The organism is Carnobacterium funditum DSM 5970, from assembly GCF_000744185.1.
GTDB lineage: Bacteria > Bacillota > Bacilli > Lactobacillales > Carnobacteriaceae > Carnobacterium_A > Carnobacterium_A funditum.
On record NZ_JQLL01000001.1, the window covers coordinates 1,799,673 to 1,857,343 of the forward strand.

General features: G+C 34.6%; 45 protein-coding genes, 1 pseudogene and 1 CRISPR repeat array (2 of these 47 cut by a window edge). Of the genes and pseudogenes, 31 read left to right on the plus strand and 15 right to left on the minus strand.

Going from position 1 to position 57,671, the window contains the following annotated elements:
* Window positions 1–400 carry the 5' end (the start) of a glucose-6-phosphate dehydrogenase gene (gene zwf / locus BR44_RS08465; RefSeq protein ID WP_034551855.1) on the minus strand. The gene continues 1,055 nt to the left of window position 1, outside the view, so only the first 400 of its 1,455 coding nucleotides appear in the window; the start codon lies at window positions 398–400; its stop codon lies beyond the left edge, outside the window.
* Between the two features lie 885 nt (window positions 401–1,285).
* Between zwf and BR44_RS08470 the strand changes: the two genes are divergently transcribed.
* Entirely contained in the window at window positions 1,286–2,197 is a 912-nt protein-coding gene (locus BR44_RS08470) for an AEC family transporter (protein WP_034551857.1), read from the plus strand.
* A 357-nt stretch (window positions 2,198–2,554) separates the two neighbouring features.
* On the opposite strand, the gene BR44_RS08475 is transcribed toward BR44_RS08470, so the two are convergent.
* Window positions 2,555–3,520 (minus strand): alpha/beta fold hydrolase, encoded by a 966-nt coding sequence (locus BR44_RS08475; protein ID WP_034551859.1) that lies wholly within the window; start codon window positions 3,518–3,520, stop codon window positions 2,555–2,557.
* 718 nt (window positions 3,521–4,238) lie between these two features.
* Here BR44_RS08475 and BR44_RS08480 point away from each other — a divergent pair.
* The gene (locus BR44_RS08480; RefSeq protein ID WP_034553168.1) at window positions 4,239–4,448 is read left to right on the plus strand and encodes a hypothetical protein; all 210 of its coding nucleotides are present in this window, start codon (window positions 4,239–4,241) and stop codon (window positions 4,446–4,448) included.
* Between the two features lie 213 nt (window positions 4,449–4,661).
* Here the strand turns inward: BR44_RS08480 and BR44_RS08485 are convergent, their stop codons facing one another.
* The 6 genes from BR44_RS08485 to BR44_RS08505 all read right to left on the minus strand — a co-directional run bounded on the left by BR44_RS08485 (window position 4,662) and on the right by BR44_RS08505 (window position 11,044).
* Entirely contained in the window at window positions 4,662–5,447 is a 786-nt protein-coding gene (locus BR44_RS08485; protein WP_051912635.1) for an aldehyde dehydrogenase family protein, read from the minus strand.
* Window positions 5,444–5,800, minus strand: coding sequence for an aldehyde dehydrogenase family protein (locus tag BR44_RS11925; protein WP_342668087.1), 357 nt, complete (start codon window positions 5,798–5,800; stop codon window positions 5,444–5,446). The genes BR44_RS08485 and BR44_RS11925 overlap by 4 nt, the downstream gene beginning before the upstream one ends.
* Before the next feature lie 131 nt (window positions 5,801–5,931).
* Window positions 5,932–6,771: a peptide-methionine (S)-S-oxide reductase MsrA gene (msrA, locus tag BR44_RS08490; protein ID WP_034551861.1), complete on the minus strand. Its 840-nt coding sequence runs from the start codon at window positions 6,769–6,771 to the stop codon at window positions 5,932–5,934.
* Window positions 6,772–7,087: 316 nt separating this feature from the next.
* A complete protein-coding gene (locus BR44_RS08495) occupies window positions 7,088–8,089 on the minus strand; it encodes a nucleoid-associated protein (RefSeq protein WP_034551863.1) in 1,002 nt (333 codons plus the stop codon).
* Between the two features lie 168 nt (window positions 8,090–8,257).
* Complete coding sequence (locus tag BR44_RS08500) at window positions 8,258–8,533, minus strand: metal-sensitive transcriptional regulator (RefSeq protein ID WP_034551864.1); 276 nt, start codon at window positions 8,531–8,533, stop codon at window positions 8,258–8,260.
* A 63-nt stretch (window positions 8,534–8,596) separates the two neighbouring features.
* Entirely contained in the window at window positions 8,597–11,044 is a 2,448-nt protein-coding gene (locus tag BR44_RS08505) for an FAD-dependent oxidoreductase (RefSeq protein WP_034551866.1), read from the minus strand.
* A gap of 509 nt (window positions 11,045–11,553) precedes the next feature.
* On the opposite strand from BR44_RS08505, the gene dapF reads away from it, so the two are divergent.
* Complete coding sequence (gene dapF, locus BR44_RS08510; protein ID WP_034551868.1) at window positions 11,554–12,402, plus strand: diaminopimelate epimerase; 849 nt, start codon at window positions 11,554–11,556, stop codon at window positions 12,400–12,402.
* Window positions 12,403–13,614: an LL-diaminopimelate aminotransferase gene (locus BR44_RS08515; protein WP_034551870.1), complete on the plus strand. Its 1,212-nt coding sequence runs from the start codon at window positions 12,403–12,405 to the stop codon at window positions 13,612–13,614.
* A gap of 367 nt (window positions 13,615–13,981) precedes the next feature.
* Here BR44_RS08515 and BR44_RS08520 read toward each other — a convergent pair whose 3' ends face one another.
* Entirely contained in the window at window positions 13,982–14,422 is a 441-nt protein-coding gene (locus BR44_RS08520) for a GNAT family N-acetyltransferase (RefSeq protein ID WP_034551872.1), read from the minus strand.
* 556 nt (window positions 14,423–14,978) lie between these two features.
* On the opposite strand from BR44_RS08520, the gene BR44_RS08525 reads away from it, so the two are divergent.
* The 3 genes from BR44_RS08525 (at window position 14,979) to BR44_RS08535 (ending at window position 18,304) form a co-directional block, all read left to right on the plus strand.
* Complete coding sequence (locus BR44_RS08525) at window positions 14,979–15,224, plus strand: FeoA family protein (protein WP_034551874.1); 246 nt, start codon at window positions 14,979–14,981, stop codon at window positions 15,222–15,224.
* Window positions 15,214–17,112: a ferrous iron transport protein B gene (gene feoB, locus BR44_RS08530; protein ID WP_051912638.1), complete on the plus strand. Its 1,899-nt coding sequence runs from the start codon at window positions 15,214–15,216 to the stop codon at window positions 17,110–17,112. Before BR44_RS08525 ends, feoB begins: the two co-directional genes overlap by 11 nt.
* Before the next feature lie 64 nt (window positions 17,113–17,176).
* Window positions 17,177–18,304 (plus strand): glycerate kinase, encoded by a 1,128-nt coding sequence (locus tag BR44_RS08535; RefSeq protein WP_034551875.1) that lies wholly within the window; start codon window positions 17,177–17,179, stop codon window positions 18,302–18,304.
* 275 nt (window positions 18,305–18,579) lie between these two features.
* On the opposite strand, the gene BR44_RS11560 is transcribed toward BR44_RS08535, so the two are convergent.
* Window positions 18,580–18,723, minus strand: a complete 144-nt coding sequence (locus BR44_RS11560) for a hypothetical protein (protein ID WP_156954938.1) — start codon at window positions 18,721–18,723, stop codon at window positions 18,580–18,582.
* A 364-nt stretch (window positions 18,724–19,087) separates the two neighbouring features.
* Here BR44_RS11560 and BR44_RS08540 point away from each other — a divergent pair, with 364 nt between their 5' ends.
* The 12 genes from BR44_RS08540 (at window position 19,088) to BR44_RS08595 (ending at window position 42,769) form a co-directional block, all read left to right on the plus strand.
* Complete coding sequence (locus BR44_RS08540) at window positions 19,088–19,699, plus strand: DUF1819 family protein (RefSeq protein ID WP_034551877.1); 612 nt, start codon at window positions 19,088–19,090, stop codon at window positions 19,697–19,699.
* Window positions 19,696–20,277 carry a DUF1788 domain-containing protein gene (locus BR44_RS08545; protein WP_034551879.1) on the plus strand — a complete coding sequence of 194 codons (582 nt, stop codon included), beginning with the start codon at window positions 19,696–19,698 and terminating at the stop codon, window positions 20,275–20,277. Before BR44_RS08540 ends, BR44_RS08545 begins: the two co-directional genes overlap by 4 nt.
* An 11-nt stretch (window positions 20,278–20,288) precedes the next feature.
* Entirely contained in the window at window positions 20,289–23,906 is a 3,618-nt protein-coding gene (brxC, locus tag BR44_RS08550) for a BREX system P-loop protein BrxC (RefSeq protein ID WP_034551880.1), read from the plus strand.
* Between the two features lie 55 nt (window positions 23,907–23,961).
* Complete coding sequence (gene pglX, locus BR44_RS08555; RefSeq protein WP_034551882.1) at window positions 23,962–27,498, plus strand: BREX-1 system adenine-specific DNA-methyltransferase PglX; 3,537 nt, start codon at window positions 23,962–23,964, stop codon at window positions 27,496–27,498.
* Window positions 27,499–27,626: 128 nt separating this feature from the next.
* Window positions 27,627–27,857, plus strand: a complete 231-nt coding sequence (mazE, locus tag BR44_RS08560; protein WP_034551883.1) for a type II toxin-antitoxin system PemI/MazE family antitoxin — start codon at window positions 27,627–27,629, stop codon at window positions 27,855–27,857.
* Complete coding sequence (locus BR44_RS08565; protein ID WP_034551885.1) at window positions 27,847–28,212, plus strand: type II toxin-antitoxin system PemK/MazF family toxin; 366 nt, start codon at window positions 27,847–27,849, stop codon at window positions 28,210–28,212. The genes mazE and BR44_RS08565 overlap by 11 nt, the downstream gene beginning before the upstream one ends.
* A 252-nt stretch (window positions 28,213–28,464) precedes the next feature.
* Window positions 28,465–31,008, plus strand: coding sequence for a BREX-1 system phosphatase PglZ type A (pglZ, locus tag BR44_RS08570; protein WP_084676125.1), 2,544 nt, complete (start codon window positions 28,465–28,467; stop codon window positions 31,006–31,008).
* 229 nt (window positions 31,009–31,237) lie between these two features.
* Window positions 31,238–34,543, plus strand: coding sequence for a type II CRISPR RNA-guided endonuclease Cas9 (gene cas9, locus BR44_RS08575; protein ID WP_034551888.1), 3,306 nt, complete (start codon window positions 31,238–31,240; stop codon window positions 34,541–34,543).
* Window positions 34,544–34,545: 2 nt separating this feature from the next.
* A complete protein-coding gene (cas1, locus tag BR44_RS08580; protein WP_034551890.1) occupies window positions 34,546–35,448 on the plus strand; it encodes a type II CRISPR-associated endonuclease Cas1 in 903 nt (300 codons plus the stop codon).
* A gap of 4 nt (window positions 35,449–35,452) precedes the next feature.
* Complete coding sequence (gene cas2, locus BR44_RS08585; protein ID WP_034551891.1) at window positions 35,453–35,761, plus strand: CRISPR-associated endonuclease Cas2; 309 nt, start codon at window positions 35,453–35,455, stop codon at window positions 35,759–35,761.
* A 53-nt stretch (window positions 35,762–35,814) separates the two neighbouring features.
* Window positions 35,815–40,094: direct repeats of the CRISPR family, unit length 36 nt; unit sequence ATTTAATTTTAGCCGATTTTGTAAGGAACGTATAGC.
* Window positions 40,095–40,349: 255 nt separating this feature from the next.
* Complete coding sequence (locus tag BR44_RS08590) at window positions 40,350–41,273, plus strand: tetratricopeptide repeat protein (RefSeq protein WP_034551892.1); 924 nt, start codon at window positions 40,350–40,352, stop codon at window positions 41,271–41,273.
* Window positions 41,274–41,338: 65 nt separating this feature from the next.
* The gene (locus BR44_RS08595; protein WP_034551893.1) at window positions 41,339–42,769 is read left to right on the plus strand and encodes a 6-phospho-beta-glucosidase; all 1,431 of its coding nucleotides are present in this window, start codon (window positions 41,339–41,341) and stop codon (window positions 42,767–42,769) included.
* A gap of 77 nt (window positions 42,770–42,846) precedes the next feature.
* On the opposite strand, the gene BR44_RS08600 is transcribed toward BR44_RS08595, so the two are convergent.
* The gene (locus tag BR44_RS08600; protein ID WP_034551894.1) at window positions 42,847–43,293 is read right to left on the minus strand and encodes a hypothetical protein; all 447 of its coding nucleotides are present in this window, start codon (window positions 43,291–43,293) and stop codon (window positions 42,847–42,849) included.
* A 997-nt stretch (window positions 43,294–44,290) separates the two neighbouring features.
* Between BR44_RS08600 and BR44_RS08605 the strand changes: the two genes are divergently transcribed.
* Both BR44_RS08605 and BR44_RS08610 read left to right on the plus strand, forming a co-directional pair.
* On the plus strand, window positions 44,291–44,860 hold the full coding sequence (locus BR44_RS08605; RefSeq protein ID WP_034551895.1) for a DUF4256 domain-containing protein: 570 nt from the start codon (window positions 44,291–44,293) through the stop codon (window positions 44,858–44,860).
* A gap of 35 nt (window positions 44,861–44,895) precedes the next feature.
* The gene (locus BR44_RS08610) at window positions 44,896–46,203 is read left to right on the plus strand and encodes a DUF2254 domain-containing protein (protein ID WP_034551896.1); all 1,308 of its coding nucleotides are present in this window, start codon (window positions 44,896–44,898) and stop codon (window positions 46,201–46,203) included.
* 137 nt (window positions 46,204–46,340) lie between these two features.
* Here the strand turns inward: BR44_RS08610 and BR44_RS08615 are convergent, their stop codons facing one another.
* On the minus strand, window positions 46,341–46,844 hold the full coding sequence (locus tag BR44_RS08615) for a hypothetical protein (RefSeq protein WP_034551897.1): 504 nt from the start codon (window positions 46,842–46,844) through the stop codon (window positions 46,341–46,343).
* Between the two features lie 270 nt (window positions 46,845–47,114).
* On the opposite strand from BR44_RS08615, the gene mnmH reads away from it, so the two are divergent.
* The 10 genes and pseudogenes from mnmH to BR44_RS11735 all read left to right on the plus strand — a co-directional run.
* Window positions 47,115–48,161, plus strand: coding sequence for a tRNA 2-selenouridine(34) synthase MnmH (gene mnmH / locus BR44_RS08620; protein ID WP_034551898.1), 1,047 nt, complete (start codon window positions 47,115–47,117; stop codon window positions 48,159–48,161).
* On the plus strand, window positions 48,158–49,186 hold the full coding sequence (gene selD, locus BR44_RS08625; RefSeq protein WP_034551899.1) for a selenide, water dikinase SelD: 1,029 nt from the start codon (window positions 48,158–48,160) through the stop codon (window positions 49,184–49,186). Before mnmH ends, selD begins: the two co-directional genes overlap by 4 nt.
* Before the next feature lie 36 nt (window positions 49,187–49,222).
* Window positions 49,223–49,846: a sulfurtransferase-like selenium metabolism protein YedF gene (gene yedF / locus BR44_RS08630; protein ID WP_034551900.1), complete on the plus strand. Its 624-nt coding sequence runs from the start codon at window positions 49,223–49,225 to the stop codon at window positions 49,844–49,846.
* Window positions 49,843–50,124 (plus strand): putative Se/S carrier protein, encoded by a 282-nt coding sequence (locus tag BR44_RS11150; protein ID WP_051912642.1) that lies wholly within the window; start codon window positions 49,843–49,845, stop codon window positions 50,122–50,124. The genes yedF and BR44_RS11150 overlap by 4 nt, the downstream gene beginning before the upstream one ends.
* Window positions 50,125–50,134: 10 nt before the next feature.
* Complete coding sequence (locus tag BR44_RS08640) at window positions 50,135–51,301, plus strand: aminotransferase class V-fold PLP-dependent enzyme (RefSeq protein ID WP_034551901.1); 1,167 nt, start codon at window positions 50,135–50,137, stop codon at window positions 51,299–51,301.
* A gap of 338 nt (window positions 51,302–51,639) precedes the next feature.
* Window positions 51,640–52,263 carry a YdhK family protein gene (locus BR44_RS08645; protein ID WP_034551902.1) on the plus strand — a complete coding sequence of 208 codons (624 nt, stop codon included), beginning with the start codon at window positions 51,640–51,642 and terminating at the stop codon, window positions 52,261–52,263.
* 583 nt (window positions 52,264–52,846) lie between these two features.
* On the plus strand, window positions 52,847–53,041 hold the full coding sequence (locus BR44_RS08650) for a heavy-metal-associated domain-containing protein (RefSeq protein WP_051912644.1): 195 nt from the start codon (window positions 52,847–52,849) through the stop codon (window positions 53,039–53,041).
* Complete coding sequence (locus tag BR44_RS08655; RefSeq protein ID WP_034551903.1) at window positions 53,034–53,354, plus strand: cation-translocating P-type ATPase; 321 nt, start codon at window positions 53,034–53,036, stop codon at window positions 53,352–53,354. Before BR44_RS08650 ends, BR44_RS08655 begins: the two co-directional genes overlap by 8 nt.
* Before the next feature lie 162 nt (window positions 53,355–53,516).
* Window positions 53,517–53,987, plus strand: a complete 471-nt coding sequence (locus BR44_RS11730; protein ID WP_051912646.1) for an HAD-IC family P-type ATPase — start codon at window positions 53,517–53,519, stop codon at window positions 53,985–53,987.
* A 192-nt stretch (window positions 53,988–54,179) separates the two neighbouring features.
* Window positions 54,180–54,614, plus strand: a pseudogene (locus BR44_RS11735) (HAD-IC family P-type ATPase); the annotation flags it as partial.
* Between the two features lie 1,022 nt (window positions 54,615–55,636).
* Here the strand turns inward: BR44_RS11735 and BR44_RS08665 are convergent.
* The 3 genes from BR44_RS08665 to BR44_RS08675 all read right to left on the minus strand — a co-directional run.
* A complete protein-coding gene (locus tag BR44_RS08665) occupies window positions 55,637–56,677 on the minus strand; it encodes a zinc-binding dehydrogenase (protein WP_034551904.1) in 1,041 nt (346 codons plus the stop codon).
* Between the two features lie 152 nt (window positions 56,678–56,829).
* Complete coding sequence (locus tag BR44_RS08670; RefSeq protein WP_034551905.1) at window positions 56,830–57,603, minus strand: YibE/F family protein; 774 nt, start codon at window positions 57,601–57,603, stop codon at window positions 56,830–56,832.
* Window positions 57,600–57,671: the 3' end of a YibE/F family protein gene (locus BR44_RS08675; RefSeq protein WP_084676126.1), read on the minus strand. 975 nt of this gene lie beyond the right edge of the window; 72 of the gene's 1,047 nt are visible here — the last part of the coding sequence; its start codon lies beyond the right edge, outside the window — the gene reads right to left on this strand; its stop codon occupies window positions 57,600–57,602. The genes BR44_RS08670 and BR44_RS08675 overlap by 4 nt, the downstream gene beginning before the upstream one ends.

The window sequence follows — 57,671 nt, forward strand, 5'->3', positions numbered from 1 at the left end:
CTTTAATATTTGTTGTCGTTTCATCATATAGTTCAGGTGCGATGGAGTAATAATAGGTATACTCCTCAGGTGTTTCAAACTCTTTCGATAGTAATTCTATTTTTTTTCGTAGCTCTTTTAAGTCTTCAAGATTGGTATTGTCTGTAGTCAAGTAACGACAACGTTCTAGGAATGTTTCGTCGAGCTTTTCAAAGTTCGGTCCGTTCTCAACAGATTCTCTTACATATTCTTGGAACTCTTCATCCGCCATTTTTGTACGTGCGACGCCTATTAGGGCGAAGTTTTCTGAAAGTAATCCCCGTTGATACAATTGGTGTAAAGCAGGGAATAACATGCGGCTAGTTAAGTCACCTGTGGCACCGAATAAGACCATTAAACCGCCACTTTGTTTTTTTGACATTTTGGTATCATCCTTTCCTGTAGTTTTTTATTTAATAAAGTAATCTATCCATCATTCTTGTCATTCGGATGAATAAGGCTGATACGTAAACAATAACATATATTGTTTGACTAGTCAGGAACGACGCTCAGTTCAGGTTTTGTTAGGGACACAATTGCTTTTAAGTGAGGAGCTTTTCGCTGCTGTAAATCTGATTATTTTTTTAATAGGTCATTAAATAGCGGCCAACGAGTATGACTTATCACAGTTAAGACAAATTCATAAAGTCATTCAAACAATTATTTGAATAGGGTAAAGTTTTTTTACTTTATCCTTTTTTTGATTTCTTCCTTTAGGTTTGTCATAATAAATAAAGAAAATGATTTTATAGCTGGATGCTAAGAGGTATCAAAAATTTGAATGTCACTTTTTTTATCAGTGAAATTTTTTATAGGCTCTTTACTGGTTGCTTAAGTAAATTAAACTAATTGAATTCAAATAAATTCAGGTAATGCCAATAAAAGTAAGTCAAAGGTCATTTGATTTTAAAACGTAACTTGAAGAGGTAAAGTTAAATAGATAGCAATCCATTGTGTATACTTAGAATGTAATAATTTTTGAAAAAAAGTAAGCTAGTAGTTAGCTTACCAGTCAAGTAATGGCGTAGGAGCCAGACGATAGACTTACGTGAAAATATCTTGAAAGTTTTCGAAGCCCCAAAAAAGGATGAATTGAGTATAGATATTGTTAAGATAAATGATAGGATAGTATTTAAAAGCCTCGAAACTTGATGGTAAAGAAACGTGTTAAGTGGAGTGGGGTGAAAAGACAGAAAGGTCAATTTGATTTTTAAGGACAGGATTCAAATTTTTACTATTTCAGAAAATAAAAGGAGTGAAATCATTCGTGGGTGCTGTACTTACACAAGCTATTAGTTTTGTATTGGTTATTCTAGCAGCTTACCTTTTTAAAGTTGGTAGAATATTAGAAGTAAAAGACGGAGGTACCATTTCCAAAATCATTTTAAATGTAACTTTGCCGGCAACGATTATTATCGGTTTTAATTCGGTTGAATTAAATAGTATTTTACTCATTATGATATCGTTGGGATTATTAACCAATATTGTTTTGATTGCTATCGGAGGATTTATTTGGCGCAAAAGAAAAACGGCTGATCAAGCATTGATGATCTTCAGTCAAGCTGGGTATAATATTGGGAATTTCACGATTCCATTTGTACAAGGGTTCTTTCCAGAAGCTATTCCTTTTATTGGAAGTTTTGATACCGGAAACGCGTTGATGGTTTTTGGGGGGACTCCTATGTTAGCAGACAAAATAACCGGCCAAAATCGCGGTACAAGAGGGACAAAGGAAGTTGTTTTCCAACTTTTTCGTTCACCAACTTTTACAACGTATATTATTATGATTCTACTAGCAGTAATTAACGTTACTATTCCAGAAAATGTTCTTTCTATCGTTGAACTATTTGCTAGTGGTAACGCCTTTTTGTCCATGTTTATGATCGGCCTTTATTTAGAAGTTACTATTTCGCGGAGCGATTTAAAAAAAGTAGCACAGCTTCTTTTTACGCGTTACACTTTAGGTATTTTATTTGCGCTAGCCTCTTACTTTTTGTTGCCTTTACCAGAAATTGTTCGACTATCTTTGGTTCTTTTGGCACTCGCACCAATTGCTACGGTTTCTACTATTAATATGGTGGTTTACGGTAACAAAGAATCTCTTTCTGGATTTTTATCTTCCAGCAGTATTATTCTTTCATTACTATTTATGACAGCTGCACTTGCTTTAATTATGTGAGGAATCGATAGAATGACTAATGGGATAAAACCTTTGTATCAAAATCAGTTATCTTTCATTTGATGATAGGTGTAATCCACTGTTAACCTTAATCAAAAAAACGTTTCGTTTCGTATTTTTATTGCGTCTTAACCTAAATAAAAAGTCGCTATGATAAGTGTAATGATTAAATAATTCTAATAAATTCCGCTAATTTGTTTTTATACTTTATGTTGATCCCACTGGTTAAAAAGACTAAGCTTAAAAAATAAAAGGACACAGTAGTTTACATGCTCGCAATTATTCGTTGTGAATGTCGAACAGACGGTTAAATAGTGCCTGTCTGTCTTATCTATATTTTTTTACTGAATTTTTTTCTTAATTGATAAAGTTTAATAATTGTTTATTAAATTCTTCCGGGTGAGTTTCCATTGAACAATGAGCTGCACCGTTAATTACGTCTACTTTTACTCTTGGAATCATTTCTTTGAGTTCTGCGTATTGTTCTTTAGGAACCCACGTATCATTCTCTCCAGCAATAAAAAGAATAGGGACGTTATTATTTTTAAGTTTCTCAATCGGTTTACTTTTAGCTGTTTTAAGAAAGTCAGGTATAAAACTAGGAGTTTCACTCAGTTGTAATGCGTTAAGGTATCCTTCGACTTCTTCTTTAGAAGGTTCTCTACCATATGCTGAGGAAAGAAAATTTTCTATTCTTCCACTGGTGAGTACAAAGTTACTGTACACAACATCTATGGCCCTTTTGATTGGAGCATAATAAATTAAATCTGGAACTGTCGAAGGGTTGTTATCAAATAGAGCTCCTGATACTAAAATAAGCTTATCCGTCTCTTCTGATCGACTCATTGCCATAGCTGAAACGGTTCCACCACCCATAGAATGTCCTACTAAAGTCCAATCTAATTTTTTCGTCTCTTCTTCTAAAGACAAATCGATAGTATCCAATAAATTCCATAGAATTTTACTTCTAGCATCTTGACTATGATCTATACCTGAGCCTTTATCACTATATCCGAATCCAGGTAAATCAACAGTTATTACGAGATAACCTTCATCTTGTAAGTCTTGAACGTTGTTTCTCCATGAGAAAGTAGACCCTCCAAGACCATGAACCAGTAATATTTTTCCTTTTGGTTCACTTGTTATAGGCTGATAAAAACGATAATGAATGTTGATATTTTTTACAGTTTCGAAGCTACTTTCCACAAATGGCTTTTCATTAATTGAATCAGATGTTTTAACAGTAATTAAATAAGGTAAAACGCTTACTAGTATAAAAGCAATTAAGACAAATAAAACAAGTCTCTTACTCCACTTTTTCATGATGATCCTCCTCATATGTTCTCAAAATAGTAGTTAGTTTTATCCTATTGGACTTAATAGAAACTAGAGGTTTTATCTGTTAATTCTTAATAAATATAGCACACTTCTCAAAAAAGATAGTGGAAAACGTATGTAAAACAGTATCGCTAAAAATTTGAGGAATTGTAAAAGTAATTCTCCATAAGCTTTATCTGCTCTATATCTTTTCTGATACTTTTTAAGGCTGAGCGATAGAGGGAAATGTCCACGTATGGGTGTCTTTAGTAGCCAGTCATATACTAATGTCAGTAGCAAGGTATCTAACTAAAATAATTGATTTCAAATCAATAGTGCATCCGAAATTAGTCTATTACACACCTAGACTATGAGGGGAGACTGGATCATCATTTTTGGAAATTTTTCTTGTTTGATACATCTTATTTGATAAAGTCCATATAATGGTGTAAAAGAAAAGGGCGCTTCTTGAAAGCCTCTTTACGGTACAATGTTTTTAACGACAAAAAATGTACCAAGGAGGCAATTATATGATACAAGTACATTTTACATTGGAGATGAAAGAAATACAAAGCTTGCTCGAAAAAATTGACGCTATTTGAGTTAGGTCTACCTGTTTAATTGTATCCGCTCATGTTACAATTAGGAGTTGATAATGATGATTTTATGTAGAACCGATGCCAAGAGGTTTTCGTCTAGTGATAAAAAGTGGAGGTGTAAGAGAATGAATAAACAATGGACTATTGGTACGATTAAAGAATTTGTTGAAAAGAATTCAGATAGTAAGTTGCTAACGACAGAGTACCATGGTTTTTCTCAAAAATTACTATTTAAATGTGCATGTGGTAATAACTTTGAAAAAACATTTACAAAGTTTAAAAATAAAAAGCAACGCAAGTGTGAAGCTTGCCAACCTCTAAAAGAGTCACGCTAAACGTATAGTGAATAAAGAAATACCGACTTTTCTTAAAGAAAAGTCGGTATTTCTTTTTATATATAGAGGATTTAGTTAATAGAAGCCTACAAGATTAAAACAATAAAACAATAAAAAGGAGCAATTTTAATCCTAAACAACTAGTTTTATTAGAATGAGTTATAACGCATACATTTTTGTTAAAAATGAATAGCAATAACAACGGATCAAAAACTACTTTAAAAAGCGACGAATCCATTTTAATTTACTGTCAGTGTAAGGTGGGAAAATAAAAGGAGCTTCTAATCTTTTAGAGGATAGGATGCTTCGCTCGTGTGAAAAAGTGTTGAAGCTGTATTTCCCGTGATAAGAGCCCGTTCCAGAATTTAAGACTCCACCAAAAGGCAAATTAGGAGATACCAGGTGAAAAATCGTATTATTGATAGTGACACCACCGGAACTGGTTTTAGGGATAATTTTATTTTGTAAGTTCTTATCTTTAGAAAAAATATAGAGAGCCAAGGGTTTAGACCGCTTATTTATTTGCACTATCGTTTTGTCCAAGTCATGAAAGCTAATGATGGGCAATAGCGGACCAAATAGTTCATCTTTCATAAAAGGAGAAGTCCAATCCGAATCAAGTAAGGTCGGCTCAATATATCGATCGTCTAGATCAACGTATCCGCCAAACACAATTTCATCTTTAGAGTCTTCTAGAATAGTGTTTAAGCGAGTAGCGTGTTTTTTATTAACAATCCTTGTGAAATCAGGGCTATTTTGCACATTGGTCCCATAGAACTGTTGAATAACTTTTTGGCATTCCTCAATAAAAGGCTGTTTGAGTTCTTCATGAATAAGGACATAATCCGGTGCCACACAAGTCTGTGCAGCATTAAGTAGTTTCCCATAAAGAATTCTTTTAGCAGCTTGTTGAATATCAGCATCCTGTAAGACAAGTGTAGGACTTTTTCCACCTAGTTCCAGTGTCACTGGGGTTAAATGTTCAGCAGCGGCTTTCATGACTTCTTTTCCGACGGTTTTAAAATAATGGTATTTCCTGCAGAAATTGCTCCAATTAAAGGCTCAATCAACAATTGAAAGGGATAATTAAACGGACCAATGATTAATACGGTTCCATAAGGTTCATAATGCCGTTTGCTTTTTGAGGGAAAGAGAAAAAAAGGAGTGGACACTTTCTTATCTTTAGCCCATTCAGGAATTTTTTTCTTGGTTTCTCTAATGCTGTTTAAAACAAAGCCTATTTCTGTTACGTAAGTTTCTACAGGATTTTTCCCCAAATCTTTTTGCAAAGCAGCAGTAATGTGTTGTTCATATTTAAGAATACCTTTTTTTAAGTTTTCTAGTTGTTTTATACGAAAAGAATAATTTTTGGTGTTGGGCCAATGTTTTTGTCACGTTTAGTTGATCTTCCATTAAATATCCTCCACAATTTTATTAGAATCGATTAGTTACATCCTTATGAGTTTAAATGATTTCCTTACTGTTAAGACTTCTTTGTAAAACGTTTAAGTTCATTTCTAATGTTATTTTCTAAACGTTGATAGGCCATTAATTGTTGGCGTGCTCGTTCAATCTTTTTATAGTTACCTGGATTTTTTTTATAAAATTGTTGGTGATAGTTTTCAGCCGGCCAAAATTCTGTTGTTGGTTGAATTAGCGTAACGATTGGTTTTTTGTATTTATCTGATTTAACTAACCGCTGTTTTGACTTTTCAGCAATTGTTTGTTGTTTCTCATTTCGAACAAAAATAATCGGACGATACTGACTGCCACGATCTTGAAATTGACCAAACTCATCGGTTGGATCGGTCAATTGCCAATAAAGTTCTAGTAAATCTTCATATTTAATGATTCTCGTATCAAAAATAATCTCAACTGCTTCGACATGTCCAGTATGGCGGCCGCTCACTTGGTCATAAGTGGGATTATCCACATCTCCTCCAGTGTAACCAGATAAGACTGAAACAATTCCCTTAAGAGTTTCAAAAGGCTCTACCATACACCAGAAACAGCCTCCTGCAAAAACGGCAGAATCTTGATAAGTGAGATCATTCGTGTAGTGTTTCGTCAGATCAAATTGAACGGTGTCAATATTAGTACCAGTAATCTTTCTATAAAAATCCGTCACATCAGGGGTTAAAGTACCTCTTAAAGCTAGTGGGCGTAAGTCAGCTTCAAGTTTTGCCAAATGGGTATCAAAATTAGCACCATCTTCTAAGCTGTTTTTGGCTGATGATAATAGGGATCTTTCCCATTTACGGGTCCCAGGATTGAGTATGAGGTTATATAAGTCATTGAGTGTCTCTTCGTGATTCATTTTCATGTTGATGACCCTCCTTATGTTTGATTTTACAGTGAAAAATTCTGAGTTCATTTTATTTTAGATTCATTAGTGATAGTTATCTAAGTATCGTTATCAAGGATTAAAACTAATGAGTCTAGCGATAGTTGTTTTTTTTATTATACATCAGTAAGTATGGACTAAGAACTATTTGAATCCATAAATACGAATATTGAAAGAAGACAGTACAAAAGATATACTAGAAAAACCATCCCTTAGGTGAGTTTTTCAATACTCATTTAAGGGAAGGTTTCTTATCGTTCACTTGAGCCAATGAAGACTAAATCTGCTTAGTTTATTAAAACAAGTTTTTAATTTTTTCAATATTTTTAATCATCACAGAAGTAGTTCCATCAGGGTTATTAATAAATTCGACAACTTCTGGATTTCGATAAAGTTCGATAGGGATGCTAATTTCTATGCCGTTATCTAAACGGAATTTTTGTTTTGAATATTTTGGCCCAGCTACAGCGACTTGGGCAGGAGCTTTGTCTACGTAGCCTAATTCTTTTGTTTCCTCAAAAAACTTTTCTTTCTTTGCATGATCATCCCCGTAAAGAGTCTCAGCAATCACTTGGTTATCAATGACATTTTCTTCAGTCATACTGTGAACAAGCGCCTCTTTCGTATCAGCTAATACTTGGAATTCTTCATCATTAAACGCCTTGCTTGTTTTTTGAACGGCTTTTTTTATGATAGAGATATTCTCTTTGAGACTAGGTTGAGGTTTATCTTCTAAAAATAATTCTGTAAAATAGAAAATTTTCTCTGCTAATTCAGTAATCATGTGTTTCTTTTCGATCACGTGGTATTCCATATTGCTTAAGTCCAACACCATTCCTTCTTGAATGGCTTGGCGGGCACTCGGTAAAATTGAACGATTCACAATCAACTGATTGATTAACGTATCTTCTTCGTAAGAAACATAATGAGTGATGCTGTCAGAATAATTTAGTTTAAACAATCCTAAACAGGGCACTTCGTCTAAAGTAAAGGAGACGAATAATAAATCTGCTGGTGGTATTTCTGGATTGAGTTTTGTAATAGAAAAGAATTTTTCAGTTAAGGTTTTAGTTGTTTCAATAAAATCATCTTGAAGAGTATGAAGAGTTTGGATCAAGGGGTTATCTGCTGTTAGTATCCCAGTTTTCATGTTGTCTGAATCTTCTACTTTCTCAATCATGGCGTGAAGATAATCAAAAGTGAATTTCTCCGTAAGATCTAATCCGGCAAAAGAAAAAATAGGTTCATTACTGTTCAAATCAAAAATGTGTAAAATAGCTTCTTTAATATAAATCATCTTGTTCCCTCCATTTTTTCAGTCACGCTTAGCAGTATCTCATAAATTGGACAGTCAAAAAAGAGCTTTTTTGAAAAGCAGGATTGGAAATTTCTAAACAATTATTTTTTAAGTGCTAAAAACAAAATAAGCTGACTCCATAAAAATGGAGTCAGCTTATTTAACTTGCTATTTTTTTATAATCATGTTGATAGCCTGATCAATTTTTTGTGCTTGGTCTTGAACGTCTTTAGTAGGGTTCTCAAAACAATTTTTTAAATTTTCAGCAACGATTATGCCCATCACACGATCAATACTAGCGCGAGTGGCGCTCAATTGTGTGATGACATCTATGCATTCTTTGTCTTCATCAATCATCTTTTGAACACCGCGAACCTGGCCTTCTGTCCGTTTTAAACGATTAATAATTTTCTTTTTTTGTTCTAGTTTATTTTCCGTATCCATTGTATCCCTCTTTCTAAAAGTCAGTTATAGTATATCCTTTTAAATAGAATAAGTACATAGATATTAGATAAACAAGTTTAAGTTAGAATCTTCGCTATCGCCAAGGTAAGCTGCGACACCACCATATTCAACAAAATCAAATAGTTCTTCTTTTTCAATCCCCATGATATCCATACTCATGGTACAAGCAATAAATTTAACACCTAAGTTGCTTGCTTTTTCAATCATGACTGGTAATGGGTCCACATTCTTTTGTTTCATCACTGTTTTCATCATTTTAGCACCAGCACCACCCATGTTCATAGAAGAAATAGGTAAGCTATCCGCATTGTTAGGAAGCATGATGTCAAATAATTTTGCCATACCGCTTTTTTGTATTTTTTGTTTTTTCAAGACGCTTAATCCCCAGAAAGTAAAGAAAATCGTCACATTTTTACCCATTGCGGCTGCACCTGTAGCGATAATCATAGAAGCTAAAGCTTTATCCATATCGCCACTAAAGACTACCATCGTTGCGCCTTCTTTTGTTTCTTTCATCACGCCTTCTTGAGGAAGGTTAGCAGTGTTTTGTAAGAGGTTGCCCTTTGATAAGGTTGCAACGACTTTATCGCCTTCAATTTCATTTTTTAAGACAGTATTTCCTGTACTTTTAGCCCACGCTTCAATATCAGCACTAAAGCCAAAATCACTCGCTTTAACGACCATTTTTTGTCCATCAGACATTTGGTCCATTTGTTCTTTAACTTTTAATATCGGACCAGGACATTGCAATCCACAAGCATCCACTTCGATAGTTGTTAAAGGACAAGTTTGAGAAGGATCTACCGGTTGTTCTTTCACGACTTTTTTGAAGGGCTTATTTTTTAATACATAGTTTGCAAATTTATATGTTTTATAACCGCCATCAAGATTTTTTACATCAAAACCATTGTGCATCAAGATTCTTGCAGCATTGTATCCTCTTAAACCCACTTGACAGTAAACATAGATAGTTTTATCTTTTGGCAATTCATCTAGTCTGTTTCTTAATTGATTTAAAGGAATAAATGCGCCTTTTGGCAATGAGCCAGTTGCTAGTTCAAAGTCTTCTCTGATATCCAAAAAGAATGCATCTTGTTCTAATAACGCATCGACTTCATGCCATTGAATCGTTTTGATTTTTTCATTCATCATATTATCAGCTGTGTATCCTAACATATTAACTGGATCTTTTGCACTAGAATAGGGGGGAGCATAAGCTAGCTCGATAGCGGCCAGTTGATCTGCCGTTCCACCAAATTTCATTGCTGTTGCGATAACATCAATGCGTTTATCAACCCCTTTAGTTCCAACACCTTGTGCACCTAAAATTTTACCATCGTTTCCGAAAAGTAATTTCAAATGAATCGGACTAGCACCAGGGTAATAACCAGCATGTGAGTTGGGGTGCACATGAATCACTTGGAAGTCAATTCCTTTGTTTTTCAACATGCGTTCACTATTCCCAGTAGAAGCAGCAGTCAATTCGAAAATTTTAGCGACAGAAGTTCCTTGCGTTCCTGGGTACATTGCAGGAATGCCGTTGATGATATCCGCCACTAAACGTCCTTGACGATTCGCTGGCCATGCAAGAGGGATATTTGTAGGTGATCCATCCACAACATCTTTCACTTCAATAACATCCCCAATTGCGAAAATATTTGGGTAATTTGTTAGAAGCTGCTCGTTAACTTTGATAGCATTTTTAAAGCCAAGTTCGATGCCGCATTCTTTAGCTAATGTATTTTCTGGAGTAACGCCAATAGATAAAATGGTCATATCCGTTTCCAATACTCTGCCACTCGTTAATAACAGTTTTTTTCCATGATCTTTAAATTCTTTCAATCCATCATTTAGTAATAAGTTAACACCATGCATATTGATTTGAGTGTGCAATTGTTGTGCCATCTCAAAATCGATATTGGGCATGACTTGAGGTGCCATTTCAACTAATTGAACATCAAGGTCCAATATTTTAAGGTTTTCCATCATTTCTAAACCGATAAACCCACCACCAATGATGGTTGCAGTTTGGATGTCATTTTCGGCTATATATTCTTTAATAAGGTCCATATCAGGAATATTGCGTAATGAAAAGACATTTTTAGCAGTTTCCATACCTGGAATTGCGGGTGTGATGGCTTTTGCGCCAGTTGAAATAATTAGTTTATCGAACGTTTCTGTATAATTTTCACCTGTTTGATGATTCAAAACAGAAATTTCATTATTTTTTGGATCAATCGCAGTTACTTCAGAAAAATTGCGGATGTCTAATGCATATTGCTGCTCCATACCTTCAACAGTTTGTAGCAATAAGCTATCGCGCTCTTTAATTTCCCCACCAATGTGGTATGGAAGACCGCAGTTGGCAAATGAAATGTATTCACCTTTTTCAAAAAGAATAATAGTGTCATCTTCGTTTAAACGGCGAAGTCTAGTAGCAGCTGTTGCTCCACCAGCTACACCGCCGATAATAAGTATTTTTTGTGCCATGAGTAATTCTCCTTTGGATTTGATTGTTTTTTCACAATATAAAATATACCCTACTAGGGTATGATAGTCAAGTGTTTTAAGTCTATAATTAAAAGACTGTCAAATATGGTAACGCAACAAATAAACGGAAAGCCTCATAAGTGTACCTTTAGGGGTATGGTAGGTAAAAAGATTTTTTAAGGAGAAAGATATAAAAAGTTGAAAAATGCAAAGAACTATATAAAGCACTAAAGAAGAAAATGAATAGGGGGTAAAAGTTTGCTAATCTTTTCTCCATACTATTTCTGTAACAAATCAGTCTGGAGAAAAGATTTATTTGTAGTAAAAAGATTTATTTGTAGTAAGTAGTAGTAAATGGAAAGACTTAGTCTCTTTTGCTTTTCCACGAGAATTTGAGATAAAGCAATTCACTTTTTTTCATCCAGTAGGTTTAAATGCTTCGCTTAATCGGGAAAACTATTTTATAATGAAGTATGATTAAAATTTGATGAACATAAAGAGGGGTTAAAATGGATTTTACAAAGATGCATGGGATAGGCAATGATTATGTTTATGTAAATGATTTAGATGAAAAAATCACTAATCCAGCGGCCGTTTCTTTAGTTGTGAGTGATCGCCATTTTGGTATCGGATCAGACGGGTTAATTTTGATCCGGCCATCTAATAAAGCTGATTTTATGATGCGGATGTACAATGCGGATGGATCAGAAGGAGCCATGTGCGGCAACGGAATCCGTTGTTTCTCAAAATTCGTCTATGATAAAGAATTAACGGATAAACTAATGTTGACGGTCGAGACAAAAAGTGGCATCAAAACCATCGAATTAGAAAAAGAAGGCGACGAAATTACAAGAGCACGTGTTGATATGGAGATGCCTATTTTAAAAACAAAAGACATTCCTATGCGTTGGTCTGAGGAAGAATGCATCAACCAGCCTTTACAAGTGAATGGACAAACTTACCAAGTTACGGCGGTTTCAATGGGGAACCCTCATGTCGTTACGTTTGTGGAGGACACTAAAGGGATCGAAATTGAAAAAATTGGACCGTACTTCGAGCATCATGAAGTATTTCCAGAACAGGTGAATACGGAATTTATCCGTATCATCGACAATAAGACAATCGAGATGCGTGTATGGGAAAGGGGCTCCGGCGAAACATTGGCTTGTGGAACAGGTGCTTGCGCGGCAGTAGTAGCTGCCCATTTGAATGGCTATACTAGTAGAAAAGTAACGGTGAAACTGCTAGGCGGAGATTTATTGGTGGAATGGGATGAAGGAACGAATTTGGTTTATTTATCCGGTTCCGCCACAACAGTATACGAAGGAACGATAGATATTAGAGGAGTGAAAGCATAAATGGTTACAGTAAATCACGATTATCTAGACTTAAAAGGAAGTTATCTGTTCTCTACAATCGCAAAGAAGATTACAGCTTATCAAACGAAACATCCGGAAGCGAAGATTATCCGCATGGGTATTGGCGATGTAACGCAACCACTGGTGCCAGCTGTCGTAGAAGCGCTCCATAAAGCAGTCGATGAACAAACAAGCATGGATACGTTCCATGGTTATGCACCCGATTTGGGTTATGCTTTTTTACGTGAAAAAATCGTTGAACAGGACTACGAAGCAAGAGGCGCACATGTCGAATCCGATGAAGTATTCATTTCAGACGGAGCAAAGGGCGATGTAGCAAATATTCAGGAAATATTCGGACGGAACAACAAGGTCGCTGTTGGCGATCCGGTTTACCCTGTTTATGTGGATAGCAATGTCATGAGCGGACGTACAGGTACATACAATGCTGAAACGGAAATTTGGAGTGATCTTACGTATCTTTCTGCGACGAGTGAAAATGAGTTTACGCCTTCTTTACCGACAAATCATGTCGATTTGATTTACTTGTGCTACCCGAATAACCCGACAGGAACTACCTTGACGAAGGAAGCCTTGCAAGAGTGGGTTGACTATGCAAACAAGGAAGAGGCTATCATCATCTATGATTCTGCCTATGAAGCCTTCATCACGGAAGCGAACATCCCACGTTCCATTTATGAAATTGAAGGATCCAGAACGTGCGCCATTGAAGTCAGAAGTTTTTCGAAGACGGCAGGCTTCACCGGTTTGCGTTTAGGTTATACGGTCGTTCCGAAAGAATTGGTACGTGAAGGAGTTGCTCTACGTGATTTATGGGCAAGAAGACACTCTACGAAATTCAACGGCGCTCCGTACATTGTTTCGCGTGCAGGAGAAGCCGTGTATTCAAAAGAAGGTAAAAAACAAATTAAAGAACAAATCGCTTACTACTTGCGCAATGCAAAAACTATCCGTGAGTATTTGATGGAAGCTGGTTACGAAGTATTTGGTGGCGTAAATGCTCCTTATGTATGGACTAAAACACCAGAAGGAATGACGTCATGGGCATTCTTTGATTTCCTACTGGAAGAGAAGAACATCGTTGTGACGCCAGGTTCAGGTTTTGGCCCAAGTGGCGAAGGCTACGTTCGTTTCTCGGCATTCGGAGATTACGAATCGGTTCAGGAAGCAATGAAACGTATTACACAATAGACTATCTAGGCTTGAAGGCAGCTAGGCAATAGGCCAAGCTACTTCAAGTCTTTTTTTGTTTATTATCCAGATAAGCAATATAATTTTTAGCTAGCCCTATTTGTTCCTAATTCTTTTCGACGCATAATCTTCATGAAAAGCATCAAATTGGAATGGAAATGGAACTCGGTGGTCTGATGCTATAAGCACACGCAAAAAAGTTCAAGGTATTTTGCCCTTGAACTTTTTTGTCTGATGAAGTTCAGAACTTTGTCGTAACGTGTTTGATGCATAATCCAGACATAGTTGTTGACGATACCTAGTAGGGTTGCAATTAGATAGTTATTTATTTCATGTTTCTTCTCGCCGAATTCTATTCTGTATTTGACTACGACATGAGGCTATCTCTTACCATATCGATGTGTGGAATATTGTCTTCCAGGTAGATTTCTGAAATAGGTCGGAAACCGAATGATGTGTAAAATGTTTGCAGATAGGCTTGTGCTTGGGCATTCATGGGAAGTCCAGGATAGTGTTGATCCGCATAAGATAAAATGACTGTCAATAACTCTTCACCGAATCCGTTTTTCCTTTGTTCTTTCGGGACCATTACCCGCCCAATCCGGGTGCTGCCGGGTTCTAAAATAAGGCGTGCATAGGCCATAAATACATCATCTGCTTGTTTGAAGAAATGGATGCTTGTAAGATCAATATCATCGATTTCTTGATAGGCACAGTCCTGTTCAACAACAAATACAGTTGTGCGTTCTTTATAAATACGGTGGAGCTCATTGTTCGTGAGTTCTCCAAAATGTTTGATTATCCACATACTTAATCCTCCTGACAGAATAGCGATTTCCGTTCATAATAGCCTTATTATAGCAAAGTCGGCACAAATAAAAAATAGGCGAATTTTTTAGGGCATCCTCTAACAGAAAGGACTACGATAATCAGTCAAAAAAGAACACCTGAAACAAGATGAAATCTTTAAGGTTGAATAAATAAAAGACGCATCAAAAACGCTTAATAAATGTGTAAACAATGAATCTTCTGAGAGTCGTTTTGATAGTGCCTAGTATAGTCCGTTCAAGTGCAATATTAAATGAGGATAATAACTGCTGGCGCTATACAAGAGAACGATCCAATTGGTCAGGAATTGTTCCAGTAAGATCAGAATTAGATGTTAAGTTGGACTAGATTAACTTGTGAAATGGATGGTTTGTAGCTTATACAGTCAGTGTATTTTTTAATTTAAAAATAACATCTTTAATTAAAGCTGTTTGTATCCCTACGGAAAGAGTGGATAAATCTATTGTATCCACTCATATTAAGGTGTACAATCAAATAGGATTAGGTGTACCTTAAAGATGAAAAGGAGTATTATAATGAAGTTGTCAAAATTAAACAGAAATGAGTCAGTAGTGGTGACAAAAGTTGGTCATCCAGATCCACAAATGCAGCAACGGTTAATGGATTTGGGCTTTTATCCTGGAGGATTAGTCAAATTAGTGCTAGTTAGTCCAAAGAAAGATCCTAAAGCATATGAAGTAAGAGGGACGGTTATTGCAATCCGTAATGAGGATGCTAATTATATACAGGTAAAAATAAAGGAGAAAAACGATGTCGGATGAGTTTATATTGGAAAATGAAAAAAATGGGCATGTCATTTCTTTAGCAGGAAATCCTAATGTTGGAAAAAGCACTGTTTTTAATCAATTGACTGGTTTAAAACAACACACTGGTAATTGGCCTGGAAAAACGGTTGGTATCGCAGAAGGAACAAAGCAGCATAAAAATAACTATTATTGTTTAGTTGATTTACCAGGTACCTATTCCCTTTCGTCTAATTCAGAAGAAGAAGAGGTAGCACAAGATTTTATCCAATCTGATTTATCTGAAGCGACCATTTGTGTTTGTGATGCAACTTCATTAGAACGCAATTTAAATTTGGTGTTACAAATCATGCAAATGTCAGACAAAGTGGTGGTTTGTGTTAACTTAATTGATGAGGCACGTAAAAAAGGAATAGAGATTAATATCGATAAATTGCAATCGTTATTAGGAGTTCCTGTCATTGCTACAGCAGCACGTCAAAATGAAGGATTAGATAACTTAATGACTGCTATAGATAAAGTGGTTTCTGAGGAACTTAAAATGAACCCCTATATGAAAAAAGCTTTAGTTAGTTTAAAGGAAAACCAAGAAGAGAATACAAAAGCCTTATTAGATCGAGCGACAGTCATAGCTAACGATGTGATAAGCTTCACAAAAGAGGATCATAATCGCCGCGATCGCAAGCTGGATAAAATTTTGACGCAAAAACTGACCGGTATTCCAATTATGATTTTGTTATTAATTGTCGTTTTTTGGTTAACAATACAAGGAGCAAATGCACCCTCAAATGCTTTAGCAAGTATGTTTGGTACAATAGGGGCTTACTTGAATCAATTCGCGGCAGCTATTAATATGCCTGAGTGGTTGCGTGGCGCATTAATGGATGGAATTTATAATGTATTATCAACGGTTATTTCAGTAATGCTGCCACCAATGGCTATCTTCTTTCCTTTGTTTACCTTACTAGAAGATTTCGGTTACTTGCCGCGTGTCGCCTTCAACTTAGATAAGTTTTTTGCAAACGCAGGAGCATGTGGCAAACAAGCGCTGACGATGTGTATGGGATTTGGTTGTAATGCAGCTGGTGTAACAGGAACACGAATCATCAATTCACCTAGAGAAAAATTAATTGCTATTGTAACGAATAATTTTGTGCCATGTAATGGCCGGTTTCCAATATTAATTTCAATCATTACTATGTTCTTTGTAGGAAGTTCCGTAAGTTTGGGAAGTAGTTTACTTTCAGCGGTTCTTCTAGCTGGGACAGTTATTTTAGGGATATTAACAACATTTTGGATTTCTCAATTGCTTTCTAAAACGATTTTAAAAGGCGTTCCCTCTTCATTCACGTTGGAATTACCGCCTTATCGTAAACCGCAAGTTGGATCAGTTATTGTTCGATCTATTTTTGATAGAGCGCTATTTGTTTTATGGCGTGCAATTATTGTTGCTGCGCCAGCTGGATTAGTCATTTGGATAATGGCTAATGTTAGGATTGGTGACGCTAGCATATTGACCTGGATTACAACTGCAATTGATCCGTTTGCTCGTTTAATGGGCTTAGATGGAACCATTTTAATGGCTTTCATTCTTGGATTACCTGCAAATGAAATTGTTATTCCAATTATGGTTATGGGCTACTTGAGTAAATCAACGCTCTTCGAATTCGATTCATTAGATCAATTTAAAACACTTTTGCTAGATAATGGATGGACGTGGTTAACAGCAGTGAATACCATTTTATTTACGATTTACCACTGGCCATGTTCTACAACGTTAATGACGATATACAAAGAAACGAAAAGTGCCAAATGGACATGGATATCCTTCCTAGTACCAACAGTAATGGGAATAGTAACAACGATGATCGTTACCTTTTTAGCACATCTCTTTCATTTAGTATAAAAGGAAAAAGCTGTTACAATGACTAGTATCGTATACCAACTGACCTTAACAGGAGGTGAATCCAGTGAAAATAATTTCTGCTATGGACTCAATGAAGGGTTCTTTAACAAGTATTGAAGCCAATCGTATCATAAAAGAAGTTTTCCAAGATGAACAAATAGAGGTTGTAGAAATAGCCATTGCAGACGGAGGAGAAGGGACTGTTGAAGTTTTTGTAGAGAATGGACAGGGTGTCTATGAAACGGTGGCTGTTCATAATCTAAAAGGAGAGGCTATAGAGACAGTTTTTGGCTGGCTAGCAGAATCAAAAACAGCGATTATCGAAGCAGCTGCAGCTGCCGGTATCCAATTTTTAGATTTTAAAGAAGCCACACATCCTAAAAATACCAGTTCAATCGGTGTTGGCGAAACAATCCTAAAAGCATTAGATAAACAGGCTGAAACGATTATTATTGGACTAGGTGGCTCAGGAACGGTTGATGGTGGCATAGGAGCACTAGCAGCTTTAGGAGTAAGATTTTATGATAATCAAGGAGCAGAGTTGACTCCTGTTGGAAAGAATCTAGCGAATATTTCAAGCATAAACGAGGACAAATTAGATTCGCGTGTAAAAGAAACAACATTCATCGTTGCAGCTGATGTAGCGAGTACGTTAACAGGACCAGATGGGGCAGTCTATATGTTTGGTTTGCAAAAAGGGATTTTAGAAGAAGAGCTGTCAGCATATGAAAGGGCAATGGAACAGTTTAAGAGTATCCTTTTAGAAAATGAAGTAGATCACTTTGGCGACGGTGCAGCGGGTGGACTAGGTGCAGCATTTAGAAAAGTGTTAAGTGCTGAAGTTGTTTCTGGGCTAGAATTAATTGCAAAACAAGTCCAGCTAGAGACACTACTGAAGGATACCGACTTAGTAGTGACTGGTGAAGGGAAGCTGGATAATCAAACGCTGCAAGGAAAAGTACCTGTTGGAATCAGTCGCTTAAGCAAACAACGCGGGATTCCAACGATTGCTTTTGTTGGTGCGTTTACGGGTGACAGTGAAGCGTTTAAAAAAGTGGGTATCCATGCTGTAATACCCATCGTAGATCGAATTACTACATTAGAAGAAGCGATGGGAAATGCTGGAGAGAATTTAAAAAGAGCGGCTCAACGAACCAAGGAACTGCTATTTCTTTTAAACTCAATCGATTAAAAATAGCAAAAACCTCTCAGAAAAAATTCTGAGAGGTTTTATGTTTGAAAGAATCGTTCTATTCTACTTTTATTTCATAGTGATGGTAGCACGTAGTTGTATTTTATTGCATTGACAGAAGTACTCAAAACAGTGGCGGGTTTACTAGTGTTAACGATTACTCTTGTATACACGTTTCTAACGTTTCCTTGATAGATTGGATAACATGCTATTCTTTTACTGCTAAAAACAGATATTGTTTCTGCTGGATTAATGTATAAATCTTCAGTTTGAAGTTAAGACATAACAGCCACAAGCATACCAGGTTTCAAGACGTTTTCAGCTGTTTTTCTGTTTAGTTCTTCATACATAGATTTCACTTGCTCATAGTTAACGACAGGAACTTGTGTTGTTTCTGTTTGTTCTAATGCATCGACCAACGTTTGATAAAAATCTTGAGATTTTATGTTTAGTGATGCAACAGCATATATTAGTTTTTGATAGTATCAAAAGCAACCTTGTGTTACGTTAAAAAAATTGTCAGCGAATGAGTTAGCTAAATGAATATTTATTGATAAAGGATAATGATGAGAACGAAAAAGAATAGCCAAAGAGTGTGGAACATAAAAGTTGTTCAAAAAATTAAATAGAATAGAACTAAATGAAATAAAATACTTGAAAGGCATTAATAAAGAAAAAGCGAACACGAGTAAAGTAGGATGATACTACAATGTACTTACTTATCTATTTTTCTTATAGCCCTTATGTTAAAATATAGGTAAAAAGCTTTATGTGAGGAAGATTATGGAAAAAAAGAATCAATATCGTACAACTATAAAAATTTGCCCCCTATTTTATCAAGAGACTAAACGAATCAACCAACTTTTATTAAATAATATAACGAAAGAAGAAATTATTAAAAAGTTGAACGACCAAAATCATTTACAGTTAACGTCTGCTGCTCAAATAAAATCAGTTGGCAGCGAATTGTTGTATAGGCTGTCTTTACTCGATAAGAAAATGCAAGAGATGATTCAACAAGAAGATAACCAAACGTCTAAAACTTTAGTAGTCTACAGCATTCTTTGTGCTGATCGGTTATTCATAGAATTTGCTAGAGAACTTTATTTAGATAAATTATTAACGCTGTATACAGAAATTTCTAAACAAGAAGTCATTCGATTTATTGAGCGTAAAGCAGAAACAAATGAAACAGTTGCTAAATGGGAAGACTATACTTACAATCGATTAGCGCGTTCTTTTTTGCAAGTACTAAAAGAAGCAGGTTGGATTCATGAAATAAGAAAAAGTCATTACAAAATAGAGAAGCCATTCATTTCAATTGGAGCTAGAAATTACTTGAAAGAAGAAGGTTATACTCCAGCTGTAGAAGTAGTGTTAGGAGAGTTAATATGAGAACGACTCAAGAGAGATTGAATATTCTACAAGAAAAGTTAATAAGTCCTGACTTTTTAGAGAAACAAGGATTGGGAAATGAAATGAGTTATTATATTTTTGATTATGATCCCAAAGATGAACTTTTGATACGCAAAGCCATTCCAGAGATGACGACATATATCACTAAGCATACTGGAGATAGACATTTTCAAGAATTTAATCTTTACGATATCATCATTGATTTTTTTGAAGAACGAAATTATATGCAAAAGAATTTTCGAGCTGAAGAGAAACTAGGTAGTGAACGAGTGATTGAAAAAATGCAACAAGGATTAAAAATTGCTACTGAACGGGATGTGATTGTTAATTCTATTAAAGAAAAATTAAATGAAGATGCTATTGTTTTGATTACTGGAGTTGGAAAAGCGTACCCAATTATCCGTTCGCATGTCATTTTAAATAACTTACAATCAATTATCACTCACAAACCATTAATTATGTTTTACCCAGGCAGATTTGAAAATAATACGTTAAAATTATTTGATGTTTTTCACGATGATAATTATTATCGTGCATTTCAAATAGTACCTAGATAGGAGGAGTTAACTTGAAAATAAAAGAGTTGTTTTATAAAGATATTGAACGAGAAATCCAAGGTGTAGTTGTCGTTGATGAAAAAGAAGAAGCAAAAGCGGAGCAAGAGTTAGAAGAATTTGTTGTAACAGAAGAAATGGAAAAACATTTAGATACTTTTTTTGAGGCATATAATAAAGCTTATAAACAACCCACGGACAGGATTGGAGTCTGGATATCAGGATTCTTTGGTTCAGGGAAGTCGCATTTCTTGAAGATAGTATCGTATTTATTAGATAGCAACAAAATCGTTTCAGGAAAAAGACCTGTTGATTATTTTGAAGTAAAAATTCACTATCCGATGATACTACAAAAGATGAAAGATGCGATTAGCTACCAAACGGATGTTGTCCTGTTTAATATTGATTCTAAAGCTGGAGCAAATACGAAGCAAAGAAAATTAGCCGTTGTCAAAGTCTTTAATAAAGTGTTTGATGAGCACCGTGGATACAGCCCCTCTATACCCTGGATTGCTCATTTAGAAGAAACCTTAGAGGACAAAGGGCAATATGAAGTGTTTAAAAAGTCATTTGAAGAAAAAGCTGGTCTTATTTGGGAAGAAGGAAGGGATGAAGTTTTCTACAATGAAGATGAGATGATAGAAGCTCTTATGGAAGCAACAGATATGAGCGAAGAAAGTGCACGCCATTGGATTACAACTGGTGAGGAAAATTATGATGTTAGTGTTGATTCGTTTGCCAGACGAGTGAAAAAATATGTAGATCAAAAAGATTCTAATTACCGCCTAGTGTTTATGGCTGATGAAATGGGCCAATATATTTCTGATAATAAGGATTTAATGGTTGAATTGCAGACTGTAGCAGAAGATATCGGTCGTTATACAAAAGGGCAAGTTTGGGTAGTGGTCACAAGTCAACAGGATATTGACAATTTAGAAAATGATCTTTCTTCTTCGAATGATTTTTCAAAAATTCAAGGTCGCTTTCCGACTCGCCTAAGCTTAAGCTCTGCAAATGCTGATGAAGTTATCAAAAAGCGCTTATTGGCTAAAAATGACACGGCAAAACAAACGTTACAAATTACATACGATGAACGAATGCAAGCGGCTTTACGGAATAAAATTTCTTTTTCAACTGATACGGCTACATTAAAAGTATACGACACAATGAAAGATTTTGTTGATTTTTATCCTTTTGTTCCTTATCAAATTACATTATTACAAAAAGTACTAGAAGAAATTCGTAGACATGGACTTGCTGGTTCAAGTGTCTCCACAGGAGAACGAAATTTATTAGGAACGATTCAATTAGCTGTTTTACAGTATAAAGATAATCCTGTAGGTTCTTTAATTCCATTTCAATCGTTTTTTGCGAACCTAGACTCTAGTTTAGATTATAGTATACGATCAACTATTATAAAGGCACAACAAAATGCTAGTTTAAATAAATTTGACGTCGAAGTATTAAAATTATTATTTCTAATTCGGTATATTCAAGAAATTCCAGCTAATAGTGAAAATGTCGCGACTTTAATGATTAATCAATTAGATGAGGATAAATTAGAAGCAAGTAAACAAGTTGAAGAATCTTTAAGAAGATTAGTGAAAGAGTACTTAGTTCAGCGTAATGGATCTGAGTTTATCTTTTTGACTAATGAAGAACAAGATATCAACCGCGAAATTCAAAATATGGAAGTACCTACAGCCAACTTACTTAACCAAATTGGGGAAGTAATCTATAGTGATATACTCGACTTGAAAAAATACACACATTATTCGGTTTTGAATAAGAAAAGCGTCAGTTACAACTTTGACGTAGCTCGTTGGATAGACGATCGTGTTATTGGTAATGCTAACGCTGAAATAGGTGTACGAATGATTACTCCTTATTCGGATAGTTATCAGAATCCAGAAAGTATCTTGCAACTATCTTCAAGAGAAAACCAAGTAATTGTGGAATTAGATTCTACAGGAACGTTTTATGAAGATATGTTAAATATTATGAAAATTGATCAGTATTTACGTGTGAATTCTTCTCGTAAACGGACAGACTTAGAACAGGATATTTTAAACCGTAAAGCTCGTGAACGAAATGAGTTAACAGCCACTATTCAAGTTCAATTGCGGAATGCTTTAGAGCATGCACATATCTATATTTACGGTTCAGAAGTAGAAGTTAGTGGAACAAATGCTCCTTCAATTATTAGTGCTGGCTTACATCAATTGGTAACAAATATTTATCGCCATCTTAATTATGTCCAAAAATTTTATGAACGGAGTGATTTTGATTCAGTTATTAATGAAGATGATATCGAATTACTAGAGATAGGGATAGACGGTAATGATGAAAATCACTTAGCTACTGAGACTATCCAACAGTATATTCAGCGACAGTCCGAAAGAAAAATTACGTTCACATTGTTTAACTTGATTCAAGAATTTCAAATAAAACCATATGGCTGGCGTGTAGAGGATATTCTAGTCTCTATCATACGTTTAGTTAAGGCAGAAAAAATCATTCTAAAAACAAATCATCAAACCATTGAGTTGCAAGATCCAATGCTAGAACGACAACTGATGAACCGAAACTCCCAAGAAAAAATGCTTATTCAAAAAAGAAAAGTGATTGACGAACGAATCCTCCGTGAGGTTAAGCAACTCCATAAAGATTTATTTGGAGTTCGTTTAACAGAAGATAAAGAAGATAGGATAGCCGAAGAATTTCGTGCGAGATTAGAACGGAAACAAAAAGAATTACACACACTACTAGAAAAATATCGAGAACATTTTTATCCGGGGCAAGAAGAGATCAATCAGTATCTGAAAGATATTACCCAAGTAGTTCATGTACAAGATACGTTAGATTTTATTCAAACTTTACATCGGACAGCAATGGACCTGTATGATGATGCGGATGAAATGATAGAAATACAGACATTCTTTAAGTATAGTCAAGTAGTTTATGATGAAGCTTACAAAATACGCAATCGGTTTAAAGATGATCAATCCATGATTCAACTTGAAGAAACTTTAAGCGTGGGAAATGAAATACAAAATATTATAAAAATGGCACGTCCATATAAACGGTTGAGCGACTTACCAAAATTAGTCGAACAATATAAACAGTCATTAACGGAAGAAATGAATAGAGAAATTGGACCGCTAATGGATAACGTAACAAACAAAGAAAAAATATTACTCGATTCTATTCAAACGGACAAAGAAGTAAATCAGCACTTTGTTCATAGTATTCGCAGTCGCTTTGAGGTATTAAAACAAAAGGTTGATAACTCTGGCACGTTGAAAGATTTAAGTGCTGCTAAATCTGAAGTCGAGTTTATTACAGATCAACTATCTAGTCAAATTAATAGATACCAGCATGAACTAGCGGAAGAACGGCGAATAGCATTAAAAGCAAAACAAAATATACAAAAAGAAAAATCTTATCCTGAAAAAGAAGAAGTTGAACCCATCATACATGAACCACAAGCAGTATTGGTACATGTCAGTCAATTGATACCCTCTAGTAGCTACACTATTCGAAATGAAGCAGAGTTAGCTAAGTTGATGGAAGAAATGAAACTAAGACTTCAAAAAGAGTTAACAGAAAATAAATACATTCAATTTATCTAATAAAAGAAAGAGCTAAATCATTTTAGCTCTTTTTTAAAATGAAAGAAGTGTGAGTATGGATAAAACAAGTTTGAAGATATTTGTATTGAATGCAAGACGAGAATTAACTAATTTAGTGATTGCACAAGCAGCAAGCTGGGGAATTACTTCTGGAAGAATGGCAGAGAAAACGTATTTAGAAGATGGCATGATTATCAATGGTCAAGTCGTCGATGCTGATACAGCAAATAATTATGACCATTTAGTCAAACGAATTGAATTGAATGGTTACGAAGAAGTTATAAAAGAAGCGACATATACTTGGTTCAATCGCTTTGTAGCTTTAAGGTACATGGAAATTCATGATTATTTACCTATTCGAACTCGAATTTTATCATCAACAAAAAAAGGGAAAAATGAGCCAGATGCTCTTACGGAAATAAACTATCTTATTGAAGAGCTTAAAATGGACAAGGAGGTCGTCTATAAATTACAAGATGAGCATAGAGTAGATGACTTATTTAACTATCTTATTGAAAAGCAGAGCAAACAATTAGAAACAATGATTCCAAATGTTTTTGATAAAATAGAACGCGATTTATTTCTATTGTTGCCAAATGGTCTGCTGAAAGAAAATGGTTTCATAGAACATCTTATAGAGGATATACCTGAAGAAGATTGGTCAGAAATAGAAATTATTGGATGGTTGTATCAATACTATATTTCTGAAGAAAAAAATACTATTTTCGCAAATATCCGTAAAAAAAAAATTGGGAAAAATGAAATCGGTCCAGCAACTCAAATATTCACTCCTAAATGGATTGTACAGTATTTGGTAGACAACTCATTAGGAAGGCTATGGATAGAGAACAATCCAAGTACTCAATTGCGTGATTTCTTACCCTATTATATTGAAGATGCAAAACAGTCAGAAAGTGTGATGCAACAATTAGAAAGGGTAAAGGGTAAGACTATTAAGCCTGAAGAAATAAGAGTAATGGATCCAAGTATGGGTTCAGGACATATGTTATTGGAAGCATTTGAAGTCTTAAAAGAAATATATTTAGAACAAGGGTATCGTATTCGTGAAATCCCAACATTGATATTAGAAAATAACTTATACGGATTAGATATTGATAAAAGGGCTTCTCAATTGGCAAGTTTTGTTCTGGTTATGAAAGCACGTTCGTACGATCGTAGCTTTTTCGAACGAGATAGTACATTACATTTATTGGGTTTTGAAGAAAGTAATGATCTTTCTTTAATCGAAAATATAGTGATTGGAAATTTAGACGAAGCGAATAAAGAGCTTGGAAAACTGTACGAAAACTTTGAAGATGCAAAATTATATGGCTCAATCATTAAACTCTCGCCAGTAAATATTGAAGCAATTGAACAAGCACTTAACGATATTAAGGACTTATCCAATAACGACATTTTTGCACAAGAATTTTTAGAATATATTAGCCCTCACATTGAACAACTTATTCATCAATATCAACTCTTGTCGCGTACATACCACGTTACAGTTACAAATCCACCTTATATGGGAAGCAGTGGTATGAACGATTCATTAAAGAAGTATGTAAAGAAACATTATCCAGTAAGTAAATCGGATCTATTTGCAGTAATGATGGAAGTTGAATTTAATTTAACTAAAAATAATTATTATGTAGCTATGATTAATCAACATGCATGGATGTTCCTAAGTTCATATGAAAAGTTACGAAAATCGGTTATTAAAACTAAAACAATTAGTAGTATAGTTCATACCGGAACAAGAACATTTCCAGAAATAAATGGGGAAATAGTACAAAGTGTATCTTTTATCATTAAAAATCAAAAGACTAAAGATTTTATCGGTAATTACGTACGTTTAGTTGATTATACTAGTGAAGAAAAACAATATCAGATTTTAAACAAAAAAAATAATTATAATATCACACAAAATAATTTTGAAAAGATACCAGGAAGTCCAGTAGCTTATTGGCTATCCGATGCTATAATCAATAAATTTTCTGAAAACCTATCTTTAAGCACATCTTCTGAGCCTAGACAAGGTCTAGCAACAGGTGAAAATGATAGGTTTCTACGTTATTGGTTCGAATTAATGACAACCGAGATTAATTTTAATGCTTCAAGTATTCAAAATGCTTTAGAAAGCAGATATAAATGGTTTCCTACGTCAAAAGGCGGATCATTTAGGAAATGGTATGGTAATAATAATTACGTAGTTGAGTGGGAAAATGATGGACGTAATATGAAAAATTTTATTAATTCAGAAGGAAAACAACGTTCCGTTATTCGTAATCCATCTTATTATTTCAAAAAAGGAATAACATGGTCAACGATTAGCAGCTCATTACCGTCATTTAGATACCATGATAATGCGATTTTTGAAACTAAAGGCTCCGTTCTTTTTCCACTTAAAGATGAAGATTTTTATTATATTTTTGGGTATATGAATACTAAATTAGTTGTTTTATTTTTACAATGTCTATCTCCTACATTAGATTTTCATGAAGGTCCAATGGGTAAAATTCCTTTTATTAATGGACATAGCGAAAAGGTTAATGAAATAGTAAAGAGTAATATAAGAGTATCCAAGCAAGATTGGGATTCATTTGAAACGTCTTGGGACTTTGAAAAGCACCCCTTCATTACCTATCAAGAAAACTTTGGAACTATAGAAAATATATTTCAAAGGTGGTCTAATGTAGCTGAAAATAGATTTAATGAATTAAAAGAAAATGAAGAAGAATTAAACCGACTATTTATTGATATTTATGGTCTACAAGATGAACTAACTCCTGAAATAGAAGACGAAGACGTCACCATAAGAAAAGCAGATTTAAGTCGTGATGTTAAAAGCTTTTTATCTTATCTAGTAGGAGTCATTTTCGGTCGTTATTCCTTGGACAAGCCAGGCTTAATATATGCTGGTGGTGACTTTGAATTAGAGCAGTATCAGACATATAAACCAGATAAAGATAATGTTATTCCAATAACAGATGAACATTATTTCGAAGACGATATTGTGTCTCGGGTAATAGAATTAGTAAAGATTATTTTTGGAGAACAAACGGTTGAAGAAAATCTACAGTTTATCGCAGAAGCTCTAGGAATGAAAACGAATGAAAATTCAAGAGAGGCTCTTCGCCGGTATTTTATGAAAGATTTCTTTAAGGATCATAAAAAGATATATCAAAAAAGACCTATTTATTGGCAAATGACAAGTGGAAAAGAAGACGCATTTAAAGGGTTAATTTACTTGCATCGTTATGAAACAACTACTTTAGCTCGTGTTCGTACAGATTATGTATTGCCATTAACGAATACTATTTCTGAATTGATGCGCCAAGCACAGCTTGTTAGTGATGGCAGTGATTCTTCAAAAGAAGTTGCTAAAGCTCAAAAGACTAAAGAAAAATTTCAAAAGCAATTACAAGAATTAAGGGATTATGACTTAATATTGAAGAATTTAGCGGATCAAGAAATTGAGTTAGATTTAGACGACGGTGTAAAAATTAATTACGAGAAGTTTCAAAATATCCCTGTAACAGGAACAGAGAATCATAGGGTGACTCAAATGAATTTGTTAGAAAAAATATAAGGAAAGATCCTTCCTAGATAGTAAGTTTATCTGGGAAGTTTTTTTATGGAAATTTAGAATAGAAAAAGCACTCTGTTTGTAAAGGGTTGTAATGACATGTTACAATAATAAGAAAAGGAGGAGTTTCTATGAGTACAATTAAGGCTAGAAAACAAGGGAATTCGATTATGGTTACCATACCTAGTTCTTTTGGTGTTAAAGAAGGAGAAGAATTTTTTTTCATCAAAAAAGATAATGGAGCTATCGTAATGATTCCTAAAATTAACAATCCTTTTGAGATTGCTGAAGATGGCGAATTCTATACTCCAGATTTAAACGTCGGTTTTGTCCCTGTTAAAGGAGAATTAGATGAGCTATAAACCTAAACAAAGAGATATAGTCATTATTGATTTTGCGCCGTCAAAAGGCTATGAAATCAATAAAAGACGTCCTGCATTAGTGGTAAGCAGTGATGATTATAACCGTGCAACGAATCTTGTGATTGTTTGTCCGATTACAACGACAGAAAAAGAAAAAGTCTTTCTTATTCCAATTGAATCAGACAAATTACGAGCTAACGGAATAGCTACCAGCAAGGTAAATACAAACCAAGTTTTTTCATTAGATTATACAGAAAAAGCTACTAGGAATATTCAATTTTTAGATAGAATAGAAGAAGAAACGTTTTACCAAATTGTTCAAATGTTTATGCATAATTTTTCGTTTAAAATTTAAAAGACTAAAGAGAGTTAATAAATAAAAAAAGAAGCACACTTCACTTTAATGTTATAAGTGGAATGTGCTTCTTTTAAATTAAAATGAATGCTAAACATAGTAGTAAATAGTGTATCTTCTTGTTAAAATAGGTATAGTTTACTTTGGATTATTTATTAAACGAGTAATAAAAAGAAATAGACTAGCTTATCTAATAGCCAATATGATTTTTAGCGAACGAAAGTTATAAGATAGAATAATAATAAACAACTAGTGATAAGAAAGTATGGTGAAGTAGTGTTTGAAGCTGAAGTAAAATTAAAAGAACGTTTTAAACAACCCTTACGAGATGAGCAAATAAGAAGAATTATCTTTTGGTACGATGAAACGCAAAGTTATGTATCTGAAGTAGATGAGTACAAGTTAGAAGACGTTCATACGATTAAAGTTAATGAGAATAACTTGATTTATACAAAGTACCTTATTGAAAAAGAATTTCCAAATGATTCTTTTTTATTGTATTTTGGGGAAGCAAAGCCCCTTGAAAAACAGAATAATCCCTTGTTAGATATTTATTTTTATTCAGAAGAATTTAAACTGGATGCGATGGCAGCAATCATGGACGAATTAGGACTAGACGATAATGAAAGTGATTATTTCTTCCAGTCCCATGCAGCTTTTTTTCAAAATAAGAAACGGCAAAAAGAATTTCGCGATTTATTGATAGGAGATAGCGACAAGTCTATCGAAAAATTAACGTTAGGAATTATGTGTGTATTGGTTAAAGCAAAAGAGTTCAGTTTTTCAGTTGTTTGTGAGAAATTATTTGCAGAATTAGCCCAAGATTCTAGCTTATCTTGGGAACAAATTGAGAAATTTGGTAAACCAAGTGAGTTTTGGGAATTTGCAGAGAACAAATTTTATTACCACAAAGAGAAGCCAAGTTTAAGAGATTTTCTTATCAGCATTTTTGTATCTAAGTTATCAATAGATTATAATGAAAAGATTCCTGCTAATTGGGACAATTATCTAATAACACCTGAAAATAACAGCGTTGTTTTTTTAAACCGTTGGATGAATCAAGTTAACGGGAAGATAGAATACAAGAAAGTAGCTATACTGGTTGCAAACGAATTAAAATTCCAAAAGTTCTTAAAAAAGAAATCAAGTGAATTCTTGTCTCAATCGGATACTTTTTCTGAAATAGAAGACTATTTAGTTGAATCAACTATTGATGCACTTCTTATACCTGTTGTTAGGCACAACCAGATAGAGCAACTCATCTTAAATCGACGAAATAGTTTTTGGTATTCGAACTATAGCAGTCAATATAAAGCATTACTAGCTGCAAGTCGGTTGCTACTCAAAATCAATGGAATTGATCAGAACGGTATAGAATCAGGAACAGAAAAATTATGGCATGCTTATCAAGAGAACTACTATCAAATAGATACGTATTACCGTCATTTTAACGTTTCATTTACTCAATTAGAAAATCCTTCAGATAATTTTTACCAGTTACAAGAAAAAGTTGAGAATTTCTATATAAATGGCTTTCTACAGATTTTTGCAGAAAAATGGACAGCAAACCTTAATCAAATGGAGACCTTTGAAATCGAGGGAATAGCAAAACAAACGAACTTTTATCAAGATGATATAAAAGAATACGTAGATAAGGATACTCGTGTATTCGTTATTATTTCTGACGCATTACGCTATGAAATAGGTGTGGAGTTAGCTGAAGAACTAGAAAATAGTCACTACTATCAAGTAAATGTAAAAAATATGCAAGGTGTTTTACCTAGCTATACAGGGTTGGGAATGGCTAGTTTGTTGCCTCATCAAGAGCTTGAAATAGTAAGAAATCAGATAATAGTAGACGGAATGAGCAGTCAAGGTCTAGATAATCGGAATAAAATTATGGGAAAAAATATAGGAATGAATAAAGGCAGAGCTTTCAGGGCTAAAGATATCCTAAATGCTACTAAAACAGAGTTAAGAGAACAATTCAGTGGTGGATTAGTTTACTATATTTATCATAACACTATTGATGCCACTGGTGACCATGCTGCTAGTGAGGATAAAGTATTCCAAGCTGTGGAGACCGCAAAATCTGAATTGATACGACTATCAGATAAACTAGTAAATAATCTCAGTGCGTCACATCTGTATATTACAGCTGATCACGGATTTATGTATACAAAAAAACCATTGGCAAGTGTGGACAAAGTCTCTATGCCTACCAATCAATTTATTGAAAGCAATCGGCGTTTTTATATTGATTCAACAAAAGAAGCTTCAAGTGTATTTCATACATTTAAACTCCCACTGGCTAATCAAGAGGAGCAATTTGTCCATATTCCGAAAGGTGTTTTACGGATTTCAGTTCAAGGAGCAGGTGCAAATTATGTTCATGGAGGTTCGATGCCTCAAGAATGTTTAATCCCTCTATTAGAAATCAAAGCAGAAAGAGGACGTGATACTCGTAAACGAGTGGGGATACAACTTGTTAGTGAGCAAAATCGAATTACGAATGTAGTAACGTATTTAACTTTTTTACAACTACAACGAGTAACCAAAGAAAATAAAAGCCAAGCTGTGAGAGCTTATTTTGAAGATAAAGATAAAAATAAACTATCAAATGAAATCATTCTATTAGCGGATTCAATTAGTGAATCTCCAGAAGACCGAATTACAACTGGAAAATTTACTTTTATTCAACGTCTATATAGTCTAAAAGAAAGTTATTTTTTCGTACTAGAAGACGCTCAGACTAATGAAGAATTGGATAGACGTTACTTTACAATTGATTTATAAAAATGAAATAAAAAGTGCTTGTAATGTTAAAAAACATAGTATATACTTTAGGTGTAAAGTTTTAGCCGACTTTGCAAGGAACGTATAGTAAAGGGAGTGCTCTGCACTCTCCTGTAAAGCACTAACCCCATTTTCTTCGGAGAATGGGGTTATCTTTTTCAGAGATTCGAAAACGGTTTCTTTGTATTATAATAAGAATATAAAACAAGTGATATTTAGGAGGGATAGGATGGGTTATAGAATTGGTTTAGATATTGGAATCGCTTCTATTGGTTATTCCATTTTAAAAACAGATGAGAATGGAAATCCAAAAAAAATTGAATTTTTAAACTCAGTTATTTTTCCAATAGCTGAAAATCCAAAAGATGGTAGTTCACTGGCAGCTCCAAGAAGAGAAAAGAGAGGGCTACGGAGAAGAAATAGACGCAAAAACTTTAGAAAGTATCGTACCAAGAGATTATTTATAGAGAGTGAACTATTAACAGAAAAAGGTATTCGAACTATCTTTGAAAATATAGCTGATAAAAGTATTTATCAGCTACGTTCAGAAGCATTAGATAAATTATTAACAAATGAAGAATTATTTCGTGTTTTTTATTTCTTCTCAGGGCATCGTGGGTTTAAATCCAATCGAAAAGCAGAACTGAAGGATAGTGACAATGGACCAGTGCTGACAGCTATTAGTGAAACGAAGAAAGCTTTACATACTACTGGCTACCGTACATTAGGAGAATACTATTATAAAGATAGCAAATTTGATGAGCACAAAAGAAATAAAGAACATGAATATTTAACAACGCCTGAGCGTAGTTTACTGGTTGAAGAAATAAAAGAGATCATCTCTAAACAACGAGGATATGGTAACGAAAAACTAACAGAAAAGTTTGAAGAAGCTTTTATTGGAAATCAATCTGATAAAGGGATTTTTAATCAACAACGTGATTTTGACGAGGGTCCTGGTGAGAATAGTCCTTACGCCGGTGATCAAATTGAGAAAATGATCGGTTGGTGTACATTTGAAAAGGAAGAAAAAAGAGCGCCGAAAGCTAGCTATACTTTTCAGTATTTTGATCTATTGTCAACGGTAAATAATCTTCGGATACAAGAATACGCTGGAGAATCATATAGAAATTTAATAGTTGAAGAAAGACAACTACTTATTGATAAAGCTTTTGAGAAAGAAAAAATTACCTATAAAGATGTGAAAAAATTATTAAACTTAGATGAATATGCAAAATTTAATTTGCTTAATTATGGGAGTAAGATTGAAGCCGAGGCAACGGAAAAAAAGACAACCTTCGTTTCTTTGAAAGCGTATCATAAATTGAAAAAGACAGTAGGTAAAGAAGTATTCAGTGAAATGTCCCCAGTTGTTATAGATGAATTCGCGTATATTTTAACAGCTTTTTCAAGTGACAATAGTCGAATGCGTGAATTTAAGAATCGATTAGATTTATCAAATGAGTTAGTTGAAACATTATTGTCTATAACCTTTTCAAAATTTGGAAATCTTTCAATAAAAGCAATGAAAAAAGTTATCCCTTATTTAGAATTAGGAGATACTTATGATAAAGCGTGTGGTGAAGCAGGATATGATTTCAGGCAAAATCATATTAATGAAGAATATATTAAAGAAAATGTAGCGAACCCTGTAGTTAAAAGAGCTGTAAGTAAAACAATTAAAGTTGTAAAACAAATTATCAGTAAATATGGACCTCCGGATGCAATTAACATTGAATTAGCTCGCGAATTAGGTAAAAGTAATGAAGAAAGAAATAAAATAAAAAAACGTCAGGATGAGAATCGCTCTTACAATGAAAAAGTTGCCTCTCAAATTTCAGAACTGGGATTTGCTGTAAACGGTGAGAGTATTATCCGTTTAAAACTTTGGTTTGAACAAAAGAACTTAGATCCATACACGGGGCTATCTATTCCTTTGGATGATGTATTTTCATATAAGTACGATGTAGATCATATTATTCCTTATAGTAAGTCTTTTGACGATCAATTTACTAATAAGGTATTAACGAGTACTGCTTGTAACAGAGAAAAAGGAAATCGTATTCCAATGGAGTATTTAGGAAATAACCCAATCCGTGTAAAATCTTTAGAAGCAGTAGCTAACCAAATTAAGAATATAAAAAAACGTGAAAAATTATTAAAACAAACGTTTAGTAAAGAAGATACAGATGGATTTAAAGAACGAAATTTAAAAGATACCCAGTATATTTCGAAATTATTAAAGAGTTATTTTGAACAAAATATAATTTTTTCTGAAAGTTTAGAACAAAAACAAAAAGTATTCGTAGGTAATGGCGTTGTCACAGCAAGGTTGCGTGCAAGATGGGGACTAAATAAAGTGAGAGATGACGGAGATAAGCACCATGCTATGGATGCAACAGTTGTAGCTTGCATGACACCTACATTAATCCGTATGTTAACGTTATATAGTAGGAGACAAGAGGTTAGAGCAAACCTTGATTTATGGCAAACATATGATGAAAAAGAGGATCCAGATTTTCTGAAATTATCAAAAATTAAAAGAGAACAGTATGAAAGTTTATTTTCTAAGAGATTTCCAGAACCCTGGCCAGGATTTAGAGATGAGCTTTTAATTAGAATGTCAGAAGATCCGAAATCGTTGATAAAGAATTATCCAACAGTTAAAGCTAACTATTCTGAACAAGAAATAATGGATTTAAAACCGATGTTTGTTGTTAGATTAGCAAATCATAAGATAACAGGTCCTGCCCATCAAGAAACAATTAGAAGCGCTAAGCTATTAGACGAAGGCAAGACAGTTAGCCGTATGTCAGTTGATAAGTTGAAATTAGACAAAAATGGTGAAATAAAAACAGCTAAATGGGAATTTTATCAGCCAAGTGATAATGGATGGAAAATAGTATACGAAGCAATACGACGTGAACTTGAAAAGAATGATGGAGATGGAACAAAAGCTTTTCCGGAAAAAGAATTTACGTATGAATTCAATGGACACTCACATACTGTTAGAAAAGTACAAGTAGTTCAAAAAACTACTTTATCTGTTCAATTAAATGATGGAGAACAAGTAGCAGATAATGGATCAATGGTACGAATTGATGTATTTAAAACGGCTAAAAAATATGTGTTTGTTCCCATTTATGTTAGCGATACAATTAAAAATGAGTTGCCTAACAAAGCCTGTGTTGCACATAAACCATATAAAGATTGGCCGGAAGTTGATGAAGCTGAATTTCAATTTTCTTTATATCCGCGAGATATGCTTCATATCAAGCATAAAACAGGATTTACGGCTTTTTATAATGGAGAAAACAAAGGACCTTCAAAAATAAGTGATTTTTATGGGTATTTTACTGCGGCTGATATTGCTAATGCACAAATAAATATTGTTTCTCATGACAACAGCTTTTTAGGTAAAGGTATTGGTATTGCAGGACTAGAAAAAATAGAAAAATATGCAGTAGATTATTTCGGTAATTACCATAAGGTAAATGAAAAAGTTAGGCAAGCATTCCAACGAAAGAAGGGATAATTATGGCATTTCGAAATATTTATATAGAAAATCCTGCTAGGCTAAGTATAAAAGATAAACAATTGGTTGTCAGTCAAAGTAAGGACTATACAATACCAGTTTCAGATATTCAGAGTTTAGTCATTGATAATCTGCAAACAATTCTAACTGCTCCAGCTTTATCTTTTCTAGCTGAAAATCAAGTAGCTGTATTTATCTGTGATCAAAGACATATGCCTAGTGCTGTTCTTACACCGCTAGGGAATTATTCCAGAAAATTGCAAGCCTTAAATTACCAGTTGAGTACTACGAAACGATTTAAAGATAGGATTTGGCAAAAAATTATAAAACAAAAGATTGCCAATCAAGCTACTTGCTTAAAAATGAATGATAAACTAAAAGTACCAGAACTTGAACAGTTATCTAAACAAGTAATTGAGGGTGATCGTACCTATTGTGAGTCTGCTGCAGCTAGGCTTTATTTTATTAATTTGTATGGTGAAGGGTTTAGCCGAAGAGTAGATAATGTACAAAATGCGGCTATGAACTATGGCTATGCAATAATTAGAGGTGTAATAGCAAGAGATATCTGTTCATATGGTTATGAACCTTCATTAGGAGTTTTTCATAGCAATGAACTAAATGCATTTAATCTTGCAGATGATCTTATTGAACCTTATCGTCCTTATGTAGATTTATGGGTATCTAAAAATATTTCAGAAGATGAGCGTTATTTCTTACCTAAACATCGAAGATCGTTAGTGTCGTTACTTTTTACAGAAGTAGAAATAGACGACGAATATCATTCATTGACAAACGCTATTCGGAAAACAGTTTCTTCGTTCTCAAGCTGTTGCCGAGTAAACTCTACAAAGTTTTTGAAATTACCAAAACTAATAATATTGAAACAACATGAGTATGAGTAGATTTATGAGAGTATTAGTTATGTTTGATTTACCAGTAGTAACAAAAAGAGAACGAAGAACTGCGACAAAATTTCGGAAATATCTTTTAAATGAAGGCTATGTTATGTTGCAATATTCAATTTATTATCGAATCTGTAACGGATATGATATGGCAAAGAAATTTAGTTATCAAATAGAAAATCATGTCCCAGAAAAAGGTTCTGTACGCATGTTAACCTTGACAGAAAAACAATTTAGTGAAATGAGATTACTTGTAGGGGACCCTTTACCCAATGAGGAGAAGGTGAAATCCGATAATTTGACCGTTTTTTAGACACGACGAATAACCCTTAGGCCTATACTGCTTGTGGGTTATTTGTTGTACCTATTTAATTTTAGCCGATTTTGTAAGGAACGTATAGCTCTACTAAAATAGTAAACTCTTTTGGGTTTATTTAATTTTAGCCGATTTTGTAAGGAACGTATAGCAACAACGGTCTAAACACTGTTCCCTTAAGGATTTAATTTTAGCCGATTTTGTAAGGAACGTATAGCACAATCTAATCTATGAGTTTATTGAAATGAATTTAATTTTAGCCGATTTTGTAAGGAACGTATAGCAGTATTTAAACTCTTCAACCGTTTGTTTAGATTTAATTTTAGCCGATTTTGTAAGGAACGTATAGCTGCTGATTGAAAACGAGTTCCTTTGTCAACATTTAATTTTAGCCGATTTTGTAAGGAACGTATAGCCCACTGATATCGTTACCATATTTCTCCATATTTAATTTTAGCCGATTTTGTAAGGAACGTATAGCAAGGCAAGGTAACAGTTAAAGTTCATTCCAATTTAATTTTAGCCGATTTTGTAAGGAACGTATAGCAAGGCAAGGTAACAGTTAAAGTTCATTCCAATTTAATTTTAGCCGATTTTGTAAGGAACGTATAGCCACCACCGCCAGTCCCTGTACCGGTCCAATATTTAATTTTAGCCGATTTTGTAAGGAACGTATAGCAGCTATGGAGGATATAGCAGTAGGTGCATCATTTAATTTTAGCCGATTTTGTAAGGAACGTATAGCCGACAGAAGATGCCATGTATCAATCTATCTATTTAATTTTAGCCGATTTTGTAAGGAACGTATAGCCTACAGAAGATGCCATGTATCAATCTATCTATTTAATTTTAGCCGATTTTGTAAGGAACGTATAGCTTTAGGTCTACATTTTTAACGTTAGACATAATTTAATTTTAGCCGATTTTGTAAGGAACGTATAGCCGGCATCTATTATTCACCTGAAGGGGAAATATTTAATTTTAGCCGATTTTGTAAGGAACGTATAGCTGCCGATAGTGTTGAGTTAAAAACAACCGATTTAATTTTAGCCGATTTTGTAAGGAACGTATAGCTTGGGAAGGGTGGAGAAAATGGCACAACTGAATTTAATTTTAGCCGATTTTGTAAGGAACGTATAGCATGAACGGCATAGCGTAAGTTTTCACCCGTATTTAATTTTAGCCGATTTTGTAAGGAACGTATAGCAGATAATGCGTATATACAGGGGTATATTCGATTTAATTTTAGCCGATTTTGTAAGGAACGTATAGCATTCTAGGAGAATAAAATATACCTCTACCAATTTAATTTTAGCCGATTTTGTAAGGAACGTATAGCTGACAGGTGACTCCGTACACCTTTTAAAAATTTAATTTTAGCCGATTTTGTAAGGAACGTATAGCACACTACAGTTTTGTAATTCTGTATATCCAATTTAATTTTAGCCGATTTTGTAAGGAACGTATAGCCAACAGATGGAACGACTACAAATGACCTTGATTTAATTTTAGCCGATTTTGTAAGGAACGTATAGCTTAATCGAGTGTTTGCAAGTAGAGATAAAGATTTAATTTTAGCCGATTTTGTAAGGAACGTATAGCATCCTACCTATTTCAGAAATGTATTAGATAATTTAATTTTAGCCGATTTTGTAAGGAACGTATAGCAAAAGGCGTATTAATACCAGGTATTTGTAAATTTAATTTTAGCCGATTTTGTAAGGAACGTATAGCTGAAATTGAAAGTACACCTGTTGGCATTAAATTTAATTTTAGCCGATTTTGTAAGGAACGTATAGCTGTTGCAAATATAGCAACAAGTGCCAGTAATTTAATTTTAGCCGATTTTGTAAGGAACGTATAGCAGGAAGCAACTAACGACCCTATTATAACAAATTTAATTTTAGCCGATTTTGTAAGGAACGTATAGCAGTTATTAAATTTTGTCATGTTTTACCTCCATTTAATTTTAGCCGATTTTGTAAGGAACGTATAGCACCAATTACGGTTTTTATATACCCCCCCACATTTAATTTTAGCCGATTTTGTAAGGAACGTATAGCACCAATTACGGTTTTTATATACCCCCCCACATTTAATTTTAGCCGATTTTGTAAGGAACGTATAGCACCAATTACGGTTTTTATATACCCCCCCACATTTAATTTTAGCCGATTTTGTAAGGAACGTATAGCGGTATGAACGTCCCTTAGCAAGTGCTGGGGATTTAATTTTAGCCGATTTTGTAAGGAACGTATAGCAAAGAGTAAATACTCTTGAAGTTGAGGCAAATTTAATTTTAGCCGATTTTGTAAGGAACGTATAGCTTTGTGTTTGTAGTGCCTCGCCTATAATAAATTTAATTTTAGCCGATTTTGTAAGGAACGTATAGCTGCCTGTATTGACATTGAACCAAATGCAACATTTAATTTTAGCCGATTTTGTAAGGAACGTATAGCTAGGTGTAAACGTTCTCGCTTGCGTTGGTTATTTAATTTTAGCCGATTTTGTAAGGAACGTATAGCAATTTGTGGTTTGCGTGTTCTCATGTATTATTTAATTTTAGCCGATTTTGTAAGGAACGTATAGCCTCTGACTCACTGCTATTCATTCTGCTTCCAATTTAATTTTAGCCGATTTTGTAAGGAACGTATAGCTTACATGTATAACCATGTTTTCTAAGTCTAATTTAATTTTAGCCGATTTTGTAAGGAACGTATAGCAGAAGAAAAAGTCTTGAACAATGTAGGTTCATTTAATTTTAGCCGATTTTGTAAGGAACGTATAGCTCTACTAATATAGTAAACTCCTTTGGGTTTATTTAATTTTAGCCGATTTTGTAAGGAACGTATAGCTGCTGATTTATCCAAGATGCACGATTTAACATTTAATTTTAGCCGATTTTGTAAGGAACGTATAGCGGAAAAACAAGGACTGTTAACTATTGTTGAATTTAATTTTAGCCGATTTTGTAAGGAACGTATAGCAGTCTTATCAGATTGGTTAAACATATCGTAATTTAATTTTAGCCGATTTTGTAAGGAACGTATAGCATTGCAGATATGAAACAAAAGATGATCTCTATTTAATTTTAGCCGATTTTGTAAGGAACGTATAGCAATACAGGTGAGAGTGTAGAAAGTACGACAATTTAATTTTAGCCGATTTTGTAAGGAACGTATAGCAGAACCCTCAAGCCGGTGGAATGTGGTTTGATTTAATTTTAGCCGATTTTGTAAGGAACGTATAGCGGCTTACAGACAAGTCAGGCCGTGCAAGATATTTAATTTTAGCCGATTTTGTAAGGAACGTATAGCGAATACTATCCGTGTCACAATACAGAAAACATTTAATTTTAGCCGATTTTGTAAGGAACGTATAGCATTTGCCCATAAAAGTGTGTTGTCAAAAGCATTTAATTTTAGCCGATTTTGTAAGGAACGTATAGCCACCACCTCCCGTCCCTGTACCCGTCCAATATTTAATTTTAGCCGATTTTGTAAGGAACGTATAGCTACATGTTGGCATACACAAATTACATGGTCATTTAATTTTAGCCGATTTTGTAAGGAACGTATAGCTTCTAATGGGCCTGATCCAGGAGAAGAAGAATTTAATTTTAGCCGATTTTGTAAGGAACGTATAGCCCAAAACGACTTGACTTTCCAGTTCCTGTAATTTAATTTTAGCCGATTTTGTAAGGAACGTATAGCATTGCAAATGATTTCAATATGAAGGTTGGAATTTAATTTTAGCCGATTTTGTAAGGAACGTATAGCGGGAAGCGTTAGAAATCAACGCGATGGCAGATTTAATTTTAGCCGATTTTGTAAGGAACGTATAGCAATACAGGGTAGGATGAAAATAAATGTTACATTTAATTTTAGCCGATTTTGTAAGGAACGTATAGCATATAAAGGTGATAATTTAATTGTCATTGAATTTAATTTTAGCCGATTTTGTAAGGAACGTATAGCCGATTTTGTAAGGAACGTATAGCCCTAGGCGTTATTCCATTGAGGGATTAGGTATTTAATTTTAGCCGATTTTGTAAGGAACGTATAGCCCTGTCTGATTAGAGAGCGTTCTAGGTAGTATTTAATTTTAGCCGATTTTGTAAGGAACGTATAGCCCTTCGTCATCAACCCATAAGTCTATATCAATTTTATTTTAGCCGATTTTGTAAGGAACGTATAGCTAGTTCATTATTGGGTATGTAGGGCTTGCCATTTTATTTTAACCGATTTTGTAAGGAACGTATAGCTCTTAAACAATGAACTCATATCTTACTCGCATTTTATTTTAGCCGATTTTTTAAGGGAAATATAGCCGAAGTAACAAGGAATGCTAAGAGTCAATTCTATTATAGATGATTTATTTGATGAATGATTCTTCTATTCTTTCAACAAAATGAAGAATACTGAAGGAATAATTTTATACCCTCAAAAAGATAGGAAAGGCAGACAAGTTAGTTAAAATTGTACCATGCAAGCAAGTATGATTAAACAACAAAGCTGATAGATGTTTTATTGTGTTATATAATAGGAAATAGGGAGAAGATAACCAATAAGAGAGGATGAAACAAATGAAAGACACAGAGATTATTGTGCCACAATTAGAAAAGTTTCTAGTAGAACATGGCGATGATTTTGAAAATGAGGATGAGGCAATTCAGGCCTTTATAAAGCAATACAACCAACAAATCAAAGACCCTTCTTTATTTGAAGAATTGTCAGACAAAGATCGAGCCAATAGTGAGCTTGAAGAGATAGCCTATGCCCAAAATGATAAAGAGTACAAAGCAATTATAAGAAAAGTATTGAAATTAGATCCAGATAACTTGGATGCTCGTTATTATAAGTTGCAGTTAGATGTAGAAAAAGATACCTATTTAAAAGACTTTAAAAAATTAGTCGATTTTGGTTGGGAGCTGATGCAAAAGGAACAATTGGATAATGCTGAATCGCTGGGCCATTATTGGTTGATTACAAAAACTCGTCCTTTTATGCGGGTTAAACAGGCTTATGCGGATGCTTTACTCCAATTTAGTCGACTCACTTTAGCAGAAGAACAGTATAAAGAGTTGCTTCAATTGAACGAAGGAGATAATCAAGGTGTCCGATACAATTTAATGAGTGTATACTATCGATTGGAAAAGACCGTTGAAGCCCAAGAACTGAGTGAAAAGTACAAATATGATCAGAATTCTCCTTTATTTTTGATTCCATTAATTTTGTTGAGTTTGAAAATTGGGGATGAAAAGACGGCAAAACGTTATTACAATCTGCTACAAAAAGAACATCCTTATACTTCTGAGATTTTTAAAAAGAAAGAACTAGATGTAGAAAAAGCATTAACAATGTTGGAGTCTGAATCTTATTCGCCAGATAGTGGAGAGGATATTTATCTTGCTATAGCTATGAATATCGATGTGTTTATGACCGCTCCAACAGATTTGTATTATTCTTGGTTTAAAAAGAATTTGAAAAAGAGCCTACCTAAAAAATAACGAGTAAGGCTAATAGTAGTTTCAGAAATACAACTTTCGCTAAATAAGACTGGAGGAGGATTGTTATGGCACTTAGAAAAGATTTTTTATGGGGCGGCGCTACAGCAGCTAATCAATGTGAAGGCGGTTACAACAAAGGCGGACGTGGGTTGGCAAACGTAGATGTTATCCCTATTGGAAAAGACCGTTTTTCTATCATAACAGGTAAACAAAAAATGGTTGGTTTTGAAGATAACTACTTTTATCCAGCCAAAGAAGCTATTAACATGTATGAACACTACAAAGAAGATATTGCTTTATTTTCAGAGATGGGATTCAAAGTCTATCGTTTGTCGATTGCGTGGAGTCGTATTTTCCCATTAGGAGACGAAACAGAACCTAATGAAGAAGGCTTGCAATTCTATGAAAATTTGTTTAAAGAATGCCATAAATACGGCATTGAACCGTTGGTGACTATCACTCATTTTGACTGCCCGATGTATTTGGTTGAGAAATATGGCGCTTGGCGTAGCCGTGAAATGGTTGGCTTTTATGAAAATCTTTGCAACGTTATTTTCCGTCGGTATAAAGGGCTCGTAAAACATTGGTTAACGTTTAATGAAATAAATGTCATTTTACATGCGCCATTTTTGAAAGCAGGATTGTATTTTGAAAAAGGCGACAATGAAGAGCAAATCAAATACCAAGCGACTCACCATGAACTAGTAGCGAGTGCCATTGCTACTCGCATCGCTCATGAAGTAGATTCAGAAAACCAAGTAGGTTGTATGTTAGCTGCAGGGGATCACTATCCTTACTCTTGTAAACCAGAAGATGTTTTCGCAGCACAAGAAGCTGATCGTGAGAGTTACTTTTTTGGTGATGTTCAATCACGAGGCGAATACCCAGCTTATGTGTTGAAAAAATTAGCACGTGAGGGTATCAAAATTCAGATGGAAGAAGAAGATTTAGCGTTGTTGAAAGAAAATACGGTCGATTTTATTTCTTTTTCGTATTACTCTTCACGGGTAGTTTCGACCGATCCCGAAATAAACGAAACAACAGAAGGGAATAGGGTTACTTCTGTGAAAAACCCTTATTTAAAAGCAAGTGAGTGGGGCTGGCAAATCGATCCATTAGGTTTAAGAATCACAATGAATTCATTGTATGACCGGTATCAAAAACCACTCTTCATTGTTGAAAACGGCTTGGGGGCTACTGATGAACCAGATGAGAATGGTTATGTGATTGATGACTACCGCATCGCGTATTTAGCAGCTCACCTAAAAGCAATGAAGGATGCTGTTGAACTAGACGGTGTAGATTTGATGGGGTATACCAGTTGGGGTTGTATTGATTTAGTCAGTGCGGGTACAGGTGAAATGAAAAAACGTTATGGCTATATTTACGTTGATCGCGACAATGAAGGAAATGGAACACTAGCTCGTTCTAAGAAAAAATCATTTGATTGGTATAAGAAAGTCATTGCAAGTAATGGGGAAGATTTGTCTTTTTAATTAACTAATTGAATACACTCGATAAAAAAGAGCCTACATATTAAAATATGGGCTCTTTTTGTTGACTCGCCTGATTTTTAACGTAAATTCTCATACAAAGCGGTAATCCACGAATCAAAGTTTTCTTGTTCTTCGTATTGCATGACATCATACATTTCAGAACTAACCACTTGAAATTGTTTTTTGAAAGTCGCTAAGTCAAATTCTTCCATTTGTAAGTCTCTTTTAACCCGACTAAAAATTTTAGCAAAGTCTTTGCTGCTGTATCTGATATCTCTTCTCTTTAGAACAAGAGGGACGCCTTTTTTTGTGATGCCCATGGTTTCTGCCGCATTAAAAGCAGCTTCTTTAACAGCGAAAACTCGATCGTTTGATGCAAGTTTTGTTAAGATATAACGTGATTTTTGACAATCGTATTTTGCTAATTCATTGACAGCTGAGAGTCTAAGTTCCCAATCATCTTTTGTAGTAGCTTTCGTTTTTAATTCTTCTATATTAGCTGGTTCTGCTTGTATGATTTTCATAAATGCGTTGCCTCTTTCTATTTCTTTCTTATTATTCATACTATAGCGTTCGTATTACTATTACAAGGTTATTTGGATTAAATAATTCATTTTCACCATGTTTCATGCATACATAATTCACTAAACTCATAAAGAAGGAGCGTTAGTAATGACTGCTATTGGAACAAGTCAATAAGGTTCCAATGCAGATACGATTAAAAATAGGATGTTAAAAAATAAACTGTGTGGAGCTGCATCTGCTGAAAACATCTTTGCAAGGAGTGAAGTGGATGTCGAAGTTTCTTTTGCGCGCACGTTCTAGAATGAAAATTCGATATGTGAAGGAGGTGGGTCTAGTTTGTAAAGTACCCAGCTGCTTCTTTTTGTCTTTTTATACTTTAGAAAGTCACCTTTTATGAAATATTCTAAGAAGGGGACGTAAGGTTAAGGAAATACAAGCAAATAAAGGCTCTCTCCTTAAATTCAGGGAGCTCCAATAATAGGAGTTAAACTACCCATAATAAACATGAGACTAGTAATGACATTATTTTTATTTCGGTTAATTTTTTGGCATAAGCAATGCATCCTTTCCCTTTTTTTCTAATCGCTTCAATGGTACTTTTTTTGTAAAAAGGTTAGAATAAAGAAAAAGAATAGAGCCTAAAAGCAATAAATAGAAAAATTTTCGGAATGACTGCGATAAGCCGCTTAAAAGAAAGATTTTTTGAATCGCTTTAATTAAGTTTTAATATAGCCGATTAGAGTTCTTTTTGTATAGTTGAAAGATGCAAGAAGAGTCAACAGAGCAGGTCTAGAGTATGGATTAAACAAAATGCTAAGTTACTTATACTAGGACAGTTGAATTTAGTTATTCTCACTAACTTGAAAGCGTTATTAAGTTTGCAGGAAGCAATAGAAACAGAAAAAATTAAATGAATAATTTTTTTATACGATCATCATCTGGAAAAGGGCTGAATGATTTAGATGACATTAAATGAATATAAGGGAGCGAGACAGTATGACAAAGAGAAATGAAAAAGAAGTGGCTTTTGAGCGAAGAGAGGAACTCATCAACAGACTAAAAACTCGCTTTGATAAAAATAGTAGGCGTCATGAACACTTTGAATGGGAAAAAATAGAAATGAAATTAAATGAAGATGGTGGAAAACTGTGGTCGCTTAATGAGATGGAAAAAACGGGCGGAGAACCAGATGTCATTGGTTATGATGATAAGGAAAATATCTATATCTTTTGTGATTGTTCACAAGAAAGTCCTAAAGGCCGTAGATCAATTTGCTATGACTTTGAAGGATTAGAATCGAGAAAAAAGAATAAGCCAGAACAAAATGCGGTTGGTATGGCAGCGGAAATGGGCATAGAACTGTTAACCCCAGAACAATACAAAGAACTACAAAAAGTGGGCGTTTTTGATACGAAAACATCAAGTTGGGTGAAAACGCCCGTTGATATTAGAAAACTCGGAGGGGCTCTTTTTTGTGATTACCGATTCGGACAGGTTTTTTTATACCATAATGGAGCAGAATCTTATTATGCGGTGCGAGGATTTCGTGGTTTATTGAGAGTATAGTTTTTTAGTTTCTGGAATGGAAGGAATGAAGTGAGATGAAGATAAAACAAGGAATTGAAAATATAAAAAAAAGCATTTGGCTGTACCCAGTCGCTTATAGCATACTAGCTTTATTGCTAGCGAGTGTCGTGATTTTGTTAGACAATGGTTATCTATTTGATATGCGACCTTATTTACCAGAGTTTTTATTAACTAGTGCTAGTCTTGCAAAAGCTGTTTTAGGTGTTATTTCAAGTGCCTTTATTACGATTACAACCTTTACCTTTTCTACAACAATGGTTGTATTGAGTATCTACATGAGTGAATTTTCACCTCGTGTGGTAGAAAACTTTTTGTCTGATGAGCGGACTATGAAATCATTTGGTATTTTCGTTAGTGGATTTATTTATAGTATTACTTGTATGCTTTTTATACGAGAAGAAATTTTAACAAAACCCATTCTTGCAGGCACAATCGGAGTTATTTATATTATTTTTGGCTTATTTAATTTTATTTTATTTATTAATAGTGTTGGGAAATATATTCAGGCTAGTAATTTAATTAATCGGCTATATAATCATGCTCAAGAGGTAATTGCTTCTTATAAAAAAGAAATTAGTCAATATGAGTTTGTTTCAACGGTAGGGGTGGAACTTCAAGAGCCGGGCTACCCTATTAATGTGATGGAAAAAGGTTATATCCAACAAATTGATTATGAGCAATTATTTGAAGTTGCAAAAAAACACAATGTAGTTATTAGACTCAATAGAATGATTGGTGAGTTTGTAACAAATGAAGCAACGATGGGTGAATTATTGTCTGATTCATCTAATGCTGATTCTAAGATAGTCATTGAAGAAATTCATGAGTTTATGTTAGTGGGAATGAGACGAACGGAAGACCAAGATTTTAATTTTTCTATACAAAAAATTGTTGAAGTAGCCTTGAGATCATTGTCAGCAGGCATAAATGATCCGAACACAGCGATTTTCTGTATTAATAGTCTGAGCCTGTTGGTAGGGGAGTTTTGTACGTTAGAAGAAGGGTATATTGTGATGTGCGAGAAAGACATAGAAGGAAAAGTATATCGAGAAACCTATAACTTGGATAGAATGTTACGCGATACTTTTCTTCAAATCATTCACTATGGTCAAGGAGACGTGCACGTCATGCTAGCAGTATTAAAAGCATACCATCATATGACAAGTGAAGCAGAGGGTGAGAATAAAAAGGTGATTAAAAAACAAGCGAAGTACCTTTTTGATCGTCTGCTTAAAAAATACGATGATACGATGGAAAGACAAATGATAACAGAGGCTTACGAAGCAATTCAAACATTAGAAGTTCGTTCTTCAAATCTATGATGTTTAAAATAGACTAAAGTTTATTTTTATCAGAGGAGATCCTATTTAAAAAGAAGAAAAGCAAAAGGTGAATCTATTCCACTTTAAGGCAAGAAAGTAGCATCCAGTCGCTTCGTTTTTTCTTTTCTTTTCTATATCTATATTTTTCTACTATCATATGCCCAGTGAAGAAGGGTTTGTCTTTGTTTTTTCCTGCAGCTTTGGTCTTTATTTTCGCAATTTTTTTTGATTGCTCCGGCATGTCTTTTTATGGCTTTCCATCTTTTAATTTGGATTTGGTCTTCTTCAGGTAATCTGCGACCATAGTAATAACGACAATACCATTGAAACCAACCTCGCGGGTCGGCTGAATGAATCCACCCTTTTTTTTGCCACGTTTCTAACGACAAGGAGGCATCAACTTGATAATAGTTTAGAGAAATATCTTTCTTTTCAGGAGACAATTTAGCATGTTCAAACCAATCGCTTGGAAATTCATCCGTACAATCAGTCATATATTTTCCACCGAAGATACCTAACTCCAAGAGTTCTTTGGGAGACAGTTCAGGTTTAAATTCGGAATCAAAGTTTTCGCCCGGTTCTTGGGTTAATTCATATTCCCCTTTTTGCATGTTATCATTAATCTTGATTATTTTTTTCATAGTAACGTCCTTTCTTTGGATAGAATAAGAAGATGGATACTCAAAAAGAGAAACAGCTGCTTTTTATTGTCTAAATAAGTCTACCTTACTTTCTCAATTAGTGATAGGAAGATAACTTTTTTGCTGAAACAGATGAAAAGCGAATAGCAAGTACTTATCTTTTTTTCGGGGTAATCTTATCTAATTAAGGGATAAGAGAGAAATTCAATGAAAATAAGAGTATAATAAAGCATGACGACACAAAGTTAGTGAGTCAGGAAGTGATGAAAAATGAAACCAACAATAACGTATGAAGAAATAGTAGCAGAAAATAAAAGCCACAGAGTTGGCTTTGTAGATGTTCGCAGTCCCAAAGAACACGAATTTTCTACGATTCCTGGGGCAGTTAATATTCCTGTTCTAGACAATGAGACACGTGCGACAGTAGGCACCTTATATGTAAAAGGGCAAGTAGAAGAAGCCAAACAATATGGTATAGAGTGGGCTGCTAGTCAACTTGCTAGTACGTATACTCGTTACCAAGAATTATTGAACCAATACGATGAAATAGTTATTTTTTGTAGTAGAGGCGGAATGCGTTCCAATTCTATCTTTTCCTTATTGAAAGCATTAGGACTACCAGTAAGCAGATTGAGTGGAGGGTATAAAGCCTATCGTCACTATATCAATGAGCGTTTAGAAACAGAATTAACGAAGGCAACATTTGTGACTCTTTATGGGCTTTCGGGTAGCGGAAAAACGGAAATTTTAAAAGAACTATCAAAAAAAGGGGCAAAAGTATTAGATTTGGAAGGTTGCGCTAATCATAGAGGGTCTATGTTAGGAAGTATCGGCTTGTCTGAACCACATTCTCAAAAAGCATTTGAAAGTCTCCTTTTTGAAGCTAGTCAAGAATGGCAAGAGGGAGAAGTTGTTTTTACTGAAGGTGAAAGCAAACGGATTGGAAATGTTGTCATCCCTTCAAGTCTATTTTCTGCCATTAAAGAAGGAAAAGAAATTTATATAGAAGCGCCACTAGATTTGCGTGTCGCTCAGATTCATCGTGACTATGTAAAAGAAGACAACCAAGAAGAACTATCCGATTCCTTGGGTGCTTTAAAAGCATTTGTAAAAGAAGAGCGAGTCAATCAATTTCAAGAACAAGTGATGAATGGTGAAGTAGATTTAGTTATTGAAAGTCTACTTGTTTCTTATTATGATCCTCGTTACAATCACCATAAGACACAACGGGACCTAACACTTGTTAGTTATGACGCTAAAGAAACGGCAGAAAACATACTAGAATGGCAAAAAGAAAGCGAGAAAATTGAAAAATGAAAACGCAATGGATGGATGGTTTATTTATATGCGGTGGCTGTAATGCAAAAATCGGTCCCGGAGATTTAAATGGAATTTTAGCGGCGTTGCCTAAGCAAACAGATGAAAATTTATTGGTAGGTTTTGATTCTGCAGATGATGCAGCGGTTTATCAACTTAGTGAAGACTTAGCGATGATTCAAACGATGGATTTTTTCCCAGCTATGGTCAGTGATCCACGACTGTTCGGTCAAATCGCAGCAGCCAATGCGATGAGTGATGTCTTTGCAATGGGTGGAGAAGTGATGACAGCGATGAATATCGTATGTTGGCCAGAAGAGCAACCGTTAGAAATATTATCTGAAATTCTGGCTGGTGGACAAGAGAAAGTCCAAGAAGCTGGTGGTATTCTAGTCGGAGGACATTCTATTCACGATTCTTTACCAAAGTATGGCTTATCTGTCTCAGGGAAAGTACATCCTGAAAAAATTTACAGAAATGATACGTGTGAAGAAGAGGATTGCTTGATACTGACAAAACCTCTAGGAACAGGTATTGTTACAACTGCTTATAGTGCTGGTGAAATGGGAGAGGAAGAGTTTCAAGCAGCGGCGATATCTATGACCACATTAAATATCTATGCGTCTACTATTTTTAAAAAGTATACGGTACATAGTTGTACAGATGTAACCGGATTTGGCCTACTGGGACATCTGAATGAGATGTTAACGGATCGTTTCAGCTGTGTGTTAGAAAGCTCAGCGATTCCTATTTTAAAAGGAGCCTATAAAGGCGCACAAGAATTTCTTGTGACAGCTGGTGGACAAAGAAATCGAAACGCATTAAGCTCTCAGGTAAAGTTTGAGTTTGACGATTACGCTTTAGAAGAAGTGCTCTTCGATCCTCAAACTTCTGGGGGCTTATTAGTCAGCGTGCCAAAAGCAGTAGCCAATGAATTGTTGCATGAATTACAAACTAAAGGGATAACAAGTGAGATAATTGGAGTCGTCACAAAACGCTCTGAATATAAAATGACAGTCTATTAACCAGTCCTTAAAAATAGGAAAGAAGGAGGAAAAGCTATGCAAGAAATAAACGCACTAGGAAACGCTTGTCCAATGCCAGTTATTTTAACAAAAAGAGCTATGAAAGAATTTCCCAATGAAGATTTGACAATCTTAGTAGACAATGAGATTGCTACTCAAAATCTCACTAAAATGGCAGATCAATTGGGATTTAAAACAACAGTAGAAAAAAAAGGTGTTTCTTATTATATTGTTCAGTTAACCAAAGAAACAACGGATGTCAACTTGGCTAGTCAAGCTGCGGAACAAGAGCCAGCCTTTTCAAAAAAAGAGAATGGAGCTCAAAAACAACCTTATATCGTTAGTATTCATTCTGAAACCATTGGCGATGGATCCGAAGAATTAGGTTCAACTTTAATGAAAAGCTTTTTCTTTTCTTTATCAGAACAAGAACAATTACCTAAAAAAATTCTCTTTTATAATGGCGGAGCTAAATTGACAGCAGAAGGGTCTCCTGTTTTGCAAGATTTGCAAGCAATGGCTAGTGATGGCGTAGAAATATTAACATGTGGTATTTGTGTAGAATTCTTTAATTTTGAAGACAAGCTTATGGTAGGAGAAGCTACTAATATGTACCGCATTGTTGAATTGCAAAGCCGCTATAAAACGGTCTCTCCATGATCAATCGCAAACATTACGGGATCGTTGTATTCCCGAGTTCATCAGCTGCCTCACAAGCTGAAATTAAAATCGGTGAAAATGGCTGGCATTGTCGTTTGATTCCTATTCCCGAACAAATTTCAGCAGGTTGCGGTTTGGTATTGCAACTTTCGATAGAGGATTTAAAAGAAATTGAAGCATTTATCACGAAAGAAACGGTTATTTATGATGAAATCTATGAAGTGATGGTTTCAAAAGAACGCAAAAAAACTATTTTGCCTTGGCAACAACAAGGATAAGGAGGCAGCGATGTATTATTTTGATAATAGTGCAACTACACTGATTAAGCCGCCTCAAGTAGCCGAGGCAGTGTACCACGCTATCCAAAACCAAACGATTGGAAATCCTGCTCGCGGCAGTCATGCACCGGCACTTCAAGCATTACGTCAAGTCGAGCAAACGCGCATGAAAATTGCCCGATTATTTAAGGTACAAGATGCTAGCCAAATAAGTTTCACCTCAAATGCTACGTTTGCTTTTAATTTGCTCTTAAAGAGTCTATTAAAAGCAACAGATGCAGTGATTACAACAAAAAATGAACACAATTCGGTACTAAGACCACTCTATCAATTAGAAAAAGAAGGCATGCAGCTAGATTTTCTTGCATTAGATGAGATGGGACGGGTACGATTGGACCAATTAGAAAGCTTGTTAAAAGAAAATACCAAAGCCATCATCATCAATCATATGTCGAATGTCACTGGTCAAATGATCAACTTAAAAAAGGTTGGAGTATTTTGTCAAAAGCATAGAATTTTACTGATTGTGGATGCTGCACAAAGTGCCGGTGTAGTTCCCATTGATATGGTTGAGATGCATATCGATGCGTTGTGTTTTACGGGTCATAAAAGTCTTTATGGTCCTCAAGGAACAGGTGGGATTGTTTTAAATCATTCTAACCTTAACTTGGAAACGGTATTCAGTGGAGGAAGCGGAAGCCATTCTTATGACAAAGAAATGCCACAACAGATGCCTGGTTTTTTTGAACCAGGAACCTTGAATGTGCATGGTTTGGCAGGATTGGAAGCGGGTTTGGATTATGTAGCACAGCAATCTGTAGAATCGATTCAAAAAAAATTACAAGAATTGACGTTGTTTTTTCTTGAAAAAGTATCTTCTGTTCCTGAGATTCAAGTTTATGGTTGTAATTTACAGCAAATTAAAAAAAATCCACAAGAACATGGCGCAATTGTTAGTTTGAATTTAGTTGGCTGGAGTTCAGGAGACTTAGCTGATATTTTGTACGAAGACTACGATATATGCGTGCGTTCAGGCGCGCATTGTGCTCCTCTTGTACACCAGCATTTCCAAACAGTCGATAGAGGCATGGTTCGTTTCAGTTTTTCTAGTTTTAATACAAATGAAGAAATAAATGCAGCTATTCAAGCATTGACAGAGTTGGCTTTAGAAAATTAAAAAAAAGACGAACTTTTGAGTCAAACTAAAAGTGTACTTTACCCTGAAAGTTAGAAAACAAATCTAACTCTTGGGGTATTTTTATGTTCATGGCCAAAGTTATTTGTAGGCTGCAAAAGATAAACGCCTCTTATGAAGGATTACTGTGATTGGATTCATTCTTTCATTTATCCTAGTTTAGGGTTAACTTCTTTTCCAATGATTATGGTATTGATCATAATCAAAAGCGGGTTTACATTAACATCTAAACATAAGTTCTTTCTAAAAACGGTATTGTTTGACATTGTGGCATAAAAAAATTAGACTACGGATGTAGATATAAGAAAGGAAGATAGAATATGAAAAAGAAGAAAATTATCGGAGGAGCGATAACCTTGTCCTCATTAGCTTTGCTGGTTGCTTGCGCACCTCAAGATAGTGGCAACCAAGAATCTGTTGATACAAATGCACAATCTAGTATTCAAGTTTCTGAAAGTAGCGACGTGTATCAAACAATGAATGAATCGGATAGCATGAAGGAAATGGAACAGGACGACTCTGGAGAAATACTCAAAGGCTTGCAAAAGGCTGAAAATCCAACTTATGTAATGGGAGATACTGTGATTCTTCAAACTGACCATATGGAAGGCATGAAGGGAGCTACCGGAACTATTGTGGGTGCTTATGATACAGTTGTTTATGAAGTGACTTATGAACCAACGAATGGGGACTCTTTAGTAGAAAATCATAAGTGGGTCTTAAAAGAAGAAATTCCAGAAGCGCGCAGTCAAGAAGAACCTTTAAATGAAGGAACAGAAGTAACATTAGAAGCAAGCCATATGGAAGGCATGGAAGGAGCAACTGCGACTATAAATTCTGCTGAAGAAACAACAGTTTATATGCTAGACTATCAACCAACAGATGGTGGGGAAACAGTCAAAAATCATAAATGGGTTACAGAAGATGAATTATCAAAAAAATAGAAAATAGTTAAAATTTATTAGTATGATTAGTTCTGAATGATCCGTAGATGATGTTAAAACCCACTAACGATCCATTAGGATGCTACTTTTCATTTTCTTAATGGAGAAACTTATAATTAACGGTACTGGTTTCTTGAAAAGGGATAAGTCAGAGCCAAAAAATGGCAGTCAATTGATCCTTTATTAAGACTAAGTGGACCAATTGACTGTCATTTGATCGTGATGTGTCCATTTTTGTTCTTTTTTGGGCGAGGTTTCAATAGTAATGAAACGGGTTCTATAAAAAAATTGTGAATCACTCAGATTAGTTAGATCATTAAAATAATGAGAGCTCTCCCTAAATCTTTTTATTAGTGAGAGCTTTTTTTTGATATAAAATAATTAGAATCCTTTTAAAAAAGTAAACCCTAAAAAATAAGCTTTTACCAATTATAGGTAAAGATATTTTTAGTCATATCAACAAATAGTACCTATTTAGCTTGATTTGACGAGTAAAATACTTATAGAAACTTGATGTAGGTCAATTTTTTAATTAGTTATATCGCCTATACTGAATAGAATAACAGATAGGAGGAAAACAATTATGAGTAAAGCCGTATATCAATTAGAACCATTAACTTGTCCGTCTTGTATCAAAAAAATCGAATCAACTTTAAGTAAAACAGCAGGGGTTGAATCAGCGAAGGTAATGTTTAATTCTAGTAAAGTGAAAACAGAATCGATGAATCAACGATGCGCCGGCTATTGCAACAGCAGATATTGGTTTAGCCATGGGTGAAGGTGGAACAGATATTTCAATGGAAACAGCAGATGTCGTGTTAATGGCAGATAAATTAATGCAGTTTTCCCATGCCTATTCATTATCGAAAGCAACAACTAGAAATATGAAGCAAAATATAGTCGTTGCAGTTGGTGTTGTAGTTATGTTATTAAGTGGTGTCTTGATGGGAAGTGTCCATTTGGCAGTGGGGATGTTTATTCATGAAGCTAGCGTACTAGTGGTTATTTTAAATGCTATGCGTTTGATCCGCTTCAATCATAAAAATAGGCAAGCAACTAATAAGTTGGATACGGTACTTGTAAAAGCTTAATCAAAAAAATCAAAAAAATTACAAAAAGGATGCAAAGAAAATAAACTGGACCCAAAGTTAGATTGAACGTTAACTTATATGGTGCAGTTTTTTTTATTGGACCAAAAACTACCAATGAAGTTTATTTCTTTAAATACTCAAAATCTATAGAACAAAGCACCATTGATTAAATTAGTCAATGAAGCAGAAGAACAAAAATCACCAACTCAACTTTTCACAGATAAGTTTGAAGCGGAGTTTGTTCCTTCCGTTTTAATTTTAGCCTTTTCACTCAACTTTGCTTTCTTATTTTTAAATGAATCCTTTAGTGAAAGCTTTTATCGTACGATGGCTGTTCTTGTAGCAGCAAGTCCTTGTGCATTAGCTATCTCTACACCGAGTGCTGTTCTAAGCGGCGTAGCTCGAGCTTCGCAAAGTGGTGTACTCATTAAAGGAGGTAGGCTGCTAGAAAACTTAGAAGAATTAACTGCATTAGCTTTTGATAAAAAAGGAACTCTTACAGAAGGTCTGCCAAAACTGACTAAAGCTATTCCCTACAAAAATACAACTAAAGAGGAATTGTCGACAGCATCTTTTGCAGTTGAACGATTAAGCGATCATCCTTTAGCTGCTGCAATTGACAAAGGAGTATAAAAACAAATAGACACAGATTCGCTAGAGGAGTCGTCTAATCTGCAAGCTATTATAGGCCGTGGAGTAACAGCTAATTGGCAAGGAGAAAAAATTTATGTCGGAAATAGAGGCTTATTTGAAGGGGAGCTCTCTGTTTCTATTTCTGAAGACTTATCCGAAATCTTACAAGAGTAAGAGGGAAAAGGATATACTGTTATGCTAGTTCGCAATGAATCAGCTTTCTTAAGTGTATTAGCTTTAATGGATACACCTCGAGAGGATGCCAAAATGGTCATTTCTCGTTTGAAAGAGATTGGGATTAAACGAGTGAGTATGTCAAAAGGAGATAACCAGCAAGTTGCTGACAGCGTAGCCAAAGCGATTGGCATAACTGATGCTTTAGGTAGTCTTCTTCCAGAAGGTAAAGTAAGTGCAAGTGAAGAGATAAAGAAAAAAGAATCGAAAGTAGCTATGGTTGGAGATGGAGTGCATGATGCACCAGCAATCAAGAAAAGTACAGTTGGGATTGCAATGGGTGCTGCAGGCTCAGATGTTGCTTTAGAAACGGCAGATATCGCATTGCTGTCAGATGATTTGACTATTTTTCCGTTTGCAATTGCTTTGAGTCGAAAGAGTAAAAAATTATAAAACAAAACGTATGGATTAGTCTAAATGTCACGGCTCTCTTAATTCCAATTACAATTTTCGGCTTTATTGGAATTGGACCAGCCGTTATTTTTTATGAAGGATCGACTTTAATCGTTGTATTAAATGCCTTACGATTACTTGGCTTCAAAAAATAAGTTGTTAAATAAGAATAGTAAAAAAGACAAGAAAATACCCTTTCAAATTTCTTCTCTCTTTGTGTGTAGATGTTTACATTTCAAGAGGCAAATCCATAAAGTACCATTATAAATAAAGACAGACCGATAAAGGTGATGCCAAGGGGTAGGAAAGCAACCGATAAAAAAACCGATAGATTAGCTTCTTTTACAGTTTTTATTATCCGAAGAAGAAAAAGAGAAATTAACGGAACTAGTATAGCAAATAAAAAAAGACATTCATCTAGTTTCAAATACTGCCATACGAAATACCTTCACGAATCAACCAAATAGGACTATCACGACAGAAAAAGAATATACCTACACAATAAACCAAGTAATAGACAAGGATAGTTCACTTTTGGGGAAACTTAAAGACGCATTTTCTACAGATGATTATGAAAAAGATGATTCCATTAGTTCAGATAAAAATCCGCTATATAATTAGCAAGAGGATAGTGCAAATGGAAATATTGTTGTAGTAGTAGAGGGAGAGACAGAAAAAAACACAGACTAGCTAAAATAATACTACAACGCCAGATAGGATGACTGATAATGGGCAGGCGATACAAATCTAATCATCGATAAGACAGATGAAAATCATCATAAAAGGACGTTTCTTTAGTTTATTAAAATTTTTAGAGAGAATAGTGTATCTAACTGTTAGTTAATTCAACAAGTATTACTCTGGAACAGCATTATTTTTTCTCTTATAAAAGTGACGAATAATTATGTGGAATACTATAGAAGTAATCAACTTTTTCCTATAAATAAAACGGTGCGATTAAAAAAACTATGTCAGCTTACAAAAATTTAAACCCCCTCCAAAGAGATGGTTTAAGTCAGTATTTATTCTTCAGGAATTAAGACAACCTTGCCAAGTTTACCTGCTTTTTTAAAGTAAATTTGAGCTTCTCTTGCTTTTTCTAAAGGAAAAGTACGATCAATTACTGGTTTGATTTTCCCTTCAGAAATAGCTTGAAGCATACGTTTAAACTCTTGTCTCGTACCCAATACAGAGCCATAAAGTGTAATATGTTTTAAATACAATGTTCTAAAATCTAACTCTGTTTTCTGACCACCAGCAGATCCAGATATACAGAGTTTCCCTCCTTTTTTCAATACCTGAAGAGAAGTTGAGAACAAAGCATCTCCAACAACATCTAATACGGAATCAATCGGACCACCATTCACTTTAATTATTTCTTCAGCAAGGGTATCTGATTTATAAGATAAGACATGTGTTGCTCCTAGTTCCTTCATTTGTTCTTCCAACCCTAAGTCGCCAACAATCGCAATTACTTTAGCACCAAATACTTTTGAGGCGATTTGTACATTTAAAGATCCAACGCCACCATTTGCACCAGTTACCATTATGGTTTCTCTAGGCTGCGCTTGAATTTGTTCTATCATATGCCATGCAGTCAACCCGCTAACTGTAAACACAGCACTCTTTGTATAGTCAGAAAGGGGCATATCAAAACAGAGATGAGCAGGCCACACTACATATTCCGCATAGCCACCATCATATTCAGAGCCTATAAAAGACATATCTTCTGAAATATGTTCGAATCCGGCTTCTCCACTTGAGGTGAATGGGAAAAGAACAACATCTTTTCCTAGTATACTTTTATCTACAGCCTCACCTAACTTTACTATAGTACCTGCTATATCAGACCCTGGTGTGCGAGGAAATTGAACTCCTTCAGGTCGCCATCCCGATTTTGAACCCTTACCGTAAGCTCCTTCTCTCATCCAAATCTCTGTATTGTTTATTGCACAAGCTTTTACTTTAATCAAGACTTCATTTTCTTTAGGCTCTGGAATAGCTTGTGTAACTAATTCTAACTTATTTACATCACCGTATCCCGTTACTTGTATAGCTTTCATAAATATCCTCACCTTTCTGGGTACCTTAACGGTATGATAAGTTAAGATTTTAAAGTTGTTATTGGTTACAGTCTATCATGTTTTTAGTGAATAGATGTAAAAAGCGGTTTGTATTCAATAGAGAAGTTTTTGCTTTTTCATTCAGCAACAGACTAGTTAGCCGGGACTTTATCTTTATACTTGGTTAAAAGATAAGCTGCGAGCCAAGCGGTAATGGGTATAATGAGAATTGCACCCGTACCGATACAGAATATAGAAACTATTTCTGAACTGAAAACTTTCGAATTAATGACTTCACCAAAAGTATACGCTAAATCTTTAAACCATAATATCAATGCTAAATATCCGCCAATGAATGCAAAAAACAAGGTATTTGTAGTTGTACCTAAAATATCTTTGCCAACATTCATACCAGATTTGAAAAGATCGTAGCGATTTAATAAAGGATTACGTATATATATTTCATTCATCGCGGAAGAAATAGAGATGGCAGTATCTGTGATGGCTCCTATCGCTCCCATGATTATTGTGCAAATAGCAATCGCAACAAAATCTACCCCTACGTATAATGTGAAAGACGTGAGATCTTCTATTTCTTCTATGCCAAATCCTTGTAGCATAGCTCTTTCAACAATTATAAAAATAAGAGCAATTAAAAGAAGTAGCGTGATGAGTGTAGCTACGAAAGCAGTAATAGATTTGAGATTAATACGATTGATATAAAATAGATTGATGCAACTAATAATTATAGAAGCTATTAATGTGATGAAAATAGGATTAAACGTTTGAACAGTCATAAAAAATACAGTGACAAATAAAACACAAAAATTTAAAAATAGTGCCGTAAATGATCGTACTCCTTTTTCACCGCCAATGAGTTTCATTAATATAAATAAAATGATCATCAAAAAAACTAATACGTTCATTTGATTGCTCTCCTTTTATGAATAAAATACGTTGCTGTGTAAATGCTGATTGGAATTGTCAATACAAT

What these genes read in the sequence shown, in the direction of transcription:
- BR44_RS08475 (WP_034551859.1), bottom strand. Translation starts at nt 3,520, where the DNA reads ATGAAAAAGTGGAGTAAGAGACTTGTTTTATTTGTCTTAATTGCTTTT.
- BR44_RS08480 (WP_034553168.1), top strand. Translation starts at nt 4,239, where the DNA reads ATGAATAAACAATGGACTATTGGTACGATTAAAGAATTTGTTGAAAAG.
- BR44_RS08485 (WP_051912635.1), bottom strand. Translation starts at nt 5,447, where the DNA reads ATGAAAGCCGCTGCTGAACATTTAACCCCAGTGACACTGGAACTAGGT.
- msrA (WP_034551861.1), bottom strand. Translation starts at nt 6,771, where the DNA reads ATGAAAATGAATCACGAAGAGACACTCAATGACTTATATAACCTCATA.
- BR44_RS08495 (WP_034551863.1), bottom strand. Translation starts at nt 8,089, where the DNA reads ATGATTTATATTAAAGAAGCTATTTTACACATTTTTGATTTGAACAGT.
- BR44_RS08500 (WP_034551864.1), bottom strand. Translation starts at nt 8,533, where the DNA reads ATGGATACGGAAAATAAACTAGAACAAAAAAAGAAAATTATTAATCGT.
- BR44_RS08505 (WP_034551866.1), bottom strand. Translation starts at nt 11,044, where the DNA reads ATGGCACAAAAAATACTTATTATCGGCGGTGTAGCTGGTGGAGCAACA.
- dapF (WP_034551868.1), top strand. Translation starts at nt 11,554, where the DNA reads ATGGATTTTACAAAGATGCATGGGATAGGCAATGATTATGTTTATGTA.
- BR44_RS08515 (WP_034551870.1), top strand. Translation starts at nt 12,403, where the DNA reads ATGGTTACAGTAAATCACGATTATCTAGACTTAAAAGGAAGTTATCTG.
- BR44_RS08520 (WP_034551872.1), bottom strand. Translation starts at nt 14,422, where the DNA reads ATGTGGATAATCAAACATTTTGGAGAACTCACGAACAATGAGCTCCAC.
- BR44_RS08525 (WP_034551874.1), top strand. Translation starts at nt 14,979, where the DNA reads ATGAAGTTGTCAAAATTAAACAGAAATGAGTCAGTAGTGGTGACAAAA.
- feoB (WP_051912638.1), top strand. Translation starts at nt 15,214, where the DNA reads ATGTCGGATGAGTTTATATTGGAAAATGAAAAAAATGGGCATGTCATT.
- BR44_RS08540 (WP_034551877.1), top strand. Translation starts at nt 19,088, where the DNA reads ATGGAAAAAAAGAATCAATATCGTACAACTATAAAAATTTGCCCCCTA.
- BR44_RS08545 (WP_034551879.1), top strand. Translation starts at nt 19,696, where the DNA reads ATGAGAACGACTCAAGAGAGATTGAATATTCTACAAGAAAAGTTAATA.
- pglX (WP_034551882.1), top strand. Translation starts at nt 23,962, where the DNA reads ATGGATAAAACAAGTTTGAAGATATTTGTATTGAATGCAAGACGAGAA.
- mazE (WP_034551883.1), top strand. Translation starts at nt 27,627, where the DNA reads ATGAGTACAATTAAGGCTAGAAAACAAGGGAATTCGATTATGGTTACC.
- BR44_RS08565 (WP_034551885.1), top strand. Translation starts at nt 27,847, where the DNA reads ATGAGCTATAAACCTAAACAAAGAGATATAGTCATTATTGATTTTGCG.
- cas9 (WP_034551888.1), top strand. Translation starts at nt 31,238, where the DNA reads ATGGGTTATAGAATTGGTTTAGATATTGGAATCGCTTCTATTGGTTAT.
- cas1 (WP_034551890.1), top strand. Translation starts at nt 34,546, where the DNA reads ATGGCATTTCGAAATATTTATATAGAAAATCCTGCTAGGCTAAGTATA.
- cas2 (WP_034551891.1), top strand. Translation starts at nt 35,453, where the DNA reads ATGAGAGTATTAGTTATGTTTGATTTACCAGTAGTAACAAAAAGAGAA.
- BR44_RS08590 (WP_034551892.1), top strand. Translation starts at nt 40,350, where the DNA reads ATGAAAGACACAGAGATTATTGTGCCACAATTAGAAAAGTTTCTAGTA.
- BR44_RS08595 (WP_034551893.1), top strand. Translation starts at nt 41,339, where the DNA reads ATGGCACTTAGAAAAGATTTTTTATGGGGCGGCGCTACAGCAGCTAAT.
- BR44_RS08600 (WP_034551894.1), bottom strand. Translation starts at nt 43,293, where the DNA reads ATGAAAATCATACAAGCAGAACCAGCTAATATAGAAGAATTAAAAACG.
- BR44_RS08605 (WP_034551895.1), top strand. Translation starts at nt 44,291, where the DNA reads ATGACAAAGAGAAATGAAAAAGAAGTGGCTTTTGAGCGAAGAGAGGAA.
- BR44_RS08610 (WP_034551896.1), top strand. Translation starts at nt 44,896, where the DNA reads ATGAAGATAAAACAAGGAATTGAAAATATAAAAAAAAGCATTTGGCTG.
- BR44_RS08615 (WP_034551897.1), bottom strand. Translation starts at nt 46,844, where the DNA reads ATGAAAAAAATAATCAAGATTAATGATAACATGCAAAAAGGGGAATAT.
- mnmH (WP_034551898.1), top strand. Translation starts at nt 47,115, where the DNA reads ATGAAACCAACAATAACGTATGAAGAAATAGTAGCAGAAAATAAAAGC.
- selD (WP_034551899.1), top strand. Translation starts at nt 48,158, where the DNA reads ATGAAAACGCAATGGATGGATGGTTTATTTATATGCGGTGGCTGTAAT.
- yedF (WP_034551900.1), top strand. Translation starts at nt 49,223, where the DNA reads ATGCAAGAAATAAACGCACTAGGAAACGCTTGTCCAATGCCAGTTATT.
- BR44_RS11150 (WP_051912642.1), top strand. Translation starts at nt 49,843, where the DNA reads ATGATCAATCGCAAACATTACGGGATCGTTGTATTCCCGAGTTCATCA.
- BR44_RS08640 (WP_034551901.1), top strand. Translation starts at nt 50,135, where the DNA reads ATGTATTATTTTGATAATAGTGCAACTACACTGATTAAGCCGCCTCAA.
- BR44_RS08645 (WP_034551902.1), top strand. Translation starts at nt 51,640, where the DNA reads ATGAAAAAGAAGAAAATTATCGGAGGAGCGATAACCTTGTCCTCATTA.
- BR44_RS08650 (WP_051912644.1), top strand. Translation starts at nt 52,847, where the DNA reads ATGAGTAAAGCCGTATATCAATTAGAACCATTAACTTGTCCGTCTTGT.
- BR44_RS08655 (WP_034551903.1), top strand. Translation starts at nt 53,034, where the DNA reads ATGGGTGAAGGTGGAACAGATATTTCAATGGAAACAGCAGATGTCGTG.
- BR44_RS08665 (WP_034551904.1), bottom strand. Translation starts at nt 56,677, where the DNA reads ATGAAAGCTATACAAGTAACGGGATACGGTGATGTAAATAAGTTAGAA.
- BR44_RS08670 (WP_034551905.1), bottom strand. Translation starts at nt 57,603, where the DNA reads ATGAACGTATTAGTTTTTTTGATGATCATTTTATTTATATTAATGAAA.